General features: G+C 43.4%; 66 protein-coding genes, 1 tRNA gene and 5 pseudogenes (1 of these 72 only partly in view). 55 read left to right on the top strand and 17 right to left on the bottom strand.

The genetic code is table 11. The annotated features are described in order from the left end of the window. The 3 genes and pseudogenes from DW904_RS13270 to DW904_RS13260 form a co-directional block, all read left to right on the top strand. A protein-coding gene (locus tag DW904_RS13270) for a carbohydrate ABC transporter permease (protein WP_118581260.1) crosses the window boundary here: on the top strand, window positions 1-632 show its 3' portion. 211 nt of this gene lie to the left of the window's left edge; the window shows 632 of its 843 coding nt (coding positions 212-843); its start codon lies off the left edge, out of view; it ends in the stop codon at window positions 630-632. 103 nt (window positions 633-735) lie between these two features. Next, window positions 736-2,408: pseudogene (locus tag DW904_RS13265) on the top strand (alpha-glucosidase). 91 nt (window positions 2,409-2,499) lie between these two features. Continuing rightward, window positions 2,500-4,491, top strand: coding sequence for a TIM-barrel domain-containing protein (locus tag DW904_RS13260; protein ID WP_118581257.1), 1,992 nt, complete (start codon window positions 2,500-2,502; stop codon window positions 4,489-4,491). Between the two features lie 99 nt (window positions 4,492-4,590). Here the strand turns inward: DW904_RS13260 and phnE are convergent, their stop codons facing one another. The 3 genes and pseudogenes from phnE to DW904_RS13245 all read right to left on the bottom strand — a co-directional run bounded on the left by phnE (window position 4,591) and on the right by DW904_RS13245 (window position 8,037). Beyond that, window positions 4,591-6,141, bottom strand: coding sequence for a phosphonate ABC transporter, permease protein PhnE (gene phnE / locus DW904_RS13255; RefSeq protein ID WP_118581255.1), 1,551 nt, complete (start codon window positions 6,139-6,141; stop codon window positions 4,591-4,593). Beyond that, window positions 6,134-6,790: pseudogene (locus DW904_RS13250) on the bottom strand (ATP-binding cassette domain-containing protein); the annotation flags it as partial. The gene phnE and the pseudogene DW904_RS13250, both read right to left, overlap by 8 nt. Window positions 6,791-7,005: 215 nt before the next feature. Next, window positions 7,006-8,037 (bottom strand): PhnD/SsuA/transferrin family substrate-binding protein, encoded by a 1,032-nt coding sequence (locus DW904_RS13245; protein ID WP_118581249.1) that lies wholly within the window; start codon window positions 8,035-8,037, stop codon window positions 7,006-7,008. A gap of 544 nt (window positions 8,038-8,581) precedes the next feature. Here DW904_RS13245 and DW904_RS22925 point away from each other — a divergent pair. Then, the gene (locus DW904_RS22925) at window positions 8,582-8,734 is read left to right on the top strand and encodes a hypothetical protein (protein WP_202187719.1); all 153 of its coding nucleotides are present in this window, start codon (window positions 8,582-8,584) and stop codon (window positions 8,732-8,734) included. A gap of 88 nt (window positions 8,735-8,822) precedes the next feature. On the opposite strand, the gene DW904_RS13240 is transcribed toward DW904_RS22925, so the two are convergent. From DW904_RS13240 to DW904_RS13220, 5 genes are all read right to left on the bottom strand, one after another. After that, window positions 8,823-10,109: an O-acetylhomoserine aminocarboxypropyltransferase/cysteine synthase family protein gene (locus tag DW904_RS13240; protein ID WP_118581246.1), complete on the bottom strand. Its 1,287-nt coding sequence runs from the start codon at window positions 10,107-10,109 to the stop codon at window positions 8,823-8,825. Window positions 10,110-10,413: 304 nt separating this feature from the next. Beyond that, window positions 10,414-11,025, bottom strand: coding sequence for a stage V sporulation protein AA (locus DW904_RS13235; protein ID WP_118581243.1), 612 nt, complete (start codon window positions 11,023-11,025; stop codon window positions 10,414-10,416). 55 nt (window positions 11,026-11,080) lie between these two features. Continuing rightward, the gene (locus DW904_RS13230) at window positions 11,081-11,437 is read right to left on the bottom strand and encodes a SpoVA/SpoVAEb family sporulation membrane protein (protein ID WP_118581240.1); all 357 of its coding nucleotides are present in this window, start codon (window positions 11,435-11,437) and stop codon (window positions 11,081-11,083) included. Between the two features lie 113 nt (window positions 11,438-11,550). Further along, a complete protein-coding gene (locus DW904_RS13225) occupies window positions 11,551-12,645 on the bottom strand; it encodes a stage V sporulation protein AD (protein WP_118581237.1) in 1,095 nt (364 codons plus the stop codon). Beyond that, complete coding sequence (locus DW904_RS13220; protein WP_118581234.1) at window positions 12,642-13,112, bottom strand: SpoVA/SpoVAEb family sporulation membrane protein; 471 nt, start codon at window positions 13,110-13,112, stop codon at window positions 12,642-12,644. Before DW904_RS13220 ends, DW904_RS13225 begins: the two co-directional genes overlap by 4 nt. 221 nt (window positions 13,113-13,333) lie before the next feature. Here DW904_RS13220 and DW904_RS13215 point away from each other — a divergent pair, with 221 nt between their 5' ends. Further along, entirely contained in the window at window positions 13,334-14,338 is a 1,005-nt protein-coding gene (locus DW904_RS13215) for an AraC family transcriptional regulator (RefSeq protein ID WP_118581232.1), read from the top strand. Here DW904_RS13215 and DW904_RS13210 read toward each other — a convergent pair. Next, the gene (locus tag DW904_RS13210; RefSeq protein WP_243110416.1) at window positions 14,333-14,788 is read right to left on the bottom strand and encodes a stage V sporulation protein AB; all 456 of its coding nucleotides are present in this window, start codon (window positions 14,786-14,788) and stop codon (window positions 14,333-14,335) included. The genes DW904_RS13215 and DW904_RS13210 overlap by 6 nt on opposite strands. 229 nt (window positions 14,789-15,017) lie before the next feature. On the opposite strand from DW904_RS13210, the gene murB reads away from it, so the two are divergent. The 41 genes and pseudogenes from murB (at window position 15,018) to DW904_RS13005 (ending at window position 41,806) form a co-directional block, all read left to right on the top strand. Further along, window positions 15,018-15,929, top strand: a complete 912-nt coding sequence (gene murB / locus DW904_RS13205; protein WP_118581229.1) for a UDP-N-acetylmuramate dehydrogenase — start codon at window positions 15,018-15,020, stop codon at window positions 15,927-15,929. 117 nt (window positions 15,930-16,046) lie between these two features. Then, window positions 16,047-16,925: an RNase adapter RapZ gene (gene rapZ, locus DW904_RS13200; RefSeq protein ID WP_118581226.1), complete on the top strand. Its 879-nt coding sequence runs from the start codon at window positions 16,047-16,049 to the stop codon at window positions 16,923-16,925. A gap of 17 nt (window positions 16,926-16,942) precedes the next feature. Further along, entirely contained in the window at window positions 16,943-17,902 is a 960-nt protein-coding gene (whiA, locus tag DW904_RS13195) for a DNA-binding protein WhiA (RefSeq protein ID WP_118581223.1), read from the top strand. Further along, window positions 17,899-18,153: an HPr family phosphocarrier protein gene (locus tag DW904_RS13190; RefSeq protein WP_118581220.1), complete on the top strand. Its 255-nt coding sequence runs from the start codon at window positions 17,899-17,901 to the stop codon at window positions 18,151-18,153. The genes whiA and DW904_RS13190 overlap by 4 nt, the downstream gene beginning before the upstream one ends. 31 nt (window positions 18,154-18,184) lie before the next feature. Beyond that, window positions 18,185-19,252: a hypothetical protein gene (locus DW904_RS13185; RefSeq protein WP_118581217.1), complete on the top strand. Its 1,068-nt coding sequence runs from the start codon at window positions 18,185-18,187 to the stop codon at window positions 19,250-19,252. A gap of 569 nt (window positions 19,253-19,821) precedes the next feature. Beyond that, window positions 19,822-20,139, top strand: a complete 318-nt coding sequence (gene rpsJ / locus DW904_RS13180) for a 30S ribosomal protein S10 (protein ID WP_117852518.1) — start codon at window positions 19,822-19,824, stop codon at window positions 20,137-20,139. Between the two features lie 80 nt (window positions 20,140-20,219). Beyond that, complete coding sequence (gene rplC / locus DW904_RS13175; protein WP_117852520.1) at window positions 20,220-20,852, top strand: 50S ribosomal protein L3; 633 nt, start codon at window positions 20,220-20,222, stop codon at window positions 20,850-20,852. Between the two features lie 21 nt (window positions 20,853-20,873). After that, a complete protein-coding gene (rplD, locus tag DW904_RS13170) occupies window positions 20,874-21,494 on the top strand; it encodes a 50S ribosomal protein L4 (RefSeq protein ID WP_118581214.1) in 621 nt (206 codons plus the stop codon). Beyond that, window positions 21,494-21,792 (top strand): annotated as a pseudogene (rplW, locus tag DW904_RS13165) (50S ribosomal protein L23). The gene rplD and the pseudogene rplW overlap by 1 nt, the downstream one beginning before the upstream one ends. A gap of 195 nt (window positions 21,793-21,987) precedes the next feature. Next, window positions 21,988-22,833, top strand: coding sequence for a 50S ribosomal protein L2 (gene rplB / locus DW904_RS13160; protein ID WP_118581211.1), 846 nt, complete (start codon window positions 21,988-21,990; stop codon window positions 22,831-22,833). Between the two features lie 15 nt (window positions 22,834-22,848). Further along, the gene (rpsS, locus tag DW904_RS13155; RefSeq protein ID WP_015526921.1) at window positions 22,849-23,130 is read left to right on the top strand and encodes a 30S ribosomal protein S19; all 282 of its coding nucleotides are present in this window, start codon (window positions 22,849-22,851) and stop codon (window positions 23,128-23,130) included. Window positions 23,131-23,227: 97 nt separating this feature from the next. Next, a complete protein-coding gene (gene rplV / locus DW904_RS13150) occupies window positions 23,228-23,617 on the top strand; it encodes a 50S ribosomal protein L22 (RefSeq protein WP_117852663.1) in 390 nt (129 codons plus the stop codon). A gap of 11 nt (window positions 23,618-23,628) precedes the next feature. Beyond that, a complete protein-coding gene (gene rpsC / locus DW904_RS13145; protein WP_117852529.1) occupies window positions 23,629-24,285 on the top strand; it encodes a 30S ribosomal protein S3 in 657 nt (218 codons plus the stop codon). Next, window positions 24,285-24,722 (top strand): 50S ribosomal protein L16, encoded by a 438-nt coding sequence (rplP, locus tag DW904_RS13140; protein ID WP_117852531.1) that lies wholly within the window; start codon window positions 24,285-24,287, stop codon window positions 24,720-24,722. The genes rpsC and rplP overlap by 1 nt, the downstream gene beginning before the upstream one ends. After that, on the top strand, window positions 24,712-24,921 hold the full coding sequence (gene rpmC / locus DW904_RS13135) for a 50S ribosomal protein L29 (RefSeq protein ID WP_118581208.1): 210 nt from the start codon (window positions 24,712-24,714) through the stop codon (window positions 24,919-24,921). The genes rplP and rpmC overlap by 11 nt, the downstream gene beginning before the upstream one ends. Before the next feature lie 18 nt (window positions 24,922-24,939). Further along, a complete protein-coding gene (gene rpsQ / locus DW904_RS13130; protein WP_117852536.1) occupies window positions 24,940-25,197 on the top strand; it encodes a 30S ribosomal protein S17 in 258 nt (85 codons plus the stop codon). 14 nt (window positions 25,198-25,211) lie between these two features. Next, on the top strand, window positions 25,212-25,580 hold the full coding sequence (gene rplN, locus DW904_RS13125) for a 50S ribosomal protein L14 (protein WP_022067326.1): 369 nt from the start codon (window positions 25,212-25,214) through the stop codon (window positions 25,578-25,580). Between the two features lie 11 nt (window positions 25,581-25,591). After that, on the top strand, window positions 25,592-25,903 hold the full coding sequence (gene rplX / locus DW904_RS13120) for a 50S ribosomal protein L24 (protein WP_118581205.1): 312 nt from the start codon (window positions 25,592-25,594) through the stop codon (window positions 25,901-25,903). 22 nt (window positions 25,904-25,925) lie between these two features. Next, complete coding sequence (rplE, locus tag DW904_RS13115; protein ID WP_118581202.1) at window positions 25,926-26,465, top strand: 50S ribosomal protein L5; 540 nt, start codon at window positions 25,926-25,928, stop codon at window positions 26,463-26,465. Window positions 26,466-26,538: 73 nt separating this feature from the next. Continuing rightward, window positions 26,539-26,724, top strand: a complete 186-nt coding sequence (locus DW904_RS13110; RefSeq protein WP_117852543.1) for a type Z 30S ribosomal protein S14 — start codon at window positions 26,539-26,541, stop codon at window positions 26,722-26,724. Window positions 26,725-26,922: 198 nt separating this feature from the next. Continuing rightward, a complete protein-coding gene (rpsH, locus tag DW904_RS13105) occupies window positions 26,923-27,324 on the top strand; it encodes a 30S ribosomal protein S8 (RefSeq protein ID WP_118581199.1) in 402 nt (133 codons plus the stop codon). A 95-nt stretch (window positions 27,325-27,419) separates the two neighbouring features. Beyond that, entirely contained in the window at window positions 27,420-27,959 is a 540-nt protein-coding gene (gene rplF / locus DW904_RS13100; RefSeq protein WP_118581196.1) for a 50S ribosomal protein L6, read from the top strand. Window positions 27,960-27,976: 17 nt separating this feature from the next. Then, entirely contained in the window at window positions 27,977-28,345 is a 369-nt protein-coding gene (rplR, locus tag DW904_RS13095) for a 50S ribosomal protein L18 (RefSeq protein ID WP_118581193.1), read from the top strand. Window positions 28,346-28,363: 18 nt separating this feature from the next. Next, complete coding sequence (rpsE, locus tag DW904_RS13090; RefSeq protein ID WP_117852552.1) at window positions 28,364-28,873, top strand: 30S ribosomal protein S5; 510 nt, start codon at window positions 28,364-28,366, stop codon at window positions 28,871-28,873. Window positions 28,874-28,887: 14 nt separating this feature from the next. After that, a complete protein-coding gene (gene rpmD, locus DW904_RS13085; RefSeq protein ID WP_117852555.1) occupies window positions 28,888-29,070 on the top strand; it encodes a 50S ribosomal protein L30 in 183 nt (60 codons plus the stop codon). A 21-nt stretch (window positions 29,071-29,091) separates the two neighbouring features. Then, window positions 29,092-29,532, top strand: a complete 441-nt coding sequence (gene rplO / locus DW904_RS13080) for a 50S ribosomal protein L15 (RefSeq protein WP_118581190.1) — start codon at window positions 29,092-29,094, stop codon at window positions 29,530-29,532. A gap of 13 nt (window positions 29,533-29,545) precedes the next feature. After that, window positions 29,546-30,861, top strand: a pseudogene (gene secY / locus DW904_RS13075) (preprotein translocase subunit SecY). A gap of 71 nt (window positions 30,862-30,932) precedes the next feature. Further along, window positions 30,933-31,577, top strand: a complete 645-nt coding sequence (locus tag DW904_RS13070; protein ID WP_118581187.1) for an adenylate kinase — start codon at window positions 30,933-30,935, stop codon at window positions 31,575-31,577. Between the two features lie 18 nt (window positions 31,578-31,595). Next, the gene (gene map, locus DW904_RS13065; RefSeq protein WP_118581184.1) at window positions 31,596-32,354 is read left to right on the top strand and encodes a type I methionyl aminopeptidase; all 759 of its coding nucleotides are present in this window, start codon (window positions 31,596-31,598) and stop codon (window positions 32,352-32,354) included. A gap of 33 nt (window positions 32,355-32,387) precedes the next feature. After that, the gene (infA, locus tag DW904_RS13060; protein ID WP_117852566.1) at window positions 32,388-32,606 is read left to right on the top strand and encodes a translation initiation factor IF-1; all 219 of its coding nucleotides are present in this window, start codon (window positions 32,388-32,390) and stop codon (window positions 32,604-32,606) included. Between the two features lie 290 nt (window positions 32,607-32,896). Beyond that, window positions 32,897-33,010: a 50S ribosomal protein L36 gene (gene rpmJ / locus DW904_RS13055; protein WP_003022746.1), complete on the top strand. Its 114-nt coding sequence runs from the start codon at window positions 32,897-32,899 to the stop codon at window positions 33,008-33,010. A 299-nt stretch (window positions 33,011-33,309) separates the two neighbouring features. After that, window positions 33,310-33,678, top strand: a complete 369-nt coding sequence (gene rpsM, locus DW904_RS13050; RefSeq protein WP_117852568.1) for a 30S ribosomal protein S13 — start codon at window positions 33,310-33,312, stop codon at window positions 33,676-33,678. A 57-nt stretch (window positions 33,679-33,735) separates the two neighbouring features. Further along, window positions 33,736-34,130 (top strand): annotated as a pseudogene (gene rpsK, locus DW904_RS13045) (30S ribosomal protein S11). A gap of 22 nt (window positions 34,131-34,152) precedes the next feature. Continuing rightward, window positions 34,153-34,746 (top strand): 30S ribosomal protein S4, encoded by a 594-nt coding sequence (gene rpsD / locus DW904_RS13040; protein ID WP_118581181.1) that lies wholly within the window; start codon window positions 34,153-34,155, stop codon window positions 34,744-34,746. 54 nt (window positions 34,747-34,800) lie between these two features. Further along, the gene (locus tag DW904_RS13035) at window positions 34,801-35,760 is read left to right on the top strand and encodes a DNA-directed RNA polymerase subunit alpha (protein WP_118581178.1); all 960 of its coding nucleotides are present in this window, start codon (window positions 34,801-34,803) and stop codon (window positions 35,758-35,760) included. Between the two features lie 110 nt (window positions 35,761-35,870). Then, entirely contained in the window at window positions 35,871-36,407 is a 537-nt protein-coding gene (locus DW904_RS13030) for a bL17 family ribosomal protein (protein WP_118581175.1), read from the top strand. 83 nt (window positions 36,408-36,490) lie between these two features. After that, complete coding sequence (locus tag DW904_RS13025; protein WP_118581172.1) at window positions 36,491-37,345, top strand: phosphatidylinositol-specific phospholipase C/glycerophosphodiester phosphodiesterase family protein; 855 nt, start codon at window positions 36,491-36,493, stop codon at window positions 37,343-37,345. A 125-nt stretch (window positions 37,346-37,470) separates the two neighbouring features. Then, a complete protein-coding gene (locus DW904_RS13020; protein WP_118581169.1) occupies window positions 37,471-38,808 on the top strand; it encodes a Mur ligase family protein in 1,338 nt (445 codons plus the stop codon). After that, complete coding sequence (locus tag DW904_RS13015) at window positions 38,805-39,530, top strand: glutamine amidotransferase (RefSeq protein WP_118581166.1); 726 nt, start codon at window positions 38,805-38,807, stop codon at window positions 39,528-39,530. The genes DW904_RS13020 and DW904_RS13015 overlap by 4 nt, the downstream gene beginning before the upstream one ends. A gap of 101 nt (window positions 39,531-39,631) precedes the next feature. Continuing rightward, window positions 39,632-40,276, top strand: coding sequence for a WYL domain-containing protein (locus DW904_RS13010; protein WP_118581163.1), 645 nt, complete (start codon window positions 39,632-39,634; stop codon window positions 40,274-40,276). Window positions 40,277-40,339: 63 nt separating this feature from the next. Continuing rightward, window positions 40,340-41,806 (top strand): sugar-binding protein, encoded by a 1,467-nt coding sequence (locus DW904_RS13005; protein WP_118581160.1) that lies wholly within the window; start codon window positions 40,340-40,342, stop codon window positions 41,804-41,806. Window positions 41,807-41,889: 83 nt separating this feature from the next. Here DW904_RS13005 and DW904_RS13000 read toward each other — a convergent pair whose 3' ends face one another. Continuing rightward, complete coding sequence (locus DW904_RS13000; protein ID WP_118581157.1) at window positions 41,890-42,462, bottom strand: xanthine phosphoribosyltransferase; 573 nt, start codon at window positions 42,460-42,462, stop codon at window positions 41,890-41,892. Between the two features lie 240 nt (window positions 42,463-42,702). Between DW904_RS13000 and DW904_RS12995 the strand changes: the two genes are divergently transcribed. Further along, a complete protein-coding gene (locus DW904_RS12995; protein WP_118581326.1) occupies window positions 42,703-42,930 on the top strand; it encodes a hypothetical protein in 228 nt (75 codons plus the stop codon). Between the two features lie 8 nt (window positions 42,931-42,938). On the opposite strand, the gene DW904_RS25645 is transcribed toward DW904_RS12995, so the two are convergent. After that, window positions 42,939-43,082 carry a DUF6783 domain-containing protein gene (locus DW904_RS25645; protein WP_325064533.1) on the bottom strand — a complete coding sequence of 48 codons (144 nt, stop codon included), beginning with the start codon at window positions 43,080-43,082 and terminating at the stop codon, window positions 42,939-42,941. Here DW904_RS25645 and DW904_RS25640 point away from each other — a divergent pair. From DW904_RS25640 to DW904_RS12980, 3 genes are all read left to right on the top strand, one after another. Next, window positions 43,023-43,187, top strand: a complete 165-nt coding sequence (locus tag DW904_RS25640) for a DUF6783 domain-containing protein (protein WP_308768419.1) — start codon at window positions 43,023-43,025, stop codon at window positions 43,185-43,187. The two genes, DW904_RS25645 and DW904_RS25640, sit on opposite strands and share 60 nt — an antisense overlap. 161 nt (window positions 43,188-43,348) lie before the next feature. After that, complete coding sequence (locus DW904_RS12985; RefSeq protein WP_118581323.1) at window positions 43,349-43,678, top strand: metal-sensing transcriptional repressor; 330 nt, start codon at window positions 43,349-43,351, stop codon at window positions 43,676-43,678. Window positions 43,679-43,703: 25 nt separating this feature from the next. Continuing rightward, complete coding sequence (locus tag DW904_RS12980; protein ID WP_118581151.1) at window positions 43,704-44,534, top strand: Mrp/NBP35 family ATP-binding protein; 831 nt, start codon at window positions 43,704-43,706, stop codon at window positions 44,532-44,534. A 116-nt stretch (window positions 44,535-44,650) separates the two neighbouring features. Here the strand turns inward: DW904_RS12980 and DW904_RS12975 are convergent, their stop codons facing one another. Together DW904_RS12975 and DW904_RS12970 are read right to left on the bottom strand one after the other, a co-directional pair. After that, window positions 44,651-45,739 (bottom strand): class II aldolase/adducin family protein, encoded by a 1,089-nt coding sequence (locus tag DW904_RS12975; RefSeq protein ID WP_118581148.1) that lies wholly within the window; start codon window positions 45,737-45,739, stop codon window positions 44,651-44,653. Window positions 45,740-45,816: 77 nt separating this feature from the next. Next, a complete protein-coding gene (locus DW904_RS12970) occupies window positions 45,817-46,728 on the bottom strand; it encodes a LysR family transcriptional regulator (protein WP_118581145.1) in 912 nt (303 codons plus the stop codon). A 411-nt stretch (window positions 46,729-47,139) separates the two neighbouring features. Here DW904_RS12970 and DW904_RS12965 point away from each other — a divergent pair, with 411 nt between their 5' ends. From DW904_RS12965 to DW904_RS12945, 5 genes are all read left to right on the top strand, one after another. After that, complete coding sequence (locus DW904_RS12965; RefSeq protein ID WP_118581142.1) at window positions 47,140-50,937, top strand: phosphoribosylformylglycinamidine synthase; 3,798 nt, start codon at window positions 47,140-47,142, stop codon at window positions 50,935-50,937. A 263-nt stretch (window positions 50,938-51,200) separates the two neighbouring features. Next, a complete protein-coding gene (locus DW904_RS12960; RefSeq protein WP_118581320.1) occupies window positions 51,201-51,710 on the top strand; it encodes a sigma-70 family RNA polymerase sigma factor in 510 nt (169 codons plus the stop codon). Beyond that, window positions 51,703-52,185, top strand: coding sequence for a hypothetical protein (locus DW904_RS12955; RefSeq protein WP_118581139.1), 483 nt, complete (start codon window positions 51,703-51,705; stop codon window positions 52,183-52,185). The genes DW904_RS12960 and DW904_RS12955 overlap by 8 nt, the downstream gene beginning before the upstream one ends. Next, the gene (locus DW904_RS12950) at window positions 52,182-52,511 is read left to right on the top strand and encodes a hypothetical protein (RefSeq protein ID WP_118581136.1); all 330 of its coding nucleotides are present in this window, start codon (window positions 52,182-52,184) and stop codon (window positions 52,509-52,511) included. The genes DW904_RS12955 and DW904_RS12950 overlap by 4 nt, the downstream gene beginning before the upstream one ends. Then, window positions 52,508-52,849 carry a hypothetical protein gene (locus DW904_RS12945; protein ID WP_118581133.1) on the top strand — a complete coding sequence of 114 codons (342 nt, stop codon included), beginning with the start codon at window positions 52,508-52,510 and terminating at the stop codon, window positions 52,847-52,849. The genes DW904_RS12950 and DW904_RS12945 overlap by 4 nt, the downstream gene beginning before the upstream one ends. An 82-nt stretch (window positions 52,850-52,931) precedes the next feature. Here DW904_RS12945 and DW904_RS12940 read toward each other — a convergent pair whose 3' ends face one another. The 4 genes from DW904_RS12940 to DW904_RS12925 all read right to left on the bottom strand — a co-directional run bounded on the left by DW904_RS12940 (window position 52,932) and on the right by DW904_RS12925 (window position 55,483). Further along, window positions 52,932-54,134 carry a hypothetical protein gene (locus DW904_RS12940; RefSeq protein ID WP_118581130.1) on the bottom strand — a complete coding sequence of 401 codons (1,203 nt, stop codon included), beginning with the start codon at window positions 54,132-54,134 and terminating at the stop codon, window positions 52,932-52,934. Further along, window positions 54,134-54,478, bottom strand: a complete 345-nt coding sequence (locus tag DW904_RS12935; protein WP_118581127.1) for a hypothetical protein — start codon at window positions 54,476-54,478, stop codon at window positions 54,134-54,136. Before DW904_RS12935 ends, DW904_RS12940 begins: the two co-directional genes overlap by 1 nt. A 159-nt stretch (window positions 54,479-54,637) precedes the next feature. Beyond that, complete coding sequence (locus tag DW904_RS12930) at window positions 54,638-55,222, bottom strand: hypothetical protein (protein ID WP_347562141.1); 585 nt, start codon at window positions 55,220-55,222, stop codon at window positions 54,638-54,640. A 187-nt stretch (window positions 55,223-55,409) separates the two neighbouring features. After that, window positions 55,410-55,483 (bottom strand) — tRNA-Met (locus DW904_RS12925). Window positions 55,484-55,548 lie beyond the last annotated feature (65 nt).

Below are 55,548 nucleotides of genomic sequence, written 5' to 3'. Positions count from 1 at the left end.
CGAGAAAGTTTCTTAATACAGCATTTATCACAGTGGTGAATCTGATTTTTACACTGATCACAAACTCTTTTGCCGCTTATGCCATCACAAGAAACCGTAAAAAGAGCAAATTCTTTTCCCTCATGTATTATTACTTTATCAGTGCCATGTTTATACCGTTCCAGGTAATCATGCTTCCGTTGGTTGTGCAGGCAAATGCTTTTCACCTGGATAATATTTTTGGAATTACATTCTTGTACATTATTTTCGGTCTTCCTATGAATACGTTCCTTTATACAGGGGCAGTAAAGGCAATTCCGGAGGCACTTGACGAAGCAGCCATGATTGACGGGGCAAATCCGATTCAGATTTTTTCCAGGATCATTTTCCCGGTTCTGAAGCCTACCACAGCTACAGTAGCAATTCTTTCCTTCATGTGGACCTGGAATGACTTTACCATGCCATTGGTACTGTTAAGTGATGAAAGCCAGCAGACACTGCAGCTTGCCCAGTATGTATTTAAAAAACAGTTTTCTGTTGATTATAATCTGGCATTTGCTTCTTATCTGCTTGTTCTGCTTCCAGTGCTGATCGTGTATATTTTCTGTCAGAAATGGATCATGAATGGTGTAGTAGCCGGTGCAGTAAAATAGAGAAAACAAATACGCGCCATGGGGATATTTCACTGCGGTCATGTACCGGGTAAGAATATTCTGTGGGAAAATAAATATAGAATATCAGGAGGACAGCCAGGAAATGAAGAAGAACTGGTGGAAAGAAAGTATTGTATACCAAATCTATCCAAAAAGCTTCAATGACAGCAATGGGGATGGAATTGGTGATATCAGAGGAATTATAGAGAAACTTGATTATCTGAAGGAACTTGGGGTAAATGTTCTGTGGATCTCACCTATGCTGGAGTCCCCACAGGATGACAATGGCTATGATATTTCAGATTATCGCAGAATTTACAAAGATTACGGAACCATGCAGGATTACGAGGAGCTACTTTTTCAGGCGCATGAGCGTGGAATCAAGGTGCTGATGGACCTGGTTGTAAATCATACTTCAGACGAACATCAGTGGTTCCTGGAGAGCAAAAAGTCCAAGGATAATCCGTACCGTGACTATTATATCTGGAAAAATCCGGTAAACGGAAAAGAGCCAAATAACTGGGGCGGTGCATTCGGCGGTTCTGCATGGGAATACGACAATGAGACACAGATGTATTACCTGCACCTGTTTTCCAAAAAACAGCCGGATCTGAACTGGGAAAATGAGAAAGTGCGCCAGGAAGTTTACGATATGATGAAATTCTGGTGTGACAAGGGAATCGACGGCTTCCGTATGGATGTGATCAGTATGATTTCAAAGGATCAGGCTTTCCCGGATGGAGAAGTGAAAAGCGGCCTGTATGGAGATTTCGGTCCATACAGCGTTCACGGTCCGCGGGTCCATGAATTTTTACAGGAAATGAACCGTGAGGTATTGTCCAAATATGATATCATGACAGTTGGGGAAACTTCTGGTGTTACCATTGAAGAGGCACAGAAATATGCCGGGGAAGACAGTGGCGAGCTGAATATGGTGTTCCAGTTTGAACATGTAGAAGATGCTTCCCCGCATGCGGAGTTTGGCAAATGGACCACTGACAGATATGACTTTAAGGCTTTCAAAAAGACGATGATCAAATGGCAGGAGGAACTTCAGGGAAAAGCATGGAACAGTCTTTTCCTGGGAAATCATGATCAGCCAAGAAGCGTTTCCAGATTTGGAAATGACAATCCGGCATACAGAGAGACTTCTGCAAAAATGCTGGCAACCTGTCTTCATATGATGCAGGGAACCCCTTATGTATATCAGGGGGAAGAGCTTGGCATGACAAACGCATATTTTAATAAGCTGGAAGATTATAAGGATATTGAGAGCATTCAGTATTATACGGAGCTGACAGATGCAGGCTGATGGAGCCGGATTATATGATGAAATGTCTGATGCTCAGAAGCCGTGACAATGCAAGAACACCTATGCAGTGGGATGATTCAGAAAAAGCAGGCTTTACAGATGGAGAGCCGTGGATTAAAATAAATCCGAACTGTAAAGAAATCAATGCAGCCAGTCAGTTGGATGATCTGGATTCCATTTTCCATTATTATCAGAAACTGATCGCTCTTCGCAAGGAGAAAGATATTATTGTGTACGGTGAGTTTGAACCGCTTTGCCGTGAGGATGACCAGATTTTTGCATATATGAGAAAGCTGGATGAGGAAAGACTTCTTACAGTCTGCAATTTCAGTGAGCAGTCAGCAGAATTTGAAGTTCCTGCAGAATTTGAAGGTTCCCGGTGCCTGATTACAAACCTTGACCGAAAAGTATTTAAGGGTAAAATCGTGCTGAAACCATATGAGGCATTTGTGTTATATAAATAAACAGGTTACTGGACGAGAAACGGACAGCAGATAACCAGACTTAAAGGGGCAAAATTTTTTGCCTCTTTTTTGAAAGACGAGGAAGATTGTTATGATCAGAAAATACAGATACGGAGCTCCTTTTGATACGGAGGCAGTAACAGAGAAGATTGAAACAGCGAATGGCGCTTTTCCTTATGGAAAAATCAGCCTGGAAAAGGGCTTTGATTTTACATATGTGATGGATGAGGATGATATTGTTTATGGGCTTGGGGAAGCCAACCGCGGCATCAATAAAAGAGGATACTGCTATATCAGCAATTGTACCGATGATCCAAACCATACGGAAGACAAGCGTTCTTTGTATGGTGCCCACAACTTTATCATTGTAAGCGGAAAGACAACATTTGGACTGTTTTTCGATTACCCTTCTGAACTGACTTTTGATATTGGATATACCAGAATGGACACCCTGAAAGTGACATGCGCAGATGCAGACCTGAATGTGTATGTGATTGAAGGTGAATCTGCCTATGATATTGTAAAGCAGTTTCGCCATGTGATCGGACGCAGCTATATTCCCCCGAAATTTGCATTTGGTTTCGGACAGAGCAGATGGGGATATACCACCAAGGAGGATTTTCGCAAGGTGGCAGCAGGATACCGTGAGAATCACATTCCCCTGGACATGATCTACATGGATATTGATTATATGGATTCCTACAAGGACTTTACGTTGAATCCGGAGAATTTCCCTGATTTCCCGGATTTTGTAAAAGAGATGAAAGACCAGGAGCTACGCCTGATCCCTATTATTGATGCTGGTGTAAAAGTGGAAAGCGGCTATGAGGTTTACGAGGAAGGTGTGGAAAAAAGATACTTCTGCCAGCGGGAGGATGGAAGTGATTTTGTGGCAGCCGTATGGCCGGGGGATACTCATTTTCCGGATTTTCTGAACAAGGATGCCAGAAAGTGGTTTGGAGACAAATACAGCTTCCTTATTAGCCAGGGGATTGAAGGCTTCTGGAACGATATGAATGAGCCTGCTATTTTCTATTCCTCAGAGGGAATGGAAGAGGCGAAGAAACTTGCCGGAGAGTTTTCCCAGGATAAAGAAGGTAAGATCCACATTTGGAAAATGCAGGGCGAGCTAAACGGACTCGCAAACAACCCAGAAGATTACCGCAGATTTTATCATAATGTGGATGGCAAAAAGATCCGTCACGACAAGGTACATAACCTGTTTGGCTACAATATGACAAGAGCAGCAGGCGAAGCATTCGACCGCATTGATCCGGAGAAGCGTTTCCTGATGTTTTCCCGTTCCTCCTATATTGGAATGCACCGTTACGGCGGAATCTGGATGGGAGACAATAAATCCTGGTGGTCACACATTCTTCTGAACCTGAAAATGCTGCCGTCTCTGAATATGTGCGGATTCCTTTACACAGGAGCAGATCTTGGCGGATTTGGTGCGGATGCAACAAGAGACCTGGTGCTTCGCCATATGGCACTTGGGGTATTTACTCCGCTTATGCGTAACCATTCCGCAATCGGAACAAGAGAGCAAGAGTGCTATCAGTTTGAGAATGTTGAGGATTTCCGAAATGTGGTAAATACGAGATACCGCCTTGTTCCGTATCTGTACAGCGAATACATGAAGGCCGCTTTAAACGATGATATGTATTTCAAACCACTTGGCTTTGTTTATCCGGATGATAAGATGGCAATCCGGGTGGAAGACCAGCTGATCCTTGGAAATGAGATTATGATCGCACCGGTTTACGAGCAGAACGCAAGAGGGCGTTATGTTTACCTTCCGGAAGAAATGAGGTTTGTGAAATTTCTGACAGACGGAAGCATTTTTGAGGAGATTCTGGAAAAGGGCGTTCATTATGTGGAGGTTGCCTTAAATGAAGTGCCTCTGTTTATCCGTAGTGGTAAGTGTATTCCGGTTGCAGAGGCTGCGGAGTGTGTGAAGGATATTGATACTTCCAAACTCACTATGCTGGGATATGAAGGCAGCAGTTATACTTTGTACGAGGATGATGGCGTGCATAAGGAGTACGATAAGGCTGAGAATTATAGAAAATTAGAAAAATAACAGAATGAAAAGATCCATTGAAAGTCTTTGGAAATTTCACGACGAGGTTTAAAAGATTTTTTAAACAGGATCCAGAAGACAGAAAATCGGAGCTAGCCATCAATTGCCAGCTCCGATTTTTTCAGATACCATATCGATAAACCACACCAACAGAATCAATCCCAGCATGATTGCACCAGCTTTTTCCCAGGCATATTGATTCATGGAAAAAATAAGGGGCGCTCCGATTCCGCCTGCGCCTACCAGACCGAGAACGGAAGCTTCACGGATGTTTACATCAAACCGGTAGAGGATGATAGAGGTGAAAACAGGCTTCAGCTGCGGCAGGACACTGTGGCAGATGGCGGGAAGAGGACGGACCCCCATGGCCAGCAGCGCATGATAGGGACGAGGGTCCAGGGCATCTAGTGCTTCTGTAAATCTTTTGGTGAGAAGTCCGATACTGCATACGGCCAATGTCAGCACTCCTGTGAAAGCTCCTGGCCCGGATACCCGGATGAAAATCAGTCCATACACCAGAAAAGGCACCGAACGGATTACCATGATCACCAGGTTAAAAAGAAAGGACACAGGAGCAGGTACGAAACGTTTGGTATTTAGAAAAGCCAGCGGTGCAGATACAATGGCTCCGATTACCGTTCCAATAAAAGCAATGCACACTGTTTCCAGTAAAAGATACCCAAGCCCATCTTTTTCAGCCGAGAAAAAGAAGCTCCAGTCTGGCTGCAGAAAGCCAGCAAACATATTTCGCAAAGTCTGTGGACTGGTTCTGGAAAAATCCGGCAGGGAAAGGGTAAACGTGCAGATCAGAAACAGGGCAGCCAGAAACAGAAGCAGCAGTCTGGCCTGCTCTTTTTTTATTGTGCGCTCTTTTCGTATCAAGGCGGCCAGATACCGACTGAAATATTCAATCACACACACTGTTAGAAACAGCATCAGCAGAATGGTCCCCACTTTGTCATACTCCAACCAGGAAATCTTCTCATTGAGAAGCAGTCCGATACCGCCAGCTCCCACATATCCTAAAATGGAGCTGTGCCGTACATTGGTTTCCAACAGGTAAAGTGCATTGGTGAGAAATCCAGGAATGATCTCTGGTAGAATTCCATGGATATAAGCTACATACTTTGAAACACCCATAGCCCGAAGTGCCTGGTAAGCTTTTACATCGGCGGCACTTGCATCCTCGTAGGTAAGTTTTGTCATAATGGCAAAGGTGTACAATGTAATGGCAAAAGTACCTGCAAAAGTTCCAAGCCCGAAAAGAAAGGTAGCAGTAAGCGCCAGAATCAAGGCTGGAAAAGAACGGAGAATCTGGATTACAATTCTAAGTATCCGTCGTATTACAGCTGGAAATCCTAAGTTTGCAGCGCCAAAAGGCGAGAGTACAAGGGCAAAAAAGATGCCAAGTACCGTTCCGGTAACAGACATCTGAATGGTGTAAAAAAGTGGCAGCAGGATCTTCTGAATATAGGAAAAATCTGGCGGGATCATATCCACGACCAAGTCGGTGAGGTGGCTCCTTCGTTTCCAGAAAGTTACAAGGTCACAGTCTGTGAAATTTGCTGCAAGGAAAAACAAAATCAGAAAAGAAATTGGAACAGCAAATTTTGCCACAATGGAATTTTTGCTTGTTTTGTTATCATTCATAAGCGACACCTCGCTTATTCTCTATCTGAGTATCATTTTTGTTATAAATCTGTGTGGTGATAGAATCAGTCAGATCAGCAGTCTTACCGTCAAATACAACCTTGCCATCTTTCAGACCAATAAGTCGGTCGGAGAACTCCTGGGAGAATTCCAGATTATGGCTGTTCATTAAAATGGTGACACCATCAGTCTCATGAATACTCTTCAGCAACCCTAGAATCTGTCTCCCGGTAACTGGATCAAGAGACGCCACCGGTTCATCTGCCAGCAGGATCGCCGGGTGCCGCATAAGTGCTCTTGCAATTGCCACCCTTTGCTTTTGTCCGCCAGACAGATTCTTAATCGGTTCCTCTGCCTTTTCCGGAAGTCCAACCCGATACAGCAGTTTCAGAGCTTCTTCTTTACGTGTTTTTCCATAAAGTCCAAACACGCCCTGAAAAAAGCCCATATCAGGAAGTCCGGCAGTCAGCACATTCTTCAGACAGGTAGAATTCTCCACCAGACAAAAGTCCTGATAAATAGTTGCAATGGATTTTTGCAGTTCACGTTTTTTCCTTCCTTTTAGAGAATCAAAGCGCTTATCATCCAGAAGCACATGTCCGCCAGTGCACTCCATCATTCCATTGAGAATGCGAAAGAGCGTTGTCTTCCCCGCCCCCGAGGCCCGATCACCGAGACAAACTCTCCCTGCGAGACGGAGAAATCCACATCTGCCAGGGCTTTTGTGCCATTATGAAATTTTTTTGCGATATGCTGAATCTGTAAATTCATAGATAAAATTGACCTCGTTTAAAACTACTGCCGAGGCAAATAATCTGCCCCGGCAGTTTAAAATATTTTGTAACTATTCAGAAAAGTTGAAGTCTATTCCATAGACTTCAGCAGCTCCTGCGCCTCTCGTTCGCCATCGTAATTGGAGTCATCGCCCCATTCATATCCAACCTGGCTGAACACGCTGATAATATCTTTTCCCTCGTCCGTATTCGCAATCTCAATAAAGGAATCTCCCAGCGCCTGGCGGAAATCTTCATCCTGCATAACTTCAGAAGTTTTGCTGTAGGCAATCATATCATTGTAAATCTTATCTGTAACTCCGATCACACCAGTCTGATTTACCATATCATCTGTACCTCCGAAGGTCTCTTTCCATTCCGGTGCGTATTTGGTACGGATGTGGCCATAAGAAACCATCACATCAGCCTGTCCGGAAGCCAGACGTGCAAGAGAGGTTGTATAAGAATCAGATTCTACCGCATTTGCCAGATCACTGATTCCCTTTCCATATTTTTCGTTCAGCCATAAGCTTGGATAAATATAACCGGAAGCTGAAGTTGGTCCCATAACAGCCCAGGTAGCATCGTTCAGATCATCCCAGGTAAGCTCTTCGCCGTTATTTACCTTTTCCAGTAAAGCCTGTCCCTTTTCGCTTGGACCTGCCAGAATAATAGAACGGTAATAGGTAGACATCTCATCGGTGTTTTCTTCGATTGTACCATCATTCCAATCTTTCGGATCATCAGAATCTTTGTTGATTCCATAGCGAAGGGCGGTAAGAAGAACGTCACAGTCATCAGAGAAAAGTACATAATTTCCGCCTGAAATAAATCCGATATCTGCGCTTCCAGCACTTAAAGCCTGGCCAACAGCGGTGTAGCTTGTACCTACTGTCATGTCCACGTTCTCCACGTCATACCCCTTGGTGAGCAATGTTTCCTTCAGTAAATCTTCCAGCGGCTCGGTAGCAGTGGTGATAGTGTCGGAATCCGCGTATGGGGAAAATGCAATCTTCAGAGAATCAATCGTCTTAGTGTCCTCTGCAAAAACAGTGACAGCGCTCCCTGCGGTAAGTCCCAGGCATAATGCCATGGAAAGTGCGGATACAATGTGTTTCTTCATAGTGAAATACCTCCATGCTTTTGTTTGATCATATAATGTGTTACTGCGCATTTGAAATGTTACGCAAAGCGAATCGCTGCGAATAAAATGGGCAGTAACTTTATTTCTGCTGGAAGTCGGTTATAACGAGAAAATTGCCCAATTTCTTACTATAGAATGTTTGAAAAAATTTTCTGCAAAGCTGGGAATAGAGATTACAGCAATGGATTCTCAAATATGCCATGGTGAGAAGGGCTCATTATTCATATAAATAAAAATACATGCCTCCCAGCATGTATCGAAAATGACTTTCGAGCAGATGCTGACAATCCACCTGCAAAAAAAGGTGAACAGGTTTCGGTCGATCCTGACGGGATCCTCTCAACCCGGACTTACGGGCTCCCTCGCAATCTGGTTTTCGTCATCACAAATTCTGACCGCAGCACAAGGGCGCTCCCCCTGGTGCTGCATTCCGTTAACCGGATAAATTGTATCATACCTGCCCTGGAATTACAATAAAAAATTCTGGCATAGCATTTGTAAAAATGTAAAAATGGAGATGGAGATGGAGATGGAGATGGAGATGGAGATGGAGAAGTTATTGCTTATTCGAAGTTCAATAATATGGAAAAAACATGGCAGTTCTCCATCGAAAATAATTGACGTGGTATATGCTTTAGTGAGGGAAAGAAAAATCCCCGTAACAGATCAAATTTAAGGTCTGTTATGGGGATTTATGTGTAGGAATAGTTATAAAAAAGTGTAAAACTCTATAATTTCAATCCGTTATTGTGGAAAGCATGCAATTATTTAATTGCATCCAGCGCATTGGAAATATCCGCGATCAGATCCTCTTTATCTTCAAGACCAAGGCTGATACGGATCAGCTCTGCCGGTACACCAGCTTCGATAAGCTGCTCGTCTGTCATCTGTCTGTGGGTGGAGGTGGCAGGGTTCAGGCAACAGGTTCTTGCATCTGCTACGTGAGTCTCAATTGCGCCAAGCTTTAAGTTCTGCATAAAGGTGGAAGCTGCCTCGCGGCCGCCCTTCAGACCGAAGGAAACAACACCGCAGCCGCCGTTTGGCAGATATTTCTTCGCTCTGTCATAGTATTTATTAGATGGAAGTCCAGGGTAATTTACGTAAGCTACCTTCGGATGGCTTTCCAGAAATTCTGCTACAGCCTGTCCATTCTCCACATGCTTCGGCATGCGTACATGCAAGGACTCCAGTCCAAGATTCAGGATGAAAGCACTGTTTGGGGACTGCATGGAACCGAAATCACGCATAAGCTGAGCGGTACATTTCGTGATGAATGCGCCTTCTTTTCCAAATTTCTCAGCATATGTAATTCCGTGATAGCTCTCATCTGGGGTGCAAAGTCCTGGATATCGGTCTTTGTGCGCCATCCAGTCAAAGTGACCGCCATCAATTATAGCACCGCCTAATGCTGCACCATGTCCATCCATGTATTTGGTGGTGGAGTGAGTAACAATGTCAGCACCCCATTCGATGGGGCGGCAGTTCACTGGTGTAGGAAAGGTATTATCTACTACAAGGGGAACCCCATGTTCGTGAGCAACTTTTGCAAAAAGTTCAATATCCAGGACGGTAAGTGCCGGATTCGCAATGGTTTCGCCGAACATAACCTTGGTATTTGGCTTGAAAGCTGCGTTTAATTCTTCTTCTGTAGCATCAGGGGAAACGAAGGTTGCGGTGATTCCCATTTTGGCCATGGTAACAGAGATCAGGTTGAAGGTTCCGCCGTAAATGGAGGAAGAAGCTACAATATGGTCTCCACACTCGCAGATATTGAATAGTGCCATGAAATTAGCTGCCTGTCCGGAAGAAGTAAGCATAGCTGCGGTTCCACCTTCCATTGATGCAAGCTTGGCTGCTACATGGTCGCAGGTGGGATTCTGAAGACGGGAGTAAAAATAGCCCTCAGCCTCAAGGTCGAAAAGCTTTCCCATATCCTCGCTGGTGTCGTATTTGAATGTTGTTGACTGAATAATCGGGATCTGTCTTGGTTCACCATTGCCAGGTTTATATCCAGCCTGAACACATTTTGTTCCCATTCTGTAATTGTTCATGATGTGCCTCCTCATTTGGTAAAATAAGCTCCCTGTGGAGAAGTGTTCACAGAGAGCGTTCACATAGAGATATAGTATCATTTTTTTATAAAAATAGCAACGGCTTGATGCAAATTGTGACGTACATCCTGCAGAACGGGTTACTGTTCACTCCGTTCACAGTAACGCGCTTCGCGATGCACAGAAATCAAGCATTCGCATGATTTCGCGCCGCACTTCTCGGGTTTTCTGTGAACTTTGTTCACAAAAAACATCTCGCAGAACGTTACCAGTGAACAGTAACAGAACGGGTTACTGTGAGCGGTCACTTCTTATTTCGCGAAATATCTTCAATGATCGTGGTATTTATGTCATCTTCATACAGACGCATCTGCACTTGCATAGGTGTGGGATCGTTGGTGAGTTTCATTCTTCCGAAGTGGTTAAAGAAGAACAGGATGCCGAGACCGATACCGATGGAATAGGAGATTTCCAGAACAGTATTGCCGGTTGTGGGCTGTCCGGTGACTTGGGTGTAGATCTGCTCAAATAGAGCGGGGATGTCTACGTCATTGTTAAAGGTCATAATGGAAAAGCCTGCACCGAAAAAGGTGGCGAGGCAGACAAATATGACTTTGCACCATCTTATAACAATATTGACAGTTCCTTCCTTCTGATAGGTGATGATGAAGTTTGGTTCGCCAATATGCGTAATATCAAGATCAGGCTCTTTGAGCTGGATATCATTTATAAGATCCATAACAGAAATCACATACCGGCCTGTCTTGTCCGGATCCAGGTTTGCTACCGGGAGAACCCTTAGGTGATTTAAAATTTTGGAATTGGTGCAGGATAGCTTGGCAATGTCCTGAAGATAGACATGGGGGTGATGGACCTCCACGTTTTCTTCGGTTTGAATGTATAGTGTGTCACTCATGAAATTCACTCCCATTGTAAAAAATGTTGGTTTCAGGCAAGGATAAAGTACGTTGTTATTCTTTCATTTTCGGTTTAAAAAACCAGCTTGCCAGATAAGAAAAAATCAGGGCTGCAGAGACACCAGCTGCGCAGGCGGTGAAGCCTCCTGTGAAAAGCCCGATGACACCATCTGTGTCGATGGCTTCTTTCAGACCTTTCCATAGTGTATTCCCGAAACCAAGTAATGGCACAGCAGCACCGGCACCGGCGAAATCAATCAGAGGCTGATAAATGCCTATGGCGCCAAGAATAGAGCCGGTGCATACCAGAAGAACCATGACACGTCCAGGCATAAGTTTGGTTTTATCAAGTAAAATCTGGACAAGGGCGCAGATCAGGCCACCTACCCAGAATGCATTAAAATAGTCCATGAAATCATCTCCTCATAGATACAGAAAAAGATAGTTGGTAGAGACAGATTATAATTAATACAGTACGGCTTATAGGACTGCAATTATACAGAAAGTACGCACAATTATTTAGTTTACTGCTTTTGATCTTTTTTTGAAACATGCTCTAATACTACAGCATGTGCAATCCCCGGAATGGAATCTCCCTCATTAAAACTTGTTTTGGAAAGCAATGCTCCTGTAGGAACAAAGAGCACCTTTTTCCAGGTTCCTTTTGCCAGTTCCGGCAGAATATAAGCAGCCAGCACAGATGCACTGCATCCACAACCACTTCCACCAGAATGAGTATCCTGTGTTTCACCATCAAAGATTAAAAGTCCACAGTCCTGATAAATGGACTCTATATCATATCCTTTTTCTTTTAACAGATCCAGCAGGATCCGTTTTCCAACAGCTCCCAGGTCTCCGGTGAAGATTGCATCATAATCATCAGGTGTTCGGTCAAAGTCACAAAAATTCCGGTAAATGGTATCGCAGGCGGCAGGTGCCATGCATCCACCCATGTTTAGAGAATCCTTAAGTCCAAAGTCAATCAGCTTTCCAGTGGTGAGTCCTGTTATTTGGACACATCCTTCTGCTGAAATTAGCGGATCAGTCTTTTCCGGAATTTCCGGAACAGGCAAAGTTCCGGAGAGAACACAGGCACCGCTCCCGGTAACCGTCCACGTGGCTGAGAGAGGACGCTGGTTTCCGTAAGCCAGAGGAAATCGGAATTCTTTTTCTGCGCTGGCAAAATGGCTGGAAGTGGCACAGAGAATATGTTCTCCGTATCCGGCTGCAACAGACATGGCGCCAAGAGAGAGGGATTCCCCTATGGTGGAGCATGCACCGAAAAGTCCGTAAAATGGGATTCCCATTCCGGCAATTCCAAAGGAAGAGGCGGTAGTCTGAGCCAGAAGATCACCTGCGAAGGTCATGCGGATATCCCCTGGAGTAAGTCCGGCTTTTCCAAGGGCCAATGCGGCTGCTTCTTTTTGCATGGTGCTTTCCGCAGCTTCCCAGGTAGCCTCTCCAAACATAGGTTCTTCGCAGACCAGATCAAATTTGCTTCCAAGAGGTCCTTCCCCTTCCTTTTTTCCAACTACAGAAGCACAGCTTACAACGTAAACCGGATTCTGAAAGCTCATACTGGCAGAACCGGTAAGTCTGGCTGGTGTCTGTGGATTCATGAAATCACCTCCATTATTTTCAGAAGATAGTAGATCACTCCGGCAATCCAGGAACTCATGATTCCGTAAAGGATTACAGGACCTGCAATGGTGAAAATCTTGCAGCCGATTCCAAAGACCTGACCCTCCGTTTTATATTCAATGGCAGGGGCGGCTACGGAATTAGCAAAACCGGTGATTGGAACCAGACTTCCCGCTCCGCCAAATTTTCCAATCTTTGGATAAATATTAAATCCAGTAAGAATAACACTGATGAAAACCAGGGTAACAGAACACCAGGTACCGGCCATATCCTGGTCTAATCCTCTGGATTTTGCAAAATTTGTTATAATCTGCCCAACGACACAGATTACACCGCCTGTGAGAAAAGCCTTTGCCATGTTCATGGGAAGACTGTGGGTAGGGGTGATCTGTTTTACATAGTCGGCGTATTGTTTCTGCTTTGCTTTTGGTATGGAACTGTTCATAAATGCCTCCTGTAGCTATGATGAATGGAATTGCTTGCTTAGAGTACAGTAACGTTTTGGTTTCTATTATTATGTGAAAAAATATGTAAAATATACTTTCTTTTTAGCTGAATTTATACTATCATGATAGTATTGTTATAGTTATTACGGAAGATGATGCTATTGCTCATAAACAGAATGACAGTAGCCTCATATTATAAACCGAAGAAGAGAGGTACCTTATGGGAAAATATTTTATAGGGAAGGGAGTACAGCTCCTTACAGAGGAAACTGAGAATAAGATCAGAATCTATAAGCTGGGACTGCTTCAGCCGGAATTTGGACATATGCCATGCATCAGTGGGAATGCATTCACTTTTCTATTGGCAGAAGAAGGAGAAATACAGTGTCAGATAAATCAGGAAAAAGTAGATCTGGAAGCTGGCGAGGCGTTATTTATCAATGCAGGACAGTCCTATCGTCTGGTCAGAAGTGAGAAGGAAAGCAGCAGTTTTTATATAATTGAGGTGGCTGGAGAGTATCTGGCAGCTGGAGATGAGAGCCTTCAGAATAAATATATTTCACCGGTTGCAGAAGCAGAATCCTTCGCTTATTGCAGGTTTATGCCGTCAGCTGAGGAAGATACAGATGAAGACATTCTTCTTCAGGCACTTCTCGCCGCTGCGCAGACAGCAGAAGGCAGGGATATGGCCTATGAACTGGATATGAAGAGCTGGCTGTTCACTGCATGGGGAAGTCTTTATAAGAAATTTGCCCAGCCGCGTCCGGAATGTAAGAATGCAGTGATCAGAGAACGGGTGAAACTGAATCGTATGACAGGATATCTCACTGAGCATTGTAACGAGAAACTGACTCTTTCTGCTATGGCAGAAGCATGTCAGGTAAGCACTGGTGATTTTTGCCGTTTCTTTAAGAAACATATGGAGATGACTCCATTCGAATATTTGCAGAAATGCAGAATTTGGAACAGTATGGATGCAGTTCTGGAGAAGACAGCTTCCATGGGAGATATTGCAGTGGAAAATGGTTTTGCAGGAGCAAGCTATTTTTCAGAGACTTTCCGAAAAGAGATGGGCTGTTCTCCTGCAGATTATCGGAAATGGTACCGTGACCTGTCAGATGAATGTCCGATAATCACCGGAGAAAATAAAGAAGAAAGCGCCAAGGTGTCAAAGAAGGATAAAAAAGGAAAGTCTGGTAAAAACGTTCCTTCTTATTTATTATAGAAAATTAGCTGCGTTGATTTTTTTACGCAATTCAGGGAAACCACCGTTTATAAAAATAATACAAAGATCCCAAAGCTTTTCCGAGGCCACTGCGATCACGACCCATCGGATTCCATTGGTCAGTTTGATCCTTCTGGAAAAGATGGGGAAAACATCTGCCATCTCAGCAAGTGCCATGATCCATCCGCCCAGGAAGATACCGGAAAAAAGTCCATAAAGGAGCAGAGTAAAGGTTCCGCCTGGAATGTGCCAGCCATAGAGGAAAAAAAGATTACCACATACAATGCCAAGAAGCGTAATATCTTCATATAACAATATATGTTTTCCTGTATGAGTGATACCGGCATAGCGGGGAACGATGGAAAGACCGATAAGCAGGCCAACTACACCGCCTGCGATGATGATTCCAGAGCAGAAGCCAACTATGGATAGGAAAATTTGCTGGAGCATGGGTGAGATCTCCTTTCACGAAACGAACCTGTCGCTGAGAAAAGTTTGTTGTTTTGCAACTGTCATAACAACATTTAGTATGGAAAGAATCTTGGAAAATATGCGTTTTTTCTGTACATTTGTGAAGTTAAATAGTATAATAAAACGATGCGGCAATGGAAAGAATAGGATTGGCGCAGATATCATTTGATAGAAAAGTTGAGTATAGAAAGATAGAGGATGTAAATCTGTGAATGTAAATTTAAAACAGCGGTTCCAGGAAATTCTGGAAGATAACCGGATACTGGAAGCGGAGCTTATGAGCAGGCATACTACATTCCGAATTGGCGGTCCGGCAGATTTCTTTCTGGTACCGGAGAATGCTGATGAGATTAAGAAAATCATAGCTGTTTGTAAGGAAAAAAATGTTCCGTATTTTATTCTTGGAAATGGAAGCAATCTTCTTGTAAGCGACAAGGGCTATCAGGGAGTAGTAGTGCAGCTGTATAGAAACTTTGGACAGATCAGAGTTGAAGACAGCAGGATCCACGCCCAGGCAGGAGCTCTTTTATCTGGAATTGCTGCAGCTGCAAGAGAGGCATCGCTGACTGGCTTTGAGTTTGCAGGGGGAATTCCGGGAACCTTAGGCGGCGCTGTGGTGATGAATGCAGGAGCGTATGGCGGAGAAATGAAGGATGTTCTGAAAGAAGTCACGGTTCTTACTCCAGAGGGCGGAGTCCTGACCTTGCAGGCAGATGAACTTCACATGGGTTATCGAACCAGTGTGATAAAAGAAGCAGGCTATATTGTTCTGGAAGCTGTCATTTCTCTTGAAAAGGGTGATCAGGAGGAGATTCGCAGCCGTATGCAGGAGCTAGCAGGGATGCGAACCAGCAAGCAGCCACTTTCTTATCCAAGTGCAGGAAGCACTTTCAAACGGCCAGAGGGCTATTTTGCAGGCAAACTGATCATGGACAGCGGATTGCGAGGCTATCAGGTAGGCGGTGCTCAGGTTTCTGAGAAGCATTGCGGTTTCGTGATCAATACAGGAAATGCCACAGCGAAAGATGTTACCACGTTGATGTCTGATGTTCAAAGAATTGTTATGGAGAAATTTGGTGTGAAGCTTGAACCAGAGGTGAAGTTTCTGGGAGAATTCTAGAGCCATGAAGAATCCTTTGGAATGGATTTAAGACACATAAGAGGCAGAAGAGTCCGTTTTACTGCTACTGGTCAGGCCGTGAGCAGTGACACTGTTTTGCCCGGCAGGAGATAAATTATGCGATTTGTAATTGTTACAGGCGTTTCCGGCGCAGGTAAGTCTACTGTGCTGAAAATGCTGGAGGATGCCCACTATTTTTGTGTGGACAATCTTCCTATTCCATTGGTGGAGAAATTTGCTTCCCTGATGCTGGAAGTACATGAAGAAGGAGTCCAGAATGCGGCTCTTGGTATTGATGCCAGAAGCGGTCACTCTCTGGAAGAACTGGCACAGGTTCTGGATCATATGAAAGAAGCTGGATATGATTTTGAGATTCTTTTTATGGATGCAGAAGATTCCGTGCTGGTAAAGCGTTATAAGGAAACCAGACGCAGCCATCCGCTTGCCAGTAACGGCAGGGTAGATGACGGAATCCGTCTGGAACGCCAGAAAATGGATTTTCTTCGTAAGAGAGCTGATTATATTATTGATACCAGTCACCTTCTTACAAGGGAGCTGCGCCAGGAAATTGAGAAGATTTTTGTAAATAATGAAAAATTCTGTAATATGATGGTCACGGTTCTGTCTTTTGGATTTAAGTATGGAATTCCGGCAGATGCAGACCTGGTATTCGATGTGCGTTTTCTTCCGAATCCATATTATGAGGATGAATTACGTCCCCTTACCGGTATGGATGAGAGCGTGTTTAATTATGTAATGGATAATGAGACCGCAAGGATTTTTGCAAATAAACTGGAAGATATGGTGGAGTTCCTGATTCCTAAGTATGCACAGGAAGGTAAAACAAGCCTTGTAATTGCAGTTGGCTGCACAGGGGGCAAGCACCGTTCTGTTACCATTGCAAGGGAGTTGTACAGCCGGATTGCCAGAAATGGTGAATATGGTTTTCGATTGGAGCACAGAGATGTGGATAAAGATCGCCTATTGAAAAAATAGAAAGAGGAGATCGTGGAATGTCTTTTTCAGGGATGGTGAAAGAAGAACTTTCCAGGCATATCGGCTCCGGAAGACACTGCAGGATTGCGGAACTGGCTGCAATCTTTACTTTCTGCGGCAGCCTGGAGGCTGGAACTGATGGGAGAAAATCCCTGCGTATCCAGACAGAAAATGAGGCACTTTCAAGAAAAGGCTTTACATTATTGCAAAAAACATTTAATATAGAGACAGATGTATCAAATTCCCGGATTGACCGTTTCAGAAAGGGAAATCTTTATTGTATTTCCATTATTGATCAGTTTTTAGTAAAGGAAATACTGGATTCTGCCAAGCTGGAATTTTCGGGAGTGAGCGGAGGGATGCCACTTGTATCCAATTCTATTGTATATCAGAGGGATTGCTGCAAAAGGGCGTTTGTACGCGGTGCTTTTCTCTCGGCAGGTTCGATCAGTGATCCTCAGAAGGGATACCATTTCGAAATTGTATGTCCCAGCCAGGAGATCAGCGGGCAGCTGCAGGAAATTATTCACAGCTTTCATATAGATGCCAAGATGGTTCTGCGTAAGAAGTCTTATGTACTCTATGTGAAGGAAGGGGCGCAGATTGTAGACATGCTTGCTATTATGGAAGCAAATGTAGCTCTTATGGATCTGGAGAATATCCGTATCCTGAAAGAGATGCGCAATTCTGTGAATCGGAAGGTAAACTGTGAGACTGCTAATATAAATAAGACGGTTAATGCAGCAGTGAAGCAGATCGAGGATATCAGACTTCTTGAGGAAAAGGTGGGCCTGGAGAGTCTGAATGAAGGACTTGAAGAGATCGCCAGATTGCGGCTGCAGTATCCGGAAGCAACACTTAAAGAACTAGGATTGATGTTGAACCCACAGGTTGGAAAGTCTGGAGTAAATCACCGGCTTCGTAAATTAAGCCTGCTTGCAGATGACCTGAGGGAAAACAAGGAGGAGTTATTATGATTAAAAAACCAATCACCATTCACCTGTCCACAGGGCTTGAAGCCAGACCCGTTGCACAGCTGGTACAGGTGGCAAGTCAGTTCAACAGTGAAATCTACGTAGAAGTAGGTAAGAAGAAAGTAAATGCCAAGAGTATTATGGGTATGATGACACTGGGACTTGACGCCGGTGAGGAGATTACACTTTCTGCTAATGGTGAAGATGAAGAAGCTGCGATGAGCAGTATTGAACAGTATCTGAGCAACCAGTAAAGGCTGCCGTAAAAAGTGAGGATGGTTACCAATGTCTAAGTTTTTAAAATTTATAGTACATTTTGTTGTAATATGTACCATACTTTGTGTGGTTGCATTAGCGGTTCCTCCATTCTTTGGAGTGACGACTGAAATCAGAGACGACTCCACAGTCAAGTCAAATCTGGCAATGGGATCTGTTACATATGCAATTCCGGTTAAAACCGAAGAAGCAGCTCTGGGTACACCGATCCTTGTAAATGATGAGAATGCAGTGTATCGTTATACACTGGCCAGCGCTGATGTCGCAAATGGTACAGGTACTGCTATGGATCCAACTGTTTCTCAGGGACAGCCGATTAATGTGGCAATTGGAAGCTACCTTCCGAAAATTGTTGTAACAATTCCGTTTATCGGATATCTGATGGCAGCTACCAAGAGTATTGAGGGGCTGATTGTTCTTGGACTTACCGTTCTGTTTCTGATTATTCTTTATGTAATCGCAGAACTCTGGAAAAAAGATCAGGATGATTATGACGACTATCCGGAGGATACAGAACCAGGATACGTGAAGAGCCGTAAAGAGCTGAAGAAAGAAGAGAAGCGTAAAGAGCGTGAGTACCGTGATGAAGAGCGTGAGATCAAAGCACAGGGCAAGCGCAGCAAGAAAGAGAAGCGTAAGATCCGTACCGGTGGCTTTGTGGATGAAATCGATGAAGACGATTTTGATGTAGAGGAAGAGGAAGCGCCACAAAGAGCTGTACAGAGTGCTACAAGTGAAGCACATGAACTTCTGAAGAAAGAAGTAGCAGCAGCTACCGCAAAGGACTCCAAACCGGTCAGGAAGTCTGCTAAGCCTGCAACACAGACTAAGAAGGCAGCACCGAAGAAGAAAGCAGCTCCGGAGATTCATGAGGAAGAAGAGGATAAACCAGTTGAGATCAAGAAACTGGCAATCCCAAGATATTCACCGGCGCAGCTTGCTGCGAAAGCAAAGAAAGAAGGAGATGCTCCTGACATTGTGAAGGATGAGATAACAAAGGTTACTTTGTTTGATTATTCTGATATCTTTGCTGACGAAGATGAGGACGAAGATGAATACTATGATGATGAAGATTGATTCATTATTATAATAGGAAAGAAGAGGCATTCGATGATGATGCCTCTTCTCTTTTTTTATTAAGGAAAAGACAATGATTTCGCGAGGCTTTAGAACCACTGTATTAAATAATGAAAGCTGATTGACAGTTGCCAGCAGGAGTATAACGGACAACTATTAGAAGCACTATATAATAGGAAGAAAGAAAAAAACTGGAATATACACACTCACATCTTGCAGAAAGCCTTTTTCAGATACACCCTAGATTGTATTTAAAATAATACAAAAAAACATCTGGATTTTTTGAAAAAAACACTTGCAATTTTTAAAACCTTTGTGTATACTAATAACTGCTGTGACATGATAGCAATGAAGCGCGAGGTTGCCGCCGAGTAAGGCGGGTTTTCCGTGGAGCGAATGTCAAGTTAGGAAACTGACGACAAGTCACTGTACAAGTTCAATAGCCATCTTGGGATGGGACGTGTGAGAGAATGTCCGTAGCAGGAAGATGTTTTAGGACACACACGGAGATGTGTACAGTCGCCGCTTGTCGTACTGATAGTGAGTACGAATAGGAGGAGACTTTTTTTATGGCAAATCAGGTAATGAGAATCACATTAAAAGCTTACGATCATCAGTTAGTAGATGCATCTGCTGCAAAGATCATCGACACTGTTAAGAAGAATGGTGCAACAGTTAGCGGACCGGTTCCGCTTCCAACTAAGAAGGAAGTTGTTACAATCTTAAGAGCTGTTCACAAATATAAAGATTCCAGAGAACAGTTTGAGCAGAGAACACATAAGAGACTGATTGATATCATTGCTCCGACCCAGAAGACAGTTGATGCACTGTCCAGACTGGAAATGCCTGCTGGTGTTCATATCGACATCAAGATGAAGGCAAAATAATTAATCTTGTAAATGCATAAGCATTTAGCTATTTATTATATGATTACCCGAAAGGGCAATCCGCTATAGGAGGAAGAAAGATGAAGAAAGCTATTTTAGCTACCAAAGTCGGAATGACTCAGATCTTCAACGAAGATGGAATGTTAATTCCGGTAACCGTTTTACAGGCTGGTCCATGTGTCGTAACTCAGGTTAAAACAGATGAGAACGACGGATATACAGCAGTTCAGGTTGGCTTCGGCGACATCAGAGAGAAACTGGTGAACAAACCGGAAACAGGCCACTTTGCAAAAGCAGGCGTTGCAGTTAAGAGATTCGTTAAAGAATTCCGTTTTGAGAACGCTGCTGAATATGAGGTAGGACAGGAAATTAAAGCTGATATCTTTGCAGCTGGAGATCACATCGATGCAACAGCAGTTTCAAAAGGTAAAGGCTTCCAGGGCGCAATCAAGAGACATGGACAGTCCAGAGGACCTATGGCTCACGGCTCCAAATATCATCGTCATGCAGGTTCCAATGGTGCTTGTTCTGATCCGAGCAAGGTATTCAAAGGAAAACACATGCCAGGTCATATGGGAAGCGAGCAGGTAACTGTTCAGAATCTTGAGATCGTACGCGTAGATACAGAGAATAACTTACTGTTAGTTAAAGGTGCTGTTCCAGGACCTAAGAAATCCTTGGTTACAATCAAAGAGACAGTAAAGTCCTTATAATAAGAAAGGAGGAGCACACAAATGGCAAACGTAACTGTTTATAATATGGAAGGCAATGAAGTTGGAACAATGGAGCTGAACGATGCAGTATTTGGCGTTGAAGTCAATGAGCATCTTGTTCACCTTGCTGTTGTTCGTCAGCTTGCAAATAAACGCCAGGGTACTCAGAAAGCGAAAACTCGTTCTGAAGTAAGCGGTGGCGGAAGAAAACCTTGGAGACAGAAAGGAACCGGTCATGCTAGACAGGGATCTATCCGTGCTGCACAGTGGACAGGCGGCGGAATTATTTTCGCACCAACTCCAAGAGATTATGAAGTAAAAATGAACAAAAAAGAAAGAAGAGCAGCTCTTAAATCCGCTCTGACTTCCAAAGTTCAGGACAATAAATTCGTAGTTGTTGATAGCCTTGCACTTGCTGATGCAAAGACAAAAGAAATGCAGAAGGTTCTTACAAACCTGAAAGCAGAGAAAGCTCTTATTGTAACAGCACAGGAAGACAAGAACGTAATCCTTTCTGCAAGAAATATCGAGAACGTACAGACTGTAGCTGCTAACGGCATCAACGTATATGATGTTATGAGCCACGGTACTGTAGTAGTAACTAAAGACGCTGTAGCATCCATCGAGGAGGTATACGCATAATGGCAGATATTAAATATTACGACGTGATCAAAAGACCAGTGATCACTGAAAATCCATGGCTGCTATGGGTGAGAAGAAATATACTTTCCTTGTTCATCCGGAAGCAAACAAAGCTCAGATCAAAGAAGCAGTTGAGAAAATGTTCGATGGAACAAAAGTTAAAAGCGTAAATACCATGAATCTTGATGGTAAGAAAAAACGCCGTGGAATGGTAGTTGGAAAAACTGCTAAATCCAAAAAAGCTATCGTAGCCCTTACAGAGGACAGCAAAGACATCGAGATCTTCGAGGGTCTTTAATTGATAGCTTGCGATTCGTACGAGTGCACCTCGGAAGCTTTGCTTCCTCGGTCGCGTTACACGCTTTCAAGTCTTCATAAGAATCCGGTCTTACATGCAAGCATGACGACCTGCTTCTTCTGAATCCTTGGCACTCTGAATATCGCGAATATACGCATTCAAAAGCGTGAGAACAAATTTGAAAGGAGAAAAGAAATGGGAATCAAAAGTTATAACCCATATACCCCGTCTAGAAGACATATGACTGGTTCCGACTTCTCTGAGATTACGAAAGCAACACCAGAGAAATCCCTTACCGTGTCTTTAAAGAAAAACGCTGGACGTAATAACCAGGGTAAAATCACTGTAAGACATCAGGGAGGCGGAAGCCGTAGAAAATATAGAATCATCGACTTCAAGAGAAGAAAAGATGGAATCCCGGCAGTAGTTAAATCTGTTGAGTATGATCCGAACAGAACAGCAAACATCGCACTTATCTGCTATGCAGATGGCGAGAAAGCATACATTCTTGCTCCGGAAGGACTTAAAGTTGGACAGAAAGTTATGAACGGACCGGAAGCTGAAATCCGTGTAGGTAACTGCTTACCGTTAGAGCTTATCCCGGTTGGTACTATGGTTCATAACATTGAGCTTCACCCAGGAAAGGGCGGACAGATGGTTCGTTCCGCTGGTAATGGTGCTCAGCTTATGGCTAAAGAAGGCAAATACGCTACACTTCGTCTCCCATCTGGTGAGATGAGAATGGTTCCGATCATCTGCCGTGCTACAGTAGGTATTATCGGAAATGGTGATCACAACCTGATCAACATCGGTAAAGCTGGTCGTAAGCGTCACATGGGAATCAGACCTACAGTTCGCGGTTCTGTTATGAACCCGAATGACCATCCACATGGTGGTGGAGAGGGCCGCGCTCCGGTTGGACGTCCAGGTCCGTGTACACCTTGGGGCAAACCTGCTCTTGGTCTGAAGACAAGAAAGAAAAACAAAGCGTCCAACAAGCTCATCGTAAGAAGACGCGATGGAAAAGCTTTAAGCAAATAATAAGGAGGATTAAGAATGTCTCGTTCACTGAAAAAAGGACCTTTTGCAGATCAGAGCTTACTTAAAAAAGTAGATGCATTAAACGCTGCAAATGATAAATCCGTAATCAAAACTTGGTCACGCCGTTCCACAATCTTCCCGTCTTTTGTTGGACATACAATCGCTGTCCATGACGGAAGAAAACATGTGCCGGTATATATTACTGAGGATATGGTTGGTCACAAACTTGGTGAGTTTGTTGCTACCAGAACCTACAGAGGACACGGAAAAGACGAAAAGAAATCCGGTGTTCGCTAATTAGTACTTTTCACCAGGCTGCCTGATCGCAAGAAGCGGTTCGGGCAACCCAGGTGTTTACCTGAATATTGAATATGACGAAAGGAGGCACTTTAAAATGGCAAAAGGACATAGAAGCCAGATTAAGAGAGCCAGAAATGAGAATAATAGAGAGACAAGACCGTCTGCAAAATTATCTTATGCAAGAATTTCTGTTCAGAAAGCCTGCTACGTTTTAGATGCAATCCGTGGCAAAGATGTGCAGACAGCACTTGGTATCCTGACATACAACCCAAGATACGCTTCCAGCGTAATCAAAAAGTTACTGGAATCAGCTATTGCTAACGCTGAGAACAATAACGGAATGAACGCAGACAATCTCGTCGTTGCAGCCTGCTATGCAAATAAAGGACCTACAATGAAGAGAATCCAGCCAAGAGCACAGGGTAGAGCTTACAGAATCGAGAAGAGAACAAGCCATATTACCATCGTGCTGGATGAGAAATAAGGAGGATAGACATGGGACAGAAAGTTAACCCACATGGCCTTAGAGTCGGTGTTATCAAGGATTGGGATTCAAGATGGTATGCAGAGAGCGATTTCGCAGACTATCTGGTAGAGGACTACAACATCAGAACATTCCTCAAAAAGAAATTATACAGCGCAGGTGTTTCCAAGATCGAGATCGAGAGAGCATCTGACAGAGTCAAAGTTATCATTTACACAGCTAAACCTGGTATCGTAATCGGTAAAGGCGGCGCTGAGATCGAGAAAGTTAAAGCTGAACTTGCTAAATACACAGACAAGAAGCTTATCGTTGATATCAAAGAAGTTAAGAGACCAGACAGAGACGCTCAGCTTGTTGCAGAGAACATCGCTCTTCAGCTGGAGAACCGTATCTCCTTCAGACGTGCTATGAAATCTACAATGCAGCGTACAATGAAATCTGGAGCAAAGGGAATCAAAACATCCGTATCCGGACGTCTTGGTGGAGCTGATATGGCTCGTACAGAGTTCTACAGCGATGGAACTATTCCGCTTCAGACACTTCGTGCAGACATCGATTATGGTTTCGCAGAAGCAGACACCACATATGGCAAAGTTGGTGTAAAGGCATGGATCTACAATGGTGAGATTCTTCCAACTAAAGGAACTAAGGAAGGGAGCGATAAATAATGTTAATGCCAAAAAGAGTTAAACGTCGTAAACAATTCCGTGGCTCCATGAGAGGAAAAGCCCTTAGAGGTAATCAGATCAATTATGGTGAATTCGGTCTTGTTGCTACCGAGCCTTGCTGGATCAGATCTAATCAGATCGAGGCAGCCCGTGTTGCTATGACCCGTTATATCAAACGTGGTGGTAAGGTTTGGATCAAGATTTTCCCAGATAAACCAGTAACAGCAAAACCAGCAGAAACTCGTATGGGTTCCGGAAAAGGTGCCCTGGAATACTGGGTAGCAGTTGTTAAACCAGGACGTGTTATGTTTGAGATCGCAGGCGTTTCAGAAGAAATCGCTCGTGAGGCATTACGTCTTGCAATGCACAAGTTACCATGTAAATGCAAAATAGTTTCTCGTGCAGAGTTAGAAGGCGGTGATAACAGTGAAAATTAATAAATTCGTAGAAGATTTACAGGCAAAATCAGCTGCAGAATTAAACGAAGAATTAGTAGCTGCTAAGAAAGAACTTTTCAATCTGAGATTTCAGAATGCAACCAATCAATTAGACAATACAGGACGAATCAAAGAGGTTCGCAGAAATATTGCCAGAATCCAGACAGTGATCACTGCGAAAGCTAACGCTTCCAAATAGTGAATTTAGGAGGACATAATCGTGGAAAGAAATCTGAGAAAAACCCGCGTGGGTAAGGTTGTCAGCAATAAGATGGATAAGACCATCGTAGTTGCAATTGAAGACCATGTAAAACATCCTCTTTACAAGAAAATCGTGAAGAGAACATATAAATTAAAAGCTCATGACGAAAACAATGAGTGCAACATCGGTGATACCGTAAAAGTTATGGAGACCAGACCGCTGTCCAAAGACAAGAGATGGAGACTGGTTGAAGTAGTAGAGAGAGTTAAATAAGGAGGATAACCAGTATGATTCAGCAGGAAACAAGACTGAAAGTTGCCGACAACACTGGTGCAAAAGAAATCCTTTGTATCCGTGTTATGGGTGGCTCTACAAGAAGATATGCAAACATCGGCGATACAATCGTTGCTACTGTTAAAGATGCAACACCAGGCGGCGTTGTTAAAAAAGGTGACGTAGTAAAGGCTGTTGTAGTTAGATCCAAAAAAGGCGCTCGTCGTAAAGACGGATCCTATATCCGTTTCGATGAAAATGCTGCCGTAATCATTAAAGACGACTTAACTCCGAGAGGAACACGTATCTTTGGACCAGTTGCCAGAGAGCTTCGTGAGAAAAAATTCATGAAGATCGTTTCCTTAGCTCCGGAAGTATTATAGGAGGGTGCCTAATGTCAGCTATGAAGATTAAAAAAGGTGATACTGTTACAGTAATCGCTGGTAAAGATAAAGGCAAAGAAGGCAAAGTCCTTGCCGTTAACGTAAAAGACAATACCGTATTAGTAGAGAACGTTAATATGGTTACAAAACACACCAAACCATCAGCTGCAAACCAGAATGGTGGAATCATCACAAAAGAAGCTCCGCTTCACATCTCCAACGTAATGCTTATGGCAGATGGAAAAGCAACAAGAGTTGGCTTTAAGATGGATGGTGACAAAAAAGTCCGCGTTGCCAAAGCAACAGGTAAGGTTATCGATTAATTGAGAGAGGAGGCAGACATAAGTGAGTAGATTAAAAGAACTTTATACTAATGAGATCATGGATGCCATGACCAAAAAATTCGGATATAAAAACGTTATGCAAGTGCCAAAACTCGACAAGATCGTAATTAACATGGGTGTTGGTGAAGCAAAAGAGAATGCTAAGCTTCTTGATGCAGCTATTGCAGATATGGAGCTGATCACAGGACAGAAAGCTATCGCAACAAAAGCTAAAAAATCTGTTGCTAACTTCAAAATCAGAGAGGGAATGCCGATCGGATGTAAAGTAACATTAAGAGGCGAGAAGATGTATGAGTTCGCTGATCGTCTGATCAACCTGGCACTTCCACGTGTACGTGACTTCCGTGGCGTTAATCCTAACGCATTCGATGGAAGAGGAAACTACGCTCTTGGTATCAAAGAGCAGCTTATCTTCCCAGAAGTTGAGTACGATAAAGTTGACAAAGTAAGAGGTATGGACATTATCTTCGTTACAACAGCAAATACTGATGAGGAAGCTCGTGAGTTACTGAAGCTGTTCAACATGCCTTTTGCGAAATAAGTAGAGGAACATTCCAAAGTTGACCGCCGGCTCCTTGCCGGGGTCAGCAGATCTGATATAGGAGGAACGATTCATGGCTAAGACAGCAATGAAAATCAAACAGCAGCGTCCAGCTAAATTTTCTACAAGAGAATATAGCCGTTGCAGAATTTGTGGACGTCCACATGCATATTTAAGAAAATACGGAATCTGCAGAATCTGCTTCCGTGAGTTAGCTTACAAAGGACAGATCCCGGGAGTTAAGAAAGCTTCCTGGTAAGCCGAAGCTGAAAGTCGCTTAATGAATGTAAGCCGTAAGGCGAACATGAATTTCGTGCAAAGTCCATCCCGAACCTTAACGAGTGCAAGCCGCAAGGTGCAGTACCAGTTCAGCACGGGATGATGTTACACAGGTAACACGTAAATTTATATAAATATACTATGACATGTAAAGTCTGAATATGAGGAGGAAACTAACATGACAATGAGCGATCCAATCGCAGACATGCTTACAAGAATTCGTAATGCAAACACTGCAAAACACGACACAGTAGATGTACCAGCATCCAAGATGAAAATTGCAATTGCAAACATCCTTGTTGATGAGGGATACATTGCAAAATACGATTTAGTTGAAGATGGTGTTGCTAAAAACATCCATATCACACTGAAATATGGCGAAGACAAAAACGAGAAGATCATTACAGGTTTAAAGAGAATCTCTAAACCGGGTCTTCGTGTTTATGCTGGTAAGGAAGAGCTTCCGAAGGTTCTTGGAGGACTTGGAATCGCAATCCTTTCCACTAATAAAGGTGTTATCACCGATAAAGAAGCTCGTAAACTTCAGGTAGGCGGCGAGGTTCTTGCATTTGTATGGTAAGCTTCGGCTCCATTCATTCAAGAAGTAGACGAAACACTGAAAACAGAGAGGTTGCGAAAACCTCTCCGATAATCTAAGTAAGGAGGACACATAGTATGTCACGTATCGGTAGACTTCCGGTTGCTATTCCGGCAGGAGTTGAAGTATCTGTTGCAGAAGGAAACGTAGTAACCGTAAAAGGACCAAAAGGAACACTTGAGAGAGCGCTTCCAACAGAGATGGAAATCAAAGTTGAAGATGGTCATGTAGTTGTTGCAAGACCAAACGACTTAAAGAAAATGAAATCCCTTCACGGCTTAACAAGAAGCCTTATCCACAACATGGTTGTTGGTGTAAGCGAAGGATACACCAAGACTCTTGAAGTTAACGGTGTTGGTTACAGAGCCGCTAAGCAGGGCAAGAAGCTTACTTTAAACCTTGGATATTCTCACCCGGTAGAAATGGAAGATCCGGAAGGTATTGAGACCAAAGTAGACGGTAACAAGATTATCGTTTCCGGTATCAGCAAGGAAAAAGTTGGACAGTTTGCAGCTGAGATCAGAGATAAGAGAAGACCTGAGCCATATAAGGGTAAAGGTATTAAGTATGATACTGAGGTTATCAGACGCAAAGTTGGTAAGACTGGTAAGAAATAATTAAGGAGAGTGAGAAAATGGTTAATAAAGCATCTAGAGCGGAAATTCGCGAGAAAAAGCATAGAAGATTACGTCATCATTTAAATGGCACTGCAACAACTCCGCGTCTTGCAGTATTTCGTTCCAATAAACACATGTATGCACAGATTATCGATGACACCGTTGGAAAGACTTTAGTATCTGCTTCTACTCTTCAGAAAGACGTAAAAGCACAGCTTGAGAACACCGACGATGTTGCAGCAGCAGCATATCTTGGCACTGTAATCGGTAAGAAGGCAGTGGAAGCCGGCATCGAGGAAGTTGTTTTTGACAGAGGTGGATACATTTACCACGGTAAAGTAAAAGCACTGGCAGACGCAGCAAGAGAAGCTGGACTGAAATTCTAATAAGGAGGAGCGAAACACATGAAACGTAATCTTATTGATGCTAGTCAGTTAGAGTTAGAAGATAAAGTAGTATCAATCAAGCGTGTTACCAAGGTTGTTAAAGGTGGTCGTAACTTCCGTTTCACAGCTTTAGTTGTTGTAGGTGACGGCAATGGACACGTTGGTGCAGGACTTGGAAAGGCAGCCGAGATTCCGGAAGCAATCCGCAAAGGAAAAGAGGATGCTATTAAGAAATTAGTAACCGTAGCAAGAGATGAGAATGGTTCCATTACACATGACTTCGTAGGTTCTTACGGAAGCGCTTCCATGCTTCTTAAGAGAGCTCCGGAAGGTACTGGAGTTATCGCCGGCGGCCCGGCTCGTGCCGTTATCGAGTTAGCTGGTATCAAAAACATCCGTACAAAATGTATGGGATCCAGAAATAAGCAGAATGTTGTTCTTGCAACCATCGAAGGCTTAAGACAGTTAAAAACTCCGGAAGAAGTTGCAAAACTTCGTGGAAAATCTGTTGATGAGATTCTGGCTTAAGGAGGAATATTAAAATGGCAAATACATTAAAAGTTACTTTAGTAAAATCTCCGATTGGCGCAGTTCCGAAGCACAAACTTACTGTTAAAGCAATGGGTCTTACCAAAATGCACAAAACAGTTGAGATGCCAGACAATGCGGCAACAAGAGGAATGATTCAGCAGGTACAGCACCTGGTAAAAGTAGAAGAAGCATAATTACAAAAAGGAGGTGCCATAATGGAATTATCAAACTTAAGACCAGCTGAGGGTTCTAAGCACAGCGATAACTTCAGAAGAGGCCGTGGACATGGTTCTGGAAACGGCAAAACAGCCGGTAAAGGCCATAAAGGACAGTTAGCACGTTCCGGACACAAGAAACCGGGATTTGAAGGTGGACAGATGCCTTTATACAGACGTCTGCCTAAGAGAGGATTCACAAACAGAAACTCTAAAGAGATCATTGCAATCAACGTTGATGTTCTGAACCGTTTTGAGGATGGTGCAGAGGTTACAGTTGAGAGCTTACTTGCAAGCAGTGCAATTTCCAAAGCTGGTGACGGCGTTAAAATCCTTGGAAACGGCGAGCTTACCAAGAAGCTTACAGTTAAAGTAAATGCTGTAAGTGAGACTGCAAAGTCTAAAATCGAAGCTGCAGGTGGTACAGTAGAGCTGATCTAATAGAGGTGATCAAATGTTTGAAACTCTCAAAAACGTTTTCAGAGTAAAAGAGATGAGACGTAAACTCCTCTATGTATTATGGATGATTCTTGTCATCCGTATCGGATCACAGCTTCCTGTTCCGGGAGTAGATAGCGATTTCTTTAAAGAGTGGTTTGCTAAAAACACTGGTGACGCATTCAATTTCTTTGATGCGTTCACTGGTGGCTCATTTACCCAGATGTCAATCTTTGCATTGAACATCACGCCATACATTACATCATCCATTATCATGCAGCTTCTCACAATTGCTATTCCGGCTCTGGAGGAGATGCAGAGAGATGGAGAAGAGGGCAGAAAGAAAATTACTGCCATTACCCGTTATGTAACTGTTGGTCTTGCGTTGTTTGAGTCTGTGGCAATGGCAATCGGTTTTGGTCGCCAGGGTCTGATCCCGAACATGAACTTCTTTAAAGGCTTAACTGTAGTTGCTTGCCTCACAGCTGGTTCTGCCATGCTGATGTGGATCGGTGAGCGTATTACTGAGAAGGGTGTTGGAAATGGTATTTCCATCGTCCTGACCATTAACATCGTTTCCCGTGTTCCAAGTGACTTATCTCTTCTTTATGAGAACTTCATCAAAGGAAAAACAATTGCAAAAGGACTGCTTGCAGGGGTTATCATTGTTGCAATAATCATTGTCATGGTGGTATTTGTACTGATCCTTAACGGTGCAGAGAGAAGAATTCCTGTTCAGTATTCCAGAAAAATGGTCGGCAGAAAGCTGATGGGTGGTCAGACTACCAATATACCGCTGAAAGTTAACACCGCTGGTGTTATTCCGGTTATTTTTGCTTCCTCAATTATGTCTTTCCCAGGCGTAATCGCACAGCTTGCAGGAAAAGCTAATGGAACCGGCATCGGCAGTGAGATTATTCGAGGATTATCATCCAATAACTGGTGTAATCCAAGTCAGCCACAGTATAGCTGGGGACTGCTTCTGTATATTGTACTTTGCGTATTCTTTGCATATTTCTACACTTCCATCACATTCAACCCGCTGGAAGTTGCAGACAATATCAAAAAGCAGGGTGGTTTCATTCCTGGTATCCGTCCAGGAAAACCAACGTCAGACTATTTGACTAAAATCTTAAATTATATTATATTTATAGGTGCAGTAGGCTGATTATCGTTGCGGTTATTCCGTTCTTCTTCAATGGAGTATTCGGTGCAAACGTATCCTTCGGTGGTACTTCCATCATCATTATTGTTGGAGTTATCCTGGAGACTGTGAAACAGATTGAATCACAGATGCTTGTCCGCAATTACAAAGGCTTCCTGAACAACTAAAAGAATAAAGGTTGTGGTGCTTATATGCGTCACAGCCTTAATTCGTAGTATGAGAAAATGGAGGGCTTTTTATGAGAATTATCATGTTAGGTGCACCAGGTGCAGGAAAAGGAACCCAGGCTAAGAAAATTGCTGAGAAATATGGTATTCCCCATATCTCTACAGGCGATATTTTCCGTGCCAATATCAAAAATGGCACAGAACTTGGGAAAAAAGCAAAAACTTATATGGACCAGGGACTGCTTGTACCGGATGAACTTACCTGCGACCTTGTTGTGGACAGAATCCAGCAGCCGGATGCCAAGAACGGCTATGTTCTGGACGGTTTTCCAAGAACAATCCCACAGGCTGAATGCCTTACCGATGCTTTAAGCAAGCTGGGAAGCAAGATTGATTATGCTATTGATGTTGATGTTCCGGATGAGAATATCGTGAACCGTATGGGTGGAAGACGCGCATGCGTAAAATGTGGTGCAACCTACCACGTTGTATTTGCAGCTCCGAAGACAGAGGGGGTTTGCGATACATGCGGTGAGGATCTTGTGCTTCGTGACGATGACAAGCCGGAGACTGTACAGAAGCGTCTGAATGTATATCATGAGCAGACTCAGCCGCTTATCGACTACTATACTGGTCAGGGCGTACTGAAAACTGTAGATGGCACCAAGAACCTGGATGAGGTATTTGGTGATATTGTGAAGATCCTTGGCGAATAGAATAGAGGATAAGAAGTAATGTCAGTTTCAATAAAAACAGCACAAGAAATTGAACTTATGAGGGAATCCGGACATCTTCTGGAAAAAGTCCATGACGGGCTGATCCCTTATATTAAACCAGGAATGAGTACCAAGGAGATCGACCGTATCGGCGAAGATATGATCCGTTCCATGGGATGCATTCCCAATTTTCTGAATTATGGAGGCTTTCCTGGCTCCTTCTGCATCAGCCTGAATGATGAAGTGGTCCACGGAATTCCTTCGGAGGACAAAATTATCCAGGATGGTGATCTGGTAAAGATTGATGCAGGACTGATCTATAAAGGATATCATTCTGATGCGGCCCGTACTTATGCAGTCGGAGAAGTTTCCAAAGAAGCCAAGCAGCTTATGGATGTAACCAGGCAGTGCTTCTTTGAAGGAATAAAATTCGCGAAAGCAGGAAATCATCTCAATGATATTTCCAAGGCAATCGGAGCGTATGCGGCGAAATACCGTTATGGTATTGTACGAGATCTGGTGGGACATGGGATTGGTACTCATCTTCACGAAGATCCGCAGATTCCCAACTTCCCTCAGAAACGCAGGGGAGTGAAATTACTTCCAGGCATGACACTTGCCATAGAGCCCATGATCAATATGGGCAGAGCAGATGTATGCTGGCTGGATGACGAATGGACAGTGGTGACCATGGATGGTTCCCTTTCCGCACATTATGAGAACACCATACTGATTACAGATGGCGAACCGGAGATTCTGACACTCACAGAGTATTAATCATTATCATTAAGGCGATACAGGAGGTATAAAATGTCAAAAGTAGATGTACTTGAAGTAGAAGGCACTGTTTTAGAGAAGCTGCCAAACGCAATGTTTAAAGTGGAACTTGAAAACAAACATGTTGTACTTGCTCATATCAGCGGCAAGCTGCGCATGAACTTTATTCGTATTCTTCCAGGAGACAAAGTAACAATGGAGCTTTCCCCATATGATCTTTCCAAGGGAAGAATCATCTGGCGAGATAAGTAATTCAGATTCGTTAATAGCAAATTCGGATTAATGAATATAAAACTCCTGTGCCTGAGAAAATGCTTCTATGGTACAGGAGTTTCTTCTATAATAGAAGAAACTGAACACAGAAAAAATGTTTCAAACTTCAGGAAACTAAAAAAATTAGAAAAATGTAAAAAAATTTAAAAAACTGCTTGCATTTTGTAGACCATAATGCTACAATACAATGCGGACGCGCTTGTACGTGTGTATAACTGCGCCCTAAACTGCAGATTTTAATGCTATATTTTACGGAAGGAGGATTTCCAGTGAAAGTAAGATCATCTGTAAAACCGATCTGCGAGAAATGCAAGGTCATTAAGAGAAAAGGTTCTATCAGAATTATCTGTGAGAATCCAAAGCACAAACAGCGTCAGGGTTGATTGATCCATTGTTTGTGAATGCGGCTGCAGGTGAAACACCCGGACGGGTTGTATCATCTGACATATAATGAACTAAGCATGTATTGCCTAATACCGGAGGCAACGTTGGCCCGTTGGCCGCAAATTTCGGAAAGGCTGCGAATCGCCAAAAGCAGCTGGGTGTTATACCGAGGCACCCCAATTAGGAACTAAGAATTAAGAAAGAGTGCGTATGGATGCATCCCATTTCACCTTGTATCTGATACAAGTGATGTACGAAGACGCAGAACTTTCAGTAAAGAAAATGGAGGAAACAGTACATGGCTCGTATAGCTGGTGTAGACTTACCAAGAGAGAAAAGAATTGAAATCGGTCTTACCTATATTTATGGTATCGGAAGACCAAGTGCAGACAAAATCCTTGCTCAGGCAAATGTAAATCCTGACACACGTGTCAGAGACCTGACTGATGATGAAGTTAAGAGACTTCAGGCTGTCATTGATGAGACAATGATGGTAGAAGGTGATCTTCGTAGAGAAATCGCCCTGAACATTAAGAGACTGCAGGAAATCGGATGCTACAGAGGAATCCGTCATCGTAAAGGACTTCCGGTTCGTGGTCAGAAGACCAAGACCAATGCTAGAACACGCAAGGGTCCGAAGAGAACAGTAGCAAATAAGAAGAAATAATTCAGTATCCTAACTATAAATTTTGATTGATTAAGGAAAGCGTAGGTTAGTTTTAAAATGGCAAAAACAACTAAAAAAACGACAACAAAACGTCGTGTCAAGAAAAACGTTGAACACGGACAGGCACATATCCAGTCTTCTTTTAACAACACAATTGTTACTCTGACTGACAACGAAGGAAACGCTCTTTCATGGGCAAGTGCCGGCGGTCTGGGATTTAGAGGTTCAAGGAAATCTACTCCTTATGCAGCACAGATGGCAGCTGAGACTGCAACAAAGGCTGCTTTAATTCATGGATTAAAACAGTAGACGTAATGGTTAAAGGACCAGGATCAGGTCGTGAGGCTGCTATCCGTGCCCTTCAGGCATGCGGTCTTGAAGTAACAAGTATCCGTGACGTAACTCCGGTTCCGCACAACGGATGCCGTCCACCAAAACGTAGAAGAGTCTAATTGAATTAGGAGGTAAGCCAAGATGGCAGTAGATAGAACACCGGTCCTGAAAAGATGTAGATCCCTTGGAATGGATCCAATTTATTTAGGAATTGATAAAAAATCCACAAGACAGTTAAAACGTGCAAACCGTAAAGTATCTGAGTACGGTCTTCAGTTAAAAGAAAAACAGAAAGCAAAATTCATTTATGGCGTTCTGGAGAAACCTTTCCGTAACTACTACAAGAAAGCCGACAGAATGAAAGGTCAGACTGGTGAGAACCTGATGATCATGCTTGAGACAAGACTTGACAATGTTCTTTTCCGTATGGGATTTGCAAGAACAAGAAAAGAAGCTCGTCAGATCGTTGACCACAAGCACGTTCTTGTAAACGGAAAATGCGTTAACATTCCTTCTTATCTCGTAAAAGCTGGCGACAGCATCGAGATCAAAGAGAAATGCAAAGGTTCTGAGAGATACAAAGGAATCCTTGAGGTAACAGGCGGAAGACTTGTTCCGAACTGGCTTGAGGCTGACCAGGAGAATCTTAAGGGCGTTGTAAAAGAGCTTCCTACAAGAGAAGAAATTGACGTTCCTGTAAACGAGATGCTTATCGTCGAGTTGTACTCCAAATAATGAGCCCTGATAATACCCTCAATTGCATACAACCCAGAAGGAGGGAAATTTATAGTGTTTGATTTTAATAAACCAAAAATCGAAATTACCGAGATATCTGAAGATAAAAAATTTGGAAGATTCGTTGTAGAACCTCTTGAAAGAGGTTACGGTACTACACTTGGCAATTCTCTTAGAAGAATTATGCTGTCCTCCCTGCCGGGAGCTGCAGTAAGTCAGGTTAAGATCGATGGTGTTCTTCATGAATTCAGCTCCATCCCTGGAGTAAAAGAAGACGTGACAGAGATCATCATGAATCTTAAGAGTCTTGCAATTAAGAATAACAGTGCTGACAATGAGCCGAAGACCGCATACATTGAGTGTGAGGGCAAAGGTGTTGTGACAGCTGCTGATATTCAGGCAGATCAGGATATCGAGATCATGAATCCGGATCAGGTAATCGCTACCTTAAACGGTGGTAAGGATTGCAGACTTGCAATGGAACTTACCATTACAAAAGGCCGCGGATATGTGAGTGCGGATAAGGGCAAATCAGATGACATGCCAATCGGTGTAATTGCAGTTGATGCAATCTACAGCCCGGTTGAGAGAGTCAATATGGTTGTGCAGAATACACGTGTGGGTCAGGTTACAGACTTTGATAAACTGACACTTGATGTATACACAAATGGCACGCTGGATCCTGATGAGGCAGTAAGCCTTGCAGCAAAGGTATTAAGCGAGCATTTAAGCCTTTTCATTGACCTTTCCGAGAATGCAAAGACCGCTGAGGTTATGATCGAGAAAGAAGACAATGAGAAAGAGAAAGTTCTTGAAATGAGCATTGATGAGCTTGAGCTTTCAGTTCGTTCTTACAACTGTCTGAAGAGAGCAGGCATCAATACTGTTGAGGAGCTTTGCAATAAGACTTCTGACGACATGATGAAAGTACGTAACCTTGGACGTAAGTCTTTAGAGGAAGTACTTGCCAAGTTGAAAGAGCTGGGCTTACAGCTTCAGCCAACAGAAGAGTAAGATAACCATAAAGGTATCGCGTAAGATTATTACAGTGGGGATTTGCTAAGCAGCAGCCCAGTAAGACCGAACAAGCGTGGACTGCTGTCCCACAGATGGAGGAAAATTAAATGGCAAAATATAGAAAATTAAGCAGAACAGCTGACCAGAGAAAAGCTCTGTTAAGAAACCAGGTTACAAATCTGTTATACAATGGAAAAATTGTTACAACAGAAGCTAAAGCTAAAGAGATCCGTAAGATCGCTGAAGGCCTTGTAGCTATGGCTGTTCGCGAGAAAGACAACTTTGAGACTGTTACTGTAACAGCTAAAGTTGCAAGAAAAGACGCTGAAGGCAAGAGAGTGAAAGAAGTTGTAGACGGTAAGAAGAAAACTGTTTACGATGAAGTTGAGAAGCAGATCACAAAAGATGCTCCATCCAGACTTCACGCTCGTCGTCAGATGATGAAAGTGTTCTACCCGGTTAAAGAAGTTCCGGCTAAGGGCGCTGGCAAGAAGAAAAACACCAAAGATGTAGATATGGTTAAGAAGATGTTCGAGGAAATCGCACCAAAATACGCTAACCGTAACGGTGGATACACCAGAATCGTTAAGATTGGACAGCGTAAAGGTGATGGCGCTATGGAAGTGCTCATCGAGCTGGTTTAATCCGAAACAGAATTACTGATTATAAGAAAAGAGATATTTACGTTTCGTAGATATCTCTTTTTTCTTAATTTAGGGATACCAATGTGAGAAAGTTACTTTTATTAATAGAAATTTGTTTGTTAGCCTGGCTTTTGACAGGCTCCGCCCGGTACGAAGCGAAAAAAGAAATTCCAGTGAATACACCGGAATTTGACTGGGAAAATTACAATATTATAACGCATGCTCTGGGTGGGATTGACGGTCTCACATACTTAAATTCCAGAGAAAGCTTTATCAATTATTATGATAAAGGCTGCCGCCTGTTTGAGGTGGATCTGACGCAGACCAGTGATGGAGTATGGGTGTGCCGCCATAACTGGAAAGAGTCTCTTGGACAATGGGAAGGAGAAGAACGAAAAGTTCTATCCTCAGAAGAATTTTTAAATACGCCTATATATGGGAAATACACCCCTATGACCTTTGAAGACCTTCTGAAACTGCTGGACGAATATCCGGATGCATTTGTAATGATAGATTCCAAACAATATTCTGTCCGCAATTACCAGCGTACTCTTGAGGATTATGCACAGTACAGGGAAATCTCTATAAAAGCTGGCATCGAGCATACGCTTAAACAGATCATCCCGGAAATATACAATTCAGCCATGTATCCTGGAACAGCACTTTTGTATAAATTTCCTGCATATATCTATTCTCTGTGGCAGGAATATACCACAGAAGAATTGAACGATATTGCAGAATTCTGTCAAACCAATAAAATCATGGCTGTAACCATTTATCGTGACTACTGGTCCGAAGAAGTGCAGAAAATTTTTGACGAACGGGACATTTTGGTATATATTTATACCATAAATGACAAAGAGGAAGCCAGAAGATATCTGGCGAATGGGGCGCAAGGTGTCTGTACAGATGTACTGATCACAGATAACCTGAATTAAGCTGCACTGTCTAATTATATAACATACGAAAATAATACTTGAAAAGGACTGCCATTCATTGGCTCATTCATAATTGCTTTTTGAGCTTTACCCTGTGAATAGTAGTGAAAAAGGATTAAATACACATGAAAATCAGAACAATGGCTGCTGTTTTTGCAGCGAAATCTGCAGGCTTTATCTGCAGGAAAATGGGACGCCAGGGAGTGACCTGGGCGGGCAAGATCGCATTAAAGATCAATCCTGACATCCTGGAAGATCTTTCTTCTCAGGTGCGGAAGAAAATATTTGTAACCTGTGGAACCAACGGTAAGACAACCACCAACAACATGCTCTGCGCAGCCCTTGAAAATGAAGGGCAGAAAGTAGTCTGCAATCACACCGGTTCTAACATGTTAAACGGCGTTGTAGCAGCTTTTGTGCTGGCTGCCGGACCTACAGGCAGGCTGGATGCAGATTACGCCTGCATTGAGGTAGACGAGGCTTCTACCCGCCATGTATTTCCAGGCCTGAAGCCGGACTACATGCTTCTGACTAATTTGTTCCGCGACCAGCTGGACCGCTACGGTGAAATTGATATTACCATGAACATTCTGGAAGAGATGATCCGCACAGTACCGAAAATGCAGGTAATCGTAAATGCGGATGATGCGCTTTCGGCGTATCTTGCTATGGACAGCGGCAATCCGTATATCACATACGGAATCAGTAAGCCTGTCCAGAAGAGTGCGGCAAACGAGATACGGGAAGGACGTTTTTGTAAAAAGTGTGGTGCCAGGCTGGAATACAGTTTTTACCACTATAGTCAGCTGGGGGATTACAAGTGCCCATCCTGTGGCTTTGCAAGACCGGAAATCAAATATGATGCCCATGATGTAAAGGTTGGTGATCAACTGTCCTTTCAGGTGGAGGATAAGCACCTTACAGCCAATTACAAAGGCTTTTATAATGTATATAATATTCTGGCTGCTTATGCCGGGCTGCGTACAGCTGGATTTTCCGGAGAGCATTTCCAGAATATGCTTCAGAAATTTAATCCGGAAAATGGTCGTATGGAACAGTTCCGTATTAAAGGCACTGGTGTTATGCTGAACCTTGCAAAGAATCCTGCCGGTTTTAACCAGAATATTTCCGCAGTTATGCAGGATAAAACACAGAAAGATATTATTATCACCATCAACGACAATGCACAGGATGGAACAGATATTTCCTGGCTCTGGGATGTGGATTTTGACCTTCTGGGCGATGCAAGCATTCATTCCATTACAGTCAGCGGTATCCGCTGCCAGGATATGCGCCTCCGGATGAAATATGTGGACATTCCGGTTATGCTTGAGGAAAATGTGGAAACAGCGATCCGAAAAAGAATTGAAGACGGCGTAGGCAATCTCTACGTTCTGGTAAACTACACTGCATTATTCAGCACTCATAATATTCTTAAGAAAATGGAGGGAGAAAAGGAATGAAACTGACAATCGGACATTTATATCCTGATCTCCTGAACCTGTATGGAGACAGAGGAAATATCCAGTGCCTTATGAGACGCTGCCAGTGGCGTGGAATTGAGGCAGAGACCATTGCTTTTGAACTGGGTGACAAGATTGATTTTTCCAGACTGGATATTGTGCTACTGGGCGGTGGTTCCGACAGGGAGCAGATGCTGGTTTGTGAGAAACTGAAGGAAATTCAGCCGGATTTTAAGAAATATGTGGAAGATGGAGGCGTAGTTATCGCTATCTGCGGTGGTTACCAGCTTCTTGGAAAATATTATAAGACAGATCAGGGAACCATTACAGGGCTTGACCTGGTAGACCTTTACACTGAACAGGGAGAGGGACGTCTGATCAGCAATATTGTGCTGAAAAGTGACCTTTTTGATATGCCTGTGGTTGGATTTGAGAACCATGGAGGAAGAACCTGTATTAATAACTGCAAGCCTCTGGGAAAAGTACTCTATGGCTCTGGAAATGATGGAAAAACAGGCTATGAGGGTGTGGTTTACAAGAATGTGATCGGAACGTACCTTCACGGTCCGCTTCTTCCCAAGAACCCGCAGCTGGCAGACTGGCTGATCGCACATGCTCTTGAGCAGAAATATGGAAAGGAAGTCCAGCTTGCGCCGCTGGATGATACAGAAGAGAAGGCAGCAAATGATTACGTATATCATCGCTTTGTAAAAGAGAACTGATACAAACAAGCTCCAAAGCCTGTTTGAAAATCATTCCTGCCTTGCAGAGAGCCTTTTTCAAACATGCTCTGATATGTACAGATAAAAATAAGGGGAACGATATGGCAAAAGGAATCAATCAAAAAGGGAAAATCCTTTATCTTGAAAAAATATTGAGAGAGACCAGTGAAACACATCCGTGCACTATGCAGGAAATTATCGGAAGACTTCAGGAAAACGGAGTCAGTGCTGAGCGAAAAAGTATTTATGACGATATGGAAGTGCTGAGAAGCTTTGGCATGGACATTAAGTTTAAAAGAGGAAAGTATACCGGATATTATGTTGCCGGAGAAGCTGCCGCAGAGAGCGTAAATACATCCACTACAGAAATGAATGGTGCAAATCCGGAAGACTCTGCAAAAAACAGTGCTGGAGCAGAGAATGAAGGCAGTGCATTTTCCAATGAGGCTCACAAAAAAGCGAAAAATTCCTGGCTGCTTCCACCGTCAGATTCTGAGGAGGATAAACCGGTGAAGCTTCTTTGCAGAAATAAGAAAAAGAAAGAAGTCATGGCAGCACTTGGAAATTATGCCCAGTACAAGGAGAAAGAAGAGGATACTTTCGTTGCTGCAGTGCAGGTGGATGAGACCTCTGAGTTTTACGGATGGCTTACAGGCATGGGGAAAGATGTAATCCTTATGAAGCCTAAGAAGTCAGTTCAGGCTTACCGTGATTATCTGAAGGGAATCCTGAAAGAATATAAGTAAGAATACTATTTGAAAAAGCTTGAAAATAGAGAATGATATGAAGTTACATAGAAAGGAATTTTTATGAAAAAGCAAATTGCAGGACTTCTTACCGGACTTCTGGTGTGCAGTGCTTTTCTCACAGGCTGTGGTAAAAATGAAGCCACCGAGGCTGTAAAAGAGAGCGTTGAGGACGAAAATGAGGGCACTGGAGACACGAAGGACGCTGACAGCAAAAAGGATACGAATAGAAAGTCCGATAAACAGGACAGTGATAAAAGTGATGAAAATTCAGAAGAAAGTGAGACAACTGAAGCCCCGGAGGAAAATCTTGATAAGGTGGGGGTTCTGCTTCCGGAAGAGGGAGAGGATATCAACAGCAGTCTGGAGCGTACAGAACTGAAATCACGTCTGGAAGAGGCAGGTTATGAAGCTGCTATGTATTTTGCCGGGGACGATTCTGACACCCAGGCAGAACAGATCAGGGAGCTTCTTCAGGATGAGAAACTGAAAGCACTGGTAATTTCACCTGTTGATCCATATGGTCTTACAGATGTACTGGAAGAGGTTTCTGAGCTCTCAATTCCGGTGATTGACTATGACAATCTGATCATGGATACGCCAAACGTGAAATACTTTGTCACTTTTAATATGCGGGCGATTGGAAAAGAGATTGCCAAAAATATTGTAGAGAAAGAAGAACTGGATAAAGTCCGGGAAGACAGAGGTGCCCGTACCATAGAGTTTCTTATGGGCTCTCCGGATGATGACGCTTCGTTATTCCTGTTTAACGGGATAATGGAGGTGCTGCAGGAGTATATTGACGATGGTACCCTGATCTGTCGTTCCGGCCGTGTGACTTTTGATGAAACCAGCATTATGGATCAGAATACAGATACTGCGAAGAAGCAGCTGAAATCCGAGATAGACGAATTTTATTCTCTGGAGAAAACTCCGGATATTATCTGCACTGCTTCTGATGATTTTGCTCTGGCAGCTCTGGAGCTTCTGGAAAAAGAGCAGCTCCAGCCTGGTGATGAGAACTGGCCTCTGATCACAGGTGTAAATGCAGATGCAGATGCTGTTAAAAGTGTGGCAGAAGAAAAAATCGGTTTTACAGTCATGTTGGATCGCCGGGATCTGGCAGAAGCCCTGACGAAGCTGGTGGAAACCTACCTGAATGGGGATGACGTTGATATCAATAATTATTCCCAGTATGATAATGGTGTGAAGATCATTGGAACGGTTACCTGTGATGGAAAGCTGATCGATAAGGATAATTATCAGATTCTTGTGGATAATGGATTCTATCTGGCAGAAATGATCGCGCCGGAAGCCTCTCCTATGCCTGTTCCCGAGGAAGTAAGTCCGACACCGGAAGTGACAGTGACGCCGGAGGCGAGTCTTACACCGGAAGGTGGTGAGCCTGAGAAAAAGAGCCAGGTAATTCCAAAGGATGAGCCTGAAGTGAGCACAGAAGAAGTTCCGGCTGTAAAGGATGGAGAAAACCAGGAGAGCAATAGCAAGCTGCAGAGTAGTGGAAAAGCATAAAACGGAAGTAAAATGAAAATACGTAAGTAAAATGAAAATACCAGTAATCGTTTGGTGATTACTGGTATTTTTGCTCTTAAAAATTAATCGCGGAAGGTCAGGGAATCATCTGTCATGGAATCAATGATAGCCAGAGATTCCAGACGGACACCCATATCGCGGATCTGCTGTCCGCCGTGCTGGAAGCCCTTCTCAATTACGATTCCGGCACCTTCAAGAGTAGCTCCGGATTTCTTTACAATATCGATCAGTCCGAGAAGAGCACAGCCATTTGCAAGGAAATCATCAATAAGAAGTACGTGATCCTCTGGACTAAGGAACTTCTTGGAAATAATAACATCATAAACTTTCTTATGGGTAAAGGATTCAATCTTGGTGCAGTACATCTCGCCGTCCAGGTTTACACTCTGGGATTTCTTGGCAAATACTACAGGAACATGAAAATACTGTGCTGCAATACAGGCAATGCCAATACCGGAAGCTTCAATAGTGAGGATCTTGGTGATGGGGCAGTCTGAGAAACGCGCCTTAAACTCCTTACCAATCTCATTGATCAGGTCAATGTCCATCTGGTGGTTCAGGAAACTGTCTACCTTTAATATATTGCCTGGTTTCACAACGCCATCTTTCAGAATACGTTCTTTTAAAAGCTGCATGGCTATATCTCCTTTTCGCTTCATGTCGTTTCGATTTTAGTATTTCTATGATACGACATTCTCTGAAGAAGTTCAATTATTTTTGACAAAAAAGTACAAAATATCTATAATGAAATTAATTTATGGAAAAAGGATTAGCTTTATTGTGAAAAACATCTGCAGTCAGCCGGGGAAACAGTAACGCAAATGCGGGAGATGACAAAGGAGCAGATAGTTTTACAAAAAAGAGCAGGTGAGAATATGAAAGAGTATGAAGTAATCTGGGAAATTTTCAATAAATGTCCAAGGAACCAGATGAGGGATGTATTTGTGGACGAGGTGGAAATTGAAGATCCTGAGGAATATGTGAAGAATAAATTTAAGGGAAAAGAAGTAACCTATGAGAAGACGGTTCTGGAAGATGGCACCATCATATTTGACATCCAGACCTCCCAGATCAAACAGAGATGTTCCTTTACGGAAATATAAGCTGCAGGTCACGAAGCGGATTTTAAGCTACTGCTTACAACAACGACCTTAGAGCATGTTTGAAAAAGGCTTTCCGCAAGATGTGCGTCACAATTTGTGGGAGATTTTGTCCGGATGAGGGCGCCGTAGCGGGCTACGGCAACCGAATTCAGACAAAATATACCGCAAAGTGGGGCGTGCAGATTGCGGGAATGATTTTTCAAACAGGCTCTAAGGCATATTTTTTAATACAATCATCAGAAATAGTGCATATTTAAGGGAAGTATGTTATAATAAACGGACGTGCTTCAAAAGAATTACACCAGTCAGAAACCATCCACAGAACACTGTTGGATATGCGAAATGGTTGGAAAAACAGGAGGATGACATGATAGAAGAACAGTTAGAGAACCACCTGCATGAAGGCGAGGAAGAGCATATGCATACCCATGTTCTGGAAGATGGCACCACTGTCATGCATTCCCATGGAGAACACGGACATCACCACAGTCATGCACAGACCAAGGCTGTACTGAACCGGCTTTCCCGTGCAATCGGGCACCTGGAATCCATCAAACGTATGGTGGAAGACGGCCGGGACTGCAGCGAAGTGCTGATCCAGCTTTCCGCAGTGAAATCTGCTATTAATAATACAGGCAAGATTATTTTACAGGATCACATTGAACACTGTATTGTGGATGCGGTAGAGCATGGAGACAAGGACGCCATCAAGGAACTGGAACGTGCAATTGACAGGTTTATGAAATAAATAAGGAAAAAGGAGATAGATAAAAATGGCAAAAGAATGTGACAGCAAGACTTGCGACAAATCAAGCTGTGAAGGCTGTGCCAGCAAGAAAAATCCGCAGAGCATGCAGGCAGCAATGAATGCAATGTCAAATGTAAAGCATGTAATCGGTATTGTAAGTGGTAAAGGCGGCGTTGGAAAATCCTTCGTGACAGCATCTCTTGCAAACAGAATGGCAAAGAAAGGCTATAAAGTAGGAATCCTTGACGCAGACATTACCGGACCATCCATTCCGAAAATGTACGGCCTGAAAGGTGCTGCCCAGGCAAACGACAGCGGTATTTTCCCTATGGAGACCAAAAACGGAATCAAGGTTATGTCCATTAACCTGCTTCTTCCAACTGAGGACACTCCGGTAATCTGGCGGGGACCGATTCTTGGCAACATGGTAAAACAGTTCTGGACAGATGTTATCTGGGGTGATGTAGATTACCTGTTCGTAGATATGCCACCAGGAACAGGAGACGTTCCGCTGACTGTATTCCAGTCCCTTCCGATTCAGGGAATCGTGATCGTAACCTCTCCACAGGATCTTGTAAGCATGATCGTGAAGAAGGCATACAATATGGCTGGAATGATGAAGGTGCCGGTTCTGGGCCTTGTAGAGAACTACAGCTATGTGAAATGTCCAGACTGCGGCAAAGAACTGAAAGTATTTGGCGAAAGCCACATTGACGAGATTGCCGCATCCCTGAATGTTCCGGTTCTTGGCAAAATGCCAATCGACCCGGCCTATGCAGCCAAGGTTGACGAGGGCGCCTTTGATGAGATCGATAATCCGTATATTGAAGCAGCAGATGGAGTTCTGCCACAGTAAGAGGCTGGGAGCACTATAGAAAAACACACAAATTGTGGCGAACATTTTGCAAAAAAAGATTCTGTGTAAAAACAAGATTGTAACATCCTGTTTTTACCAGAATCTTTTTCTTTTCTTTATTTCTTACTGCGGTAAGCCTCTGCTTCCCAATGGGTAATGAAATAAGTGATCTCATCTGTCATCTGAAGCGGACCGCCGAAGCTTTCTGCATAGACAGCAAGCTTGATGGCATCCTTAGCAAGAAGCTGAGCCTTGGCAGCTTTCCCCTTGTCATCTTCCATAATAAATGCACCAACGCCCTGAACCAGGATCAGTCTTGGTTCTTTATCATTTTCAGCCATAAATGCATCCAGTGCTTCTTTTGCCTGATCAATGTTTTCAACAAATAAAGGATATGGACCGCAATATACTATGTGATCAGGGGTGAATGGTTTCAGAAGCGGTGCGGCAGCTTCTATATTTTTTACAAAATTATCTGCTTCAGCAGCCGGTACAACCTCTACAGCATGTCCGAGCAGCTGGGAAAGCTTCTGTGCAGCAGCCTCTTTTTCAGGGGTAACAGCATCACTGACGTCAGCTGTTCGTTTTACCTGTTTTTCAAGGGTGGAGATCACGCCATCAAATAAAACACCAATCTCTTCTACGGTATTTGCAGCTACGAAAATACCGTGATTCTGAAGCAGAAGAACCTGAACATCTTTTCCAAATTCTTCTTTATAAGCGTTCATTTTCTCATAACAGATACGTGCAAGTGTGTATCCTGGTTTACAGATGTCGATCCAGAGAACCTCTTTACCAAGGAGCTGCTCGGAAAGTGCCTTTGCGCCATTGCCGCATGTCAGACCATTTACAAGAGTAGGATGAACATGCAGTACATAGGTATATGCAAATAAATTGTGAAGTAATGCTTCCACGCTTGGACGCTTGGTCTTATCTGCATCGGTCACTGCAGCCATTACATCTGCAAGATAGGCAGCTTCACGCTCAGTGTCATTTCCCGGATATTCTGTTTTCATGATCTCATTGAGACGGGCGCGGCTCATCTCAACGAATTCCTCTGCCTTAATGGTGGCAAGCTGTGTACCGGAGCCCTTTACATACAGTGTGGTTTCATCTTTGACAGAAGTATTTCCACCGCCTGCAAGAACGTAAGCAGGATTGCTTCCGTAAGTGTTTGACATTTTTACCAAAGTTGAAAGATCCATAAAATTTAATACCTCCCATTGTTTTTTCATACATCTACATTGTACATGATATGGTAATATTTGGCTATCAAAATATGCTAAAAAGAAGTAGTTTTTGTGCTTTTTGATGAAAAATAGTCAAAAAATTTCTGGGCAGCCTGGGATAAGGGAAGGCTTTCGTGATATACAAGGGCTAATTGTCTGGGCGGAAGCTGCTGTTTCAGGCTGACCTCTATCAGAGAGGTTTCCTGTCCCCGTAAAGAAGCCAGCATGTAATCCGGAACACAGGCAATTCCAAGACCAATGCGTGCCAGATCAATAAGCAGATCATTGCTGTTAAGCTCAACCTCCGGAATCAGATTCTGTCTGTGGGATGCAAAAAACTGATGAAGATATTCACTTGTTGTGCTTTTGGACGAAAGGGTGAGAAGAGGATATTCCATCAGCTTCTTTATTTCCAGGGCTTTTCCTTCAAGTGGAAAGAAGTCCGGATTGGCAACAAAAATATCCCGAAATTCTTTTACCACCTGTACTTGTGTGTGTGCGGTAAGCCGGGAATTGGGAAGATTGCTTACGATCAGGTCCACCTGCCGGTTTTCCAGAAGTTCCACGCAGCCCATGGAGGTGCTGTTGGTGACCTTGATCCGCACTCCCGGATAATCCTGATGAAAGCGCTTCAGATAGTCAATCAGAAAGTACCGGCAGATGGTATCGCTTGCCCCGATCCGCAGCTGCCCCTGAAGTCTGTCTTCCTCAAGAAGCTGTGCCTCCCCCTGGGAAAGCATTTCCAGGGCCGGTTTGACATGCTGGAAAAGTATTTCTCCCTCAGGGGTAAGGGAAACCTTCTTGGTGCTTCGGAAAAACAGTTCCCGTCCCAGTTTTTTTTCCAGAGTCTTGATTCCCTGGCTTACTGCAGACTGGGAAATGAACAGCTGGCGGGAGGCTTCAGAGAAGCTTAAGGTGGTGGCAACGTAGTAAAAGCATTTGTATAATTCAAGATTGATATCCATATATAAATCCTCCAAAATCAAATTCGTTACTGTCCACTCCGTGACCAGTAACACGCTTCGCGATGCACAGAAAGACGAACCTTCTTGTGACAAGCACAAGAAGTAGCGTTTGCTGCGCAAACTTAATTCTCGGGTTTTCTGTGAACTTTGTTCACAAAAAACACCTCGCGGAATATTGTCAGTGAACAGTAACTCAAACTCTGCTATGACTGATGAGCCATGTTTATTTACATATAGAAGTAATAGTAATAAAAAATATAAGATATATTAATTTTACTTATGACAAAACCTATGATACTATAATAAACGAAAATGTGCAAGAATGGCTGCAGTTTTGCGCAGTCATCCAATTTTTTCAAAATGAAAAAGCACACCACACTATGATTTCACATTCACGAAAGGAGTTTTCCAATGAGTAACGTAAGACGAGTATACGTAGAAAAGAAACCATCCTTTGCCGTAAAAGCCAAAGAACTGAAGCATGAGATCAGCTCTTATCTGGGTATTCAGACTGTAACAAACGTGCGGGAACTGATCCGCTATGACGTAGAGAATATTTCTGATGATGTATTTGAGAAAGCATGCCATACCGTATTTGCCGAGCCTCCGGTAGATGATCTTTACCTGGAGAAATTCGAGGCAGCAGATGGCGCACATATTTTTTCTGTAGAATTCCTTCCTGGCCAGTTTGACCAGAGAGCAGATTCCGCTGTACAGTGCGTACAGTTCCTGGACGAAAATGCACAGCCAATTATCCGTTCAGCAACTACTTATGTGATCGAAGGTGACATTACAGAGGAAGAATTCGAGGCAATCAAGAATCACTGCATTAACCCTGTAGATTCCCGTGAGACAGGCCTTCAGAAGCCGGAGACACTGGTTACAGAGTTCAAGGATCCGGAAGATGTTAAGATCTTTGATGGCTTCCGTGATATGGAGGAAGCACCATTAAAAGAGCTTTACAGTTCCCTGAACCTTGCTATGACATTTAAGGATTTCCTTCATATTCAGAACTATTTTAAGAACGAGGAGAAACGTGATCCATCCATGACCGAGATCCGTGTTCTGGATACATACTGGTCTGATCATTGCCGTCATACCACATTCTCCACTGAGCTTACACAGGTGAAATTTGACGAAGGTGATTATAAAACTCCTATCGTTGATACCTATAACAGATATCTTTCCGACAGAGAAGTCCTTTATAAGGGACGGGACGACAAATTCGTCTGCCTGATGGATCTTGCCCTTATGGCTATGAAGAAACTGAAATCCGAAGGCAAGCTTCAGGATCAGGAAGAGTCCGACGAGATCAATGCCTGCAGTATTGTAGTGCCGGTTGATGTAAATGGAAAAGAAGAGGAATGGCTGATCAACTTCAAGAATGAGACACACAACCATCCGACAGAAATCGAGCCATTTGGTGGCGCAGCTACCTGTCTTGGCGGTGCAATCCGTGACCCACTTTCCGGACGTACTTATGTATATCAGGCAATGCGTGTAACAGGAGCAGCAGATCCTACTGTTTCTGTAAAAGAGACTCTGAAGGGCAAGCTTCCGCAGAAGAAATTGGTTCGTGGCGCAGCCCACGGCTACAGCTCCTACGGCAACCAGATCGGTCTTGCTACCGGTTATGTAAAAGAAATCTATCATCCGAATTACGTTGCAAAACGTATGGAGATCGGTGCAGTTATGGGTGCTGCTCCAAGACGTGCAGTTATCCGTGAGAACTCTGATCCGGGAGATATCATCATCCTTCTTGGCGGACGTACCGGACGTGACGGCATCGGTGGTGCTACCGGTTCCTCCAAGGTACATACAGAGGCTTCTATCGAGGTCTGCGGCGCTGAGGTACAGAAAGGAAATGCACCTACAGAGCGTAAGATCCAGCGTATGTTCCGTCGTGAGGAAGTCAGCTATATCATTAAGAAATGTAACGACTTCGGTGCAGGCGGTGTATCCGTAGCAATCGGAGAGCTGGCACCTGGTCTTCAGATCGACCTTGACAAAGTTCCGAAAAAATATGCAGGTCTTGACGGTACTGAGATCGCAATTTCCGAGTCCCAGGAGCGTATGGCAGTTGTTGTTGCTCCGGAAGACGTAGAGAAATTCCTTGGTTTTGCAAACGAAGAGAACCTGGAGGCAGTTCCGGTTGCAGTTGTAACAAAAGAGCCAAGACTGGTGCTTTCCTGGAGAGGAAAAGAGGTTGTAAATATTTCCCGTGCATTCCTTGATACCAACGGTGCACATCAGGAGACAACCGTAGAAGTTGAAATCCCGAATAAAGAGGGCAACCTTTTTGAAGAGCGTCCGGACGTAGCCGATGTAAGAGAAAAATGGCTTTCCACACTGGCAGACTTAAATGTATGCTCCCAGAAGGGCCTTGTAGAGATGTTTGACAGCTCCATTGGTGCAGGAAGCGTTCTTATGCCTTATGGCGGTAAAAATCAGCTTACAGAGACTCAGGCAATGGTTGCAAAGGTACCTGTACAGAATGGAACAACTAATACTGTAACTATGATGAGCTATGGCTTTGATCCATACTTATCCTCCTGGAGCCCATATCACGGAGCTGCTTATGCAGTGACAGAATCTGTTGCAAGAATCGTGGCAGCAGGTGGTGATTATAAGAAGATCCGCTTCACCTTCCAGGAATACTTCCGTCGTATGACAGAGGATCCAAAGAGATGGAGCCAGCCATTTGCAGCACTTCTTGGTGCTTATGCAGCACAGATGGGCTTCGGTCTTCCGTCTATCGGTGGTAAGGACAGTATGTCCGGAACCTTCAATGACATTGATGTTCCGCCAACACTGGTTTCCTTTGCAGTGGATGTTGCCAAGCTTCAGGATGTGATTACACCAGAGCTGAAAAAGGCTGGAAATAAACTGGTATGGCTTCGTGCACCCAAGGATCAGTACGATTTACCAGACTATACAGGCATTATGGAGCAGTATGAGAAGCTTCACAATGATATGCAGGCTGGAAAAGTGGTTTCCGCTTATGCACTTGACCGTCACGGTATTGCGGCAGCAGTCAGCAAGATGGCATTTGGAAATGCAATGGGCGTGAAGATCGAGCATAATCTGGATCCAAGAGACTTCTTTGCACCAGGCTTCGGCGATCTGGTTCTGGAAGTTCCGGCTGAAAAGGTTGGTCAGCTTTCTATCACATATACCGTGATCGGTGAAGTAACAGATAATGGTAAATTCTCATATGGAAATGCTGAGCTCACAGTAGATGAGGCTTACAAGGCATGGACAGGCACTCTGGAGAAGGTCTTTAAGACAACCTCTGGTGAAGAAAACGATGGACCAGTTGCCATGGCTGTAAAGACAGCAGATCCGGAAGCAACCTATGAGAATGGTATTTATAATACAAAGAATATTTATGTCTGCAAGCATAAAGTAGCAAAACCTCGCGTATTCATTCCTGTATTCCCAGGAACAAACTGTGAGTACGACAGTACAAAGGCATTCGAGAGAGCCGGAGCTGAGGTAGACGTTAAGGTATTTAAGAACTTAAGTGCAGAGGATATCCGTGATTCTGTGGAAATATTTGAGAAATCCATTGATCAGGCACAGATGATCATGTTCCCAGGCGGCTTCTCCGCTGGTGATGAGCCAGACGGTTCTGCGAAATTCTTTGCAACTGCCTTCCAGAATGCAAAGATCAAAGAAGCTGTTATGAAGCTGTTAAATGAGAGAGATGGTCTTGCACTTGGTATCTGTAATGGATTCCAGGCGCTGATCAAGCTGGGACTTGTTCCATACGGCGAGATCTGCGGACAGAAAGAGGATTCTCCTACACTGACCTATAACACCATCGGACGTCATATTTCCAAGATGGTTTACACAAAGGTTGTAAGCAACAAGTCTCCATGGCTGCAGAAAGCCACACTTGGCGGTGTATACTGCAACCCGGCTTCCCACGGTGAGGGACGCTTCGTAGCAAACGATGAATGGCTTGCTAAGCTCCTTGCAAACGGTCAGGTAGCTACCCAGTATGTAAATCCAAACGGAGAGCTGGATCAGTCCGAAGAATCCAATATCAACGGATCTACCTATAACATTGAGGGTATCACAAGCCCGGATGGACGTGTCCTTGGTAAGATGGCACACAGCGAGCGCCGCGACAATGGCGTTGCAATCAACATCTATGGACAGCAGGATATTCAGATCTTTGAGTCCGGTGTTGAGTACTTCAAATAAAACGTTGCAAATAAAACGTTAAAAAAGAAATATCCTGGTAAGTACAAAGCTTTTTCCGCATTGTAACTTATCCAGGATATTTTTTGTATCTTCATTACTTTGATTTTCGTCGCCGCAGATGCATTGCCATCAATATAGTTCTTGCGCTATATTTAATGATTTTAATGAAATATTTTCCCGGCTATTTCCATCTAATGTATGTAAAAGGAAATACAGCAATTGATTTCGTGTACTGCAGAACACAAAAAGGAGCGAAAAACCTTATGGAGAATTTGGTGAAAAAGGCAAAATCCGGAGATTCCGGTGCATTTGCACAGCTCATCCGGATGAATACCCAGAGCATGTATAAAGTAGCCTGGGCCTATCTGAAGAATGACGAAGATGTGGCAGATGCCATACAGGAAACGATTTTAAAGTGTTATGAGAAGCTTTCCACTTTAAAAAAGGATTCTTACTTCAAAACCTGGATGATTCGGATTTTGATCAATAACTGCAATGAAATGCTTCGGCATAAAGGCCGTGTTTTTCCTACGATGGAAATGGAAGAGGGAATCTTCGAGGAATCAGGCTATGTAGATTGTGAGTGGAAGGAAATCCTGGCATCCCTGGAAGAGAAGTACCAGGTGGTGATGCTTTTGTATTACAGCAAATCCCTTAGTGTAAAGGAAATTGCCGCTCTTCTGGAAATCAGCCAGAATACAGTGCTTACAAGGCTCTCCAGAGCCAGAAAACAGCTTCGTGCAGAGTATGAAGGAGGATATATTCATGGATGATAAATTGTTTGATGTTTTTTCAGAAGAAACAGAAGTGCCGGAATGTGTGCGCAGGCGTGTAGATGAGACATTGGAAATGATAGAGAATTCGGCAGAGTCCGATAGAGGGTATCAGAAAGAAGAAAAAACGGGAAAAGTAATAAATGGCACTGACAGAATGGGAAAAATTGGTACACGGAAAAACTGGAAGCGCAGTTTAATCCTGACATTTGCGGCAGTGATGGCATTTGGTGCCACTGTTTTTGCAGCAGAGAAGTATATAGGAATTTCCGGTTTTTTTCAGGAAGTTGGAAATAAGATGCCGGAAGAAGCCAAGGGGCTGATTGAAAAAGATCCGGTGCAGCAGGAAGATGGCGATTCCATTCTCACTTACACCGTGAAGGAAGCCTATGTGATAAGAACAGTGTCCAGGTGGTGGTGGAAGTCACAGCGAAAGAAAGAGGCAAATATCTTCTGGCAGGACAAGACACCATGAATGAGGATCCTGTAAGAAATCTTGGAATTGAAAGTGACAAGACAATAGGAGAATATGCCGCAGAAAAAGGGCTGATCATCGTAAAGGTTGGAGCCAGCTTTGATTTTGATTCAGATCTTGGCATTGAAACAGCAGTGGGAGATTATCGAAATCTGGAAGATGATGTAGTAGATTTCTATTCTTCCGCGGTAAAGACAAATGAGAGTAAGAATCTTACCATTTCCTGCATCGGAACTGCCACGCTTCCGGATGCTAAGTGCGTTGATGATGTGATGCGTACAAATATTACTTTCCAGCTGAAGATAAGAGCCAGGGGAAAAGTATGACCTATGTGCCTGTGGATGGTGAAGGGATAACTGCAGCTGGAAAAGTAAAGATCCTGTCCGCAGATATAGAAGAAACAGAAGTGGGCGATTACGTCACAATCCATTGCATCTTCTTAGAAGAGTGCGACAGTATTTCCCTTGACGTAATGGATCTGAATGGAAATCTGTGGCAGCTTTCCGACCTTGGCGGTGGTTCAGAGGTGGCAGAGGTTGGAAAAGAAGCCACCTTCCAGAGAAGCTATCAGAAAACGGACCTTGCCGACGAAATCGGAATACGGGGATATGACTATGAAACGAATACCACGTATGAGCCGGTAAAAATGAAGCTTAAGAAATAGAATAATCGAAAAAAGTCCCCATTCACTGTTTTTTGCAATTAAAACAGTGGGATGGGGACTTATTTGATTTGTTAAATTAAGATTATCCGAACTTTCGCATATTGCTCAGATCGGAAAAATCAATCATTTTGATTTCTTCAATGTTGCCGGTTGAGCCCATTGGGCAAACGGCGTAGTTTCGCGTCTCATTTCCTATAGTAAGCTTTACCACATAATGCCATATGGACCATGATGGAGAGCCAACCGGATAATCACCAAAGCAATAATGAATATCATCAAATCCACCGACTAATTCAGCGAACTCACCGAGAACTGACGGTGATGTGCTAGAGTTCCAACGGTAAGTTACAAAAAATGGCTCATTGGGATCTGCTGCCAGATCGACTGTATGATCGTTATATCTGGTTAAATATTTAAAGCGGCCTGGTTCTCTGAGGTAGGCACTTATAGCGTCCATCTTTTCAAAAGGAGTCATATCAGCAGTTGTAGTTTTGTTAATAATGTCAATCAGCCATGCGTTTTCTGCCTGATCATAATCCAGAACATTTAATGTCACTGTATTTGCAACCGTATAACCTGATAATGAATATTCCCTGAATTCTACAGTGTAGGTTCCTGCTTCGAAAAATTTCACGTATTTGATATAACCGCCTTTTACTTTCTCTAATGAAGTAGTTTCTGAGTCATTGTTTTCTAAAGGAATATCATCAAAGAAACGAGATGAACCACTTCTGTATGCGCTGGTCCGCGAGTCATTTCCATTAAAAATCAAGGAAAAAGAGTTCGGATCCGGATTGTCTGTCTTTATAAAAAGAGGTTTGAGACAATCGGTGTAAATATCTGCCTTCTGTTTGTCCAGACCGTAAATTTCATATGTATATTTAGCTGGTGCATTTTCTTTTTGGTCGTGTGCAGGCAGATCAGCTTTGGGAATCGGTGTGGGTGTAGGAACCGGTGTGGATGTAGGCGTTGGTGTAGGTGTAGGGGTTGCACTTTGGTGGGTACTGTTTGTCTCTCTGTTTGTTGTGCAATGGCCTGTAGAAGACCATTTGGAATAGTATTTTTTTCCTTTAACGGTCATGTAAGTGCGGGTTTGCATATAATATGTAGTCCCGGCACGGAGGCCATTGAGAAAAATTGTGTTGTTTTTGTTACCTTTGATTGTTATAGTTTTTGCATTTTTTAGTTTTGAATTAGTGGCATAGCGCAGCTGGTAACCACTGGTCTGGGAGGTTTGTCTTTTTACTACTACAGTTGCAGCTGCTGTTTTTGCATAGATATTCATTATCTGGCTTTCGGCGGTAAAATAACAAACTGTTTTTTAGCAGTGCCGGTATAAGTGCCTTTTCCAATAATCTGAACCGTGTAAGTTCCTACTTTTTTGCAGCCTTTAGAGTACTTTACAATATAGTTTTTCTTTTCCTTCAAGACTTTTCCTTTATAAGTTACTCTTACTTTTGGACGCTGTACCTTTTTATTATAAGTAAGCTTTGTGGCTGATAATTTAATCCTGGTATTTTTCACATTTACCCTTGCTGCGGCAAATACCTGGCTTGAACTGCAAAACAGAAGCAGTAAAATGATGAGGCAGAGGTGAATCTGCCGATGTAGATGATGATTTTTTTTCATGGCTTTTTACTCCTTTTATATGATAAGTTTATTGGGTTTTGTAAAAATATAACTATTTATGACCAGACCGTAGCAGCCATTTCTGGTCAATCTTTTTTACCTCATCATCTGCAAACCGGATATGCAGTCTGACGGAATTGGACAGTTGTACGATTTCCTCTACAGTACCTTCCCCAAATTTGGATGAGTTACCACATCGTTTACCTGGAATTTTATTTCGCTATGTTTGGCGCTTTTGTAGGCCTGTTCACGGCGGTAGGTGTCCCGGATGGGAACTGTCTTGTCGTGAATAGGGTTTTTCAGAGCTTTGTCATAATCGTGCTTCAGAAGGCTTTCTCCGATCCTGTAATAAGGCGTAGGTGCTGCGCCCACAAGAGAGCAGCAGTATTTCCAGGCACTTCCATGCTTTCCTGCCTGCCAGTTATACTGCGCCGGGATTTTCATATTGTATTGCATATAATGGGCGTATTCGTGCTTATAAAGATCCAGGCGATCCTCTTTGGAAAGAGGCTTCTTTACGGCATAACCAATAAACAGAAGGGAAAAATAGAAGCTTTCTTTTTCGTGGGCAGAAGCCGGGGTATAAGAGCCAAGTACAGCTTCATCGTAACCAAAGCGGATAGGTACAGAAGCCCCCCGAAGACCAAATTTGCGGTCAAGAGTCTGGAACAAAGCGCGGATCTGAGCTTCGTGGATGGTAGTTTCATTATCAAGAAGTTTACGGATGGATGGATCAATATTCATGCAGTTACTCCTTTAAAAATTATTAACTGGAAAAAATACATGCCAAGTTTTATGGCGTTTGACTTGAAAACTCCCACTGACAGATCGCGAAGCGACTGCGTTCATGAGCAAGTAGCGAAGCGGACATTCCAGGTCCGCTTCGCTGATAGATAAAAAAAATAGATGCTGCAATCTGCAACATCTATAATAGCGAGAGGGGGATTCGAACCCTCGACACCGCGGGTATGAACCGCGTGCTCTAGCCAACTGAGCTATCTCGCCATATTCAATTAAAAACTTTTGCTGAAAAGTCTGTGCGTATAAAAGACTATCAGCAAAGTAGCGAG

It is taken from the genome of Ruminococcus sp. AM42-11 (assembly GCF_003480145.1).
Classification (GTDB): domain Bacteria; phylum Bacillota; class Clostridia; order Lachnospirales; family Lachnospiraceae; genus Blautia_A; species Blautia_A faecis.
This window is presented reverse-complemented; position numbering and strand designations above follow the sequence as displayed.

Excerpts from the sequence above, each read along its gene's own strand:
- DW904_RS13230 (WP_118581240.1), bottom strand. The coding sequence starts at position 11,437 with ATGGACTATTTTAATGCATTCTGGGTAGGTGGCCTGATCTGCGCCCTT.
- DW904_RS12930 (WP_347562141.1), bottom strand. The coding sequence starts at position 55,222 with ATGAATATTGATCCATCCATCCGTAAACTTCTTGATAATGAAACTACC.
- rpsM (WP_117852568.1), top strand. The coding sequence starts at position 33,310 with ATGGCTCGTATAGCTGGTGTAGACTTACCAAGAGAGAAAAGAATTGAA.
- rplX (WP_118581205.1), top strand. The coding sequence starts at position 25,592 with ATGTCAGCTATGAAGATTAAAAAAGGTGATACTGTTACAGTAATCGCT.
- DW904_RS12975 (WP_118581148.1), bottom strand. The coding sequence starts at position 45,739 with ATGGATCTTTCAACTTTGGTAAAAATGTCAAACACTTACGGAAGCAAT.
- rpmD (WP_117852555.1), top strand. The coding sequence starts at position 28,888 with ATGGCAAATACATTAAAAGTTACTTTAGTAAAATCTCCGATTGGCGCA.
- DW904_RS12935 (WP_118581127.1), bottom strand. The coding sequence starts at position 54,478 with ATGAAAAAAAATCATCATCTACATCGGCAGATTCACCTCTGCCTCATC.
- DW904_RS13190 (WP_118581220.1), top strand. The coding sequence starts at position 17,899 with ATGATTAAAAAACCAATCACCATTCACCTGTCCACAGGGCTTGAAGCC.
- DW904_RS13210 (WP_243110416.1), bottom strand. The coding sequence starts at position 14,788 with ATGCTCCAGCAAATTTTCCTATCCATAGTTGGCTTCTGCTCTGGAATC.
- DW904_RS13240 (WP_118581246.1), bottom strand. The coding sequence starts at position 10,109 with ATGAACAATTACAGAATGGGAACAAAATGTGTTCAGGCTGGATATAAA.
- DW904_RS13015 (WP_118581166.1), top strand. The coding sequence starts at position 38,805 with ATGAAACTGACAATCGGACATTTATATCCTGATCTCCTGAACCTGTAT.
- DW904_RS13110 (WP_117852543.1), top strand. The coding sequence starts at position 26,539 with ATGGCTAAGACAGCAATGAAAATCAAACAGCAGCGTCCAGCTAAATTT.
- DW904_RS12980 (WP_118581151.1), top strand. The coding sequence starts at position 43,704 with ATGGCAAAAGAATGTGACAGCAAGACTTGCGACAAATCAAGCTGTGAA.
- rapZ (WP_118581226.1), top strand. The coding sequence starts at position 16,047 with ATGCGATTTGTAATTGTTACAGGCGTTTCCGGCGCAGGTAAGTCTACT.
- DW904_RS12970 (WP_118581145.1), bottom strand. The coding sequence starts at position 46,728 with ATGGATATCAATCTTGAATTATACAAATGCTTTTACTACGTTGCCACC.
- DW904_RS13235 (WP_118581243.1), bottom strand. The coding sequence starts at position 11,025 with ATGAGTGACACACTATACATTCAAACCGAAGAAAACGTGGAGGTCCAT.
- DW904_RS13220 (WP_118581234.1), bottom strand. The coding sequence starts at position 13,112 with ATGAACAGTTCCATACCAAAAGCAAAGCAGAAACAATACGCCGACTAT.
- DW904_RS13260 (WP_118581257.1), top strand. The coding sequence starts at position 2,500 with ATGATCAGAAAATACAGATACGGAGCTCCTTTTGATACGGAGGCAGTA.
- rplO (WP_118581190.1), top strand. The coding sequence starts at position 29,092 with ATGGAATTATCAAACTTAAGACCAGCTGAGGGTTCTAAGCACAGCGAT.
- DW904_RS13030 (WP_118581175.1), top strand. The coding sequence starts at position 35,871 with ATGGCAAAATATAGAAAATTAAGCAGAACAGCTGACCAGAGAAAAGCT.
- whiA (WP_118581223.1), top strand. The coding sequence starts at position 16,943 with ATGTCTTTTTCAGGGATGGTGAAAGAAGAACTTTCCAGGCATATCGGC.
- DW904_RS22925 (WP_202187719.1), top strand. The coding sequence starts at position 8,582 with ATGGAGATGGAGATGGAGATGGAGATGGAGAAGTTATTGCTTATTCGA.
- rplN (WP_022067326.1), top strand. The coding sequence starts at position 25,212 with ATGATTCAGCAGGAAACAAGACTGAAAGTTGCCGACAACACTGGTGCA.
- DW904_RS13005 (WP_118581160.1), top strand. The coding sequence starts at position 40,340 with ATGAAAAAGCAAATTGCAGGACTTCTTACCGGACTTCTGGTGTGCAGT.
- rplD (WP_118581214.1), top strand. The coding sequence starts at position 20,874 with ATGGCAAACGTAACTGTTTATAATATGGAAGGCAATGAAGTTGGAACA.
- infA (WP_117852566.1), top strand. The coding sequence starts at position 32,388 with ATGTCAAAAGTAGATGTACTTGAAGTAGAAGGCACTGTTTTAGAGAAG.
- rplF (WP_118581196.1), top strand. The coding sequence starts at position 27,420 with ATGTCACGTATCGGTAGACTTCCGGTTGCTATTCCGGCAGGAGTTGAA.
- DW904_RS12940 (WP_118581130.1), bottom strand. The coding sequence starts at position 54,134 with ATGAATATCTATGCAAAAACAGCAGCTGCAACTGTAGTAGTAAAAAGA.
- rplR (WP_118581193.1), top strand. The coding sequence starts at position 27,977 with ATGGTTAATAAAGCATCTAGAGCGGAAATTCGCGAGAAAAAGCATAGA.
- rpsD (WP_118581181.1), top strand. The coding sequence starts at position 34,153 with ATGGCAGTAGATAGAACACCGGTCCTGAAAAGATGTAGATCCCTTGGA.
- DW904_RS13245 (WP_118581249.1), bottom strand. The coding sequence starts at position 8,037 with ATGAAGAAACACATTGTATCCGCACTTTCCATGGCATTATGCCTGGGA.
- DW904_RS13225 (WP_118581237.1), bottom strand. The coding sequence starts at position 12,645 with ATGAATCCACAGACACCAGCCAGACTTACCGGTTCTGCCAGTATGAGC.
- rpsC (WP_117852529.1), top strand. The coding sequence starts at position 23,629 with ATGGGACAGAAAGTTAACCCACATGGCCTTAGAGTCGGTGTTATCAAG.
- rplB (WP_118581211.1), top strand. The coding sequence starts at position 21,988 with ATGGGAATCAAAAGTTATAACCCATATACCCCGTCTAGAAGACATATG.
- DW904_RS12965 (WP_118581142.1), top strand. The coding sequence starts at position 47,140 with ATGAGTAACGTAAGACGAGTATACGTAGAAAAGAAACCATCCTTTGCC.
- DW904_RS12955 (WP_118581139.1), top strand. The coding sequence starts at position 51,703 with ATGGATGATAAATTGTTTGATGTTTTTTCAGAAGAAACAGAAGTGCCG.
- rpsJ (WP_117852518.1), top strand. The coding sequence starts at position 19,822 with ATGGCAAATCAGGTAATGAGAATCACATTAAAAGCTTACGATCATCAG.
- phnE (WP_118581255.1), bottom strand. The coding sequence starts at position 6,141 with ATGAATGATAACAAAACAAGCAAAAATTCCATTGTGGCAAAATTTGCT.
- rpsS (WP_015526921.1), top strand. The coding sequence starts at position 22,849 with ATGTCTCGTTCACTGAAAAAAGGACCTTTTGCAGATCAGAGCTTACTT.
- DW904_RS13185 (WP_118581217.1), top strand. The coding sequence starts at position 18,185 with ATGTCTAAGTTTTTAAAATTTATAGTACATTTTGTTGTAATATGTACC.
- map (WP_118581184.1), top strand. The coding sequence starts at position 31,596 with ATGTCAGTTTCAATAAAAACAGCACAAGAAATTGAACTTATGAGGGAA.
- DW904_RS13020 (WP_118581169.1), top strand. The coding sequence starts at position 37,471 with ATGAAAATCAGAACAATGGCTGCTGTTTTTGCAGCGAAATCTGCAGGC.
- DW904_RS13215 (WP_118581232.1), top strand. The coding sequence starts at position 13,334 with ATGGGAAAATATTTTATAGGGAAGGGAGTACAGCTCCTTACAGAGGAA.
- rpsE (WP_117852552.1), top strand. The coding sequence starts at position 28,364 with ATGAAACGTAATCTTATTGATGCTAGTCAGTTAGAGTTAGAAGATAAA.
- DW904_RS13070 (WP_118581187.1), top strand. The coding sequence starts at position 30,933 with ATGAGAATTATCATGTTAGGTGCACCAGGTGCAGGAAAAGGAACCCAG.
- DW904_RS12960 (WP_118581320.1), top strand. The coding sequence starts at position 51,201 with ATGGAGAATTTGGTGAAAAAGGCAAAATCCGGAGATTCCGGTGCATTT.
- rpsH (WP_118581199.1), top strand. The coding sequence starts at position 26,923 with ATGACAATGAGCGATCCAATCGCAGACATGCTTACAAGAATTCGTAAT.
- DW904_RS12985 (WP_118581323.1), top strand. The coding sequence starts at position 43,349 with ATGCATACCCATGTTCTGGAAGATGGCACCACTGTCATGCATTCCCAT.
- rplV (WP_117852663.1), top strand. The coding sequence starts at position 23,228 with ATGGCAAAAGGACATAGAAGCCAGATTAAGAGAGCCAGAAATGAGAAT.
- DW904_RS12995 (WP_118581326.1), top strand. The coding sequence starts at position 42,703 with ATGAAAGAGTATGAAGTAATCTGGGAAATTTTCAATAAATGTCCAAGG.
- DW904_RS13000 (WP_118581157.1), bottom strand. The coding sequence starts at position 42,462 with ATGCAGCTTTTAAAAGAACGTATTCTGAAAGATGGCGTTGTGAAACCA.
- DW904_RS12950 (WP_118581136.1), top strand. The coding sequence starts at position 52,182 with ATGAATGAGGATCCTGTAAGAAATCTTGGAATTGAAAGTGACAAGACA.
- DW904_RS12945 (WP_118581133.1), top strand. The coding sequence starts at position 52,508 with ATGACCTATGTGCCTGTGGATGGTGAAGGGATAACTGCAGCTGGAAAA.
- DW904_RS13010 (WP_118581163.1), top strand. The coding sequence starts at position 39,632 with ATGGCAAAAGGAATCAATCAAAAAGGGAAAATCCTTTATCTTGAAAAA.
- rplP (WP_117852531.1), top strand. The coding sequence starts at position 24,285 with ATGTTAATGCCAAAAAGAGTTAAACGTCGTAAACAATTCCGTGGCTCC.
- rplC (WP_117852520.1), top strand. The coding sequence starts at position 20,220 with ATGAAGAAAGCTATTTTAGCTACCAAAGTCGGAATGACTCAGATCTTC.